General features: G+C 71.7%; 51 protein-coding genes (1 of these 51 only partly in view). 22 read left to right on the top strand and 29 right to left on the bottom strand.

The features are described 5' to 3' along the window. From ACODT0_RS24020 to ACODT0_RS24010, 3 genes are all read left to right on the top strand, one after another. Nucleotides 1-382: the 3' portion of a hypothetical protein gene (locus tag ACODT0_RS24020; protein ID WP_489042472.1), read on the top strand. It extends 479 nt beyond the left edge of the window; 382 of the gene's 861 nt are visible here — the last part of the coding sequence; its start codon lies off the left edge, out of view; the stop codon is at nt 380-382. Between the two features lie 199 nt (nt 383-581). After that, the gene (locus ACODT0_RS24015; protein ID WP_057595065.1) at nt 582-923 is read left to right on the top strand and encodes a hypothetical protein; all 342 of its coding nucleotides are present in this window, start codon (nt 582-584) and stop codon (nt 921-923) included. Nucleotides 924-1,076: 153 nt separating this feature from the next. After that, a complete protein-coding gene (locus tag ACODT0_RS24010; RefSeq protein WP_489042471.1) occupies nt 1,077-2,840 on the top strand; it encodes a dipeptidase in 1,764 nt (587 codons plus the stop codon). Here ACODT0_RS24010 and ACODT0_RS24005 read toward each other — a convergent pair. The 8 genes from ACODT0_RS24005 to ACODT0_RS23970 all read right to left on the bottom strand — a co-directional run bounded on the left by ACODT0_RS24005 (nt 2,794) and on the right by ACODT0_RS23970 (nt 10,224). Then, nucleotides 2,794-3,273 carry a MerR family DNA-binding protein gene (locus ACODT0_RS24005; RefSeq protein ID WP_489042470.1) on the bottom strand — a complete coding sequence of 160 codons (480 nt, stop codon included), beginning with the start codon at nt 3,271-3,273 and terminating at the stop codon, nt 2,794-2,796. The genes ACODT0_RS24010 and ACODT0_RS24005 overlap by 47 nt on opposite strands. Nucleotides 3,274-3,363: 90 nt before the next feature. Continuing rightward, a complete protein-coding gene (locus tag ACODT0_RS24000) occupies nt 3,364-3,678 on the bottom strand; it encodes a chaperone modulator CbpM (protein WP_057595067.1) in 315 nt (104 codons plus the stop codon). A 1-nt stretch (nt 3,679) separates the two neighbouring features. Beyond that, complete coding sequence (locus ACODT0_RS23995; RefSeq protein WP_261206811.1) at nt 3,680-4,642, bottom strand: DnaJ C-terminal domain-containing protein; 963 nt, start codon at nt 4,640-4,642, stop codon at nt 3,680-3,682. Nucleotides 4,643-4,692: 50 nt separating this feature from the next. Further along, on the bottom strand, nt 4,693-5,346 hold the full coding sequence (locus tag ACODT0_RS23990) for a histidine phosphatase family protein (protein WP_489042469.1): 654 nt from the start codon (nt 5,344-5,346) through the stop codon (nt 4,693-4,695). Nucleotides 5,347-5,402: 56 nt separating this feature from the next. Then, nucleotides 5,403-7,790, bottom strand: a complete 2,388-nt coding sequence (locus tag ACODT0_RS23985) for a penicillin acylase family protein (protein ID WP_489042468.1) — start codon at nt 7,788-7,790, stop codon at nt 5,403-5,405. A 110-nt stretch (nt 7,791-7,900) separates the two neighbouring features. Next, complete coding sequence (locus ACODT0_RS23980; RefSeq protein WP_261206818.1) at nt 7,901-8,482, bottom strand: glutathione S-transferase family protein; 582 nt, start codon at nt 8,480-8,482, stop codon at nt 7,901-7,903. Nucleotides 8,483-8,511: 29 nt separating this feature from the next. After that, nucleotides 8,512-9,144 (bottom strand): CDP-alcohol phosphatidyltransferase family protein, encoded by a 633-nt coding sequence (locus tag ACODT0_RS23975; RefSeq protein ID WP_057595072.1) that lies wholly within the window; start codon nt 9,142-9,144, stop codon nt 8,512-8,514. 93 nt (nt 9,145-9,237) lie between these two features. After that, nucleotides 9,238-10,224: a helix-turn-helix transcriptional regulator gene (locus ACODT0_RS23970; RefSeq protein WP_489042467.1), complete on the bottom strand. Its 987-nt coding sequence runs from the start codon at nt 10,222-10,224 to the stop codon at nt 9,238-9,240. Nucleotides 10,225-10,312: 88 nt separating this feature from the next. Between ACODT0_RS23970 and fauA the strand changes: the two genes are divergently transcribed. Next, nucleotides 10,313-12,505, top strand: coding sequence for a TonB-dependent alcaligin siderophore receptor FauA (gene fauA, locus ACODT0_RS23965; protein WP_479670159.1), 2,193 nt, complete (start codon nt 10,313-10,315; stop codon nt 12,503-12,505). A 141-nt stretch (nt 12,506-12,646) separates the two neighbouring features. Here the strand turns inward: fauA and ACODT0_RS23960 are convergent, their stop codons facing one another. The 7 genes from ACODT0_RS23960 to ACODT0_RS23930 form a co-directional block, all read right to left on the bottom strand. Continuing rightward, complete coding sequence (locus tag ACODT0_RS23960; RefSeq protein WP_489042466.1) at nt 12,647-13,381, bottom strand: glutamine amidotransferase; 735 nt, start codon at nt 13,379-13,381, stop codon at nt 12,647-12,649. A gap of 20 nt (nt 13,382-13,401) precedes the next feature. Further along, nucleotides 13,402-14,178: a DeoR/GlpR family DNA-binding transcription regulator gene (locus tag ACODT0_RS23955; protein ID WP_203201563.1), complete on the bottom strand. Its 777-nt coding sequence runs from the start codon at nt 14,176-14,178 to the stop codon at nt 13,402-13,404. Nucleotides 14,179-14,250: 72 nt separating this feature from the next. Beyond that, entirely contained in the window at nt 14,251-16,365 is a 2,115-nt protein-coding gene (locus ACODT0_RS23950) for a phosphocholine-specific phospholipase C (RefSeq protein ID WP_489042465.1), read from the bottom strand. A gap of 11 nt (nt 16,366-16,376) precedes the next feature. Continuing rightward, on the bottom strand, nt 16,377-16,625 hold the full coding sequence (locus ACODT0_RS23945) for a hypothetical protein (RefSeq protein ID WP_479670157.1): 249 nt from the start codon (nt 16,623-16,625) through the stop codon (nt 16,377-16,379). A 12-nt stretch (nt 16,626-16,637) separates the two neighbouring features. Then, nucleotides 16,638-18,704 (bottom strand): hypothetical protein, encoded by a 2,067-nt coding sequence (locus ACODT0_RS23940; protein ID WP_489042464.1) that lies wholly within the window; start codon nt 18,702-18,704, stop codon nt 16,638-16,640. A 258-nt stretch (nt 18,705-18,962) separates the two neighbouring features. Then, the gene (locus tag ACODT0_RS23935) at nt 18,963-19,499 is read right to left on the bottom strand and encodes an SRPBCC family protein (RefSeq protein WP_489042463.1); all 537 of its coding nucleotides are present in this window, start codon (nt 19,497-19,499) and stop codon (nt 18,963-18,965) included. A gap of 35 nt (nt 19,500-19,534) precedes the next feature. After that, complete coding sequence (locus ACODT0_RS23930; protein ID WP_489042462.1) at nt 19,535-19,888, bottom strand: ArsR/SmtB family transcription factor; 354 nt, start codon at nt 19,886-19,888, stop codon at nt 19,535-19,537. A 178-nt stretch (nt 19,889-20,066) separates the two neighbouring features. Between ACODT0_RS23930 and bla the strand changes: the two genes are divergently transcribed. From bla to ACODT0_RS23915, 3 genes are all read left to right on the top strand, one after another. Further along, the gene (gene bla / locus ACODT0_RS23925; RefSeq protein ID WP_489042461.1) at nt 20,067-20,954 is read left to right on the top strand and encodes a class A beta-lactamase; all 888 of its coding nucleotides are present in this window, start codon (nt 20,067-20,069) and stop codon (nt 20,952-20,954) included. Nucleotides 20,955-21,099: 145 nt separating this feature from the next. Next, entirely contained in the window at nt 21,100-22,329 is a 1,230-nt protein-coding gene (locus ACODT0_RS23920) for an MFS transporter (protein WP_261206836.1), read from the top strand. A gap of 41 nt (nt 22,330-22,370) precedes the next feature. Then, complete coding sequence (locus ACODT0_RS23915; protein WP_093344681.1) at nt 22,371-23,672, top strand: UDP-N-acetylglucosamine 1-carboxyvinyltransferase; 1,302 nt, start codon at nt 22,371-22,373, stop codon at nt 23,670-23,672. A 9-nt stretch (nt 23,673-23,681) separates the two neighbouring features. Here ACODT0_RS23915 and trhA read toward each other — a convergent pair whose 3' ends face one another. From trhA to ACODT0_RS23900, 3 genes are all read right to left on the bottom strand, one after another. Further along, on the bottom strand, nt 23,682-24,302 hold the full coding sequence (gene trhA, locus ACODT0_RS23910) for a PAQR family membrane homeostasis protein TrhA (RefSeq protein ID WP_057597838.1): 621 nt from the start codon (nt 24,300-24,302) through the stop codon (nt 23,682-23,684). A 43-nt stretch (nt 24,303-24,345) separates the two neighbouring features. Further along, nucleotides 24,346-25,782: a glycerophosphodiester phosphodiesterase family protein gene (locus ACODT0_RS23905; RefSeq protein WP_489042460.1), complete on the bottom strand. Its 1,437-nt coding sequence runs from the start codon at nt 25,780-25,782 to the stop codon at nt 24,346-24,348. 167 nt (nt 25,783-25,949) lie between these two features. After that, complete coding sequence (locus ACODT0_RS23900; RefSeq protein ID WP_489042459.1) at nt 25,950-26,324, bottom strand: winged helix-turn-helix transcriptional regulator; 375 nt, start codon at nt 26,322-26,324, stop codon at nt 25,950-25,952. 50 nt (nt 26,325-26,374) lie between these two features. On the opposite strand from ACODT0_RS23900, the gene ACODT0_RS23895 reads away from it, so the two are divergent. Further along, complete coding sequence (locus tag ACODT0_RS23895; protein WP_296727272.1) at nt 26,375-27,199, top strand: SDR family oxidoreductase; 825 nt, start codon at nt 26,375-26,377, stop codon at nt 27,197-27,199. 16 nt (nt 27,200-27,215) lie between these two features. Here the strand turns inward: ACODT0_RS23895 and ACODT0_RS23890 are convergent, their stop codons facing one another. Next, nucleotides 27,216-28,130 (bottom strand): LysR family transcriptional regulator, encoded by a 915-nt coding sequence (locus tag ACODT0_RS23890; RefSeq protein ID WP_489042458.1) that lies wholly within the window; start codon nt 28,128-28,130, stop codon nt 27,216-27,218. A gap of 146 nt (nt 28,131-28,276) precedes the next feature. Between ACODT0_RS23890 and ACODT0_RS23885 the strand changes: the two genes are divergently transcribed. From ACODT0_RS23885 to ACODT0_RS23870, 4 genes are read left to right on the top strand one after another with little or no spacing between them, the layout of a single operon-like run. Further along, nucleotides 28,277-28,732: a DoxX family protein gene (locus ACODT0_RS23885; protein ID WP_057597412.1), complete on the top strand. Its 456-nt coding sequence runs from the start codon at nt 28,277-28,279 to the stop codon at nt 28,730-28,732. A 23-nt stretch (nt 28,733-28,755) separates the two neighbouring features. Beyond that, nucleotides 28,756-29,403 (top strand): (2Fe-2S)-binding protein, encoded by a 648-nt coding sequence (locus tag ACODT0_RS23880; protein WP_489042457.1) that lies wholly within the window; start codon nt 28,756-28,758, stop codon nt 29,401-29,403. Next, the gene (locus tag ACODT0_RS23875) at nt 29,396-30,391 is read left to right on the top strand and encodes an FAD binding domain-containing protein (RefSeq protein ID WP_413763124.1); all 996 of its coding nucleotides are present in this window, start codon (nt 29,396-29,398) and stop codon (nt 30,389-30,391) included. The genes ACODT0_RS23880 and ACODT0_RS23875 overlap by 8 nt, the downstream gene beginning before the upstream one ends. A gap of 3 nt (nt 30,392-30,394) precedes the next feature. Next, nucleotides 30,395-32,617 (top strand): xanthine dehydrogenase family protein molybdopterin-binding subunit, encoded by a 2,223-nt coding sequence (locus tag ACODT0_RS23870; protein ID WP_489042456.1) that lies wholly within the window; start codon nt 30,395-30,397, stop codon nt 32,615-32,617. A gap of 227 nt (nt 32,618-32,844) precedes the next feature. Here the strand turns inward: ACODT0_RS23870 and ACODT0_RS23865 are convergent, their stop codons facing one another. Continuing rightward, nucleotides 32,845-34,272: a GTPase/DUF3482 domain-containing protein gene (locus ACODT0_RS23865; RefSeq protein WP_489042455.1), complete on the bottom strand. Its 1,428-nt coding sequence runs from the start codon at nt 34,270-34,272 to the stop codon at nt 32,845-32,847. After that, entirely contained in the window at nt 34,269-35,669 is a 1,401-nt protein-coding gene (locus ACODT0_RS23860) for a DUF2868 domain-containing protein (protein WP_489042454.1), read from the bottom strand. Before ACODT0_RS23860 ends, ACODT0_RS23865 begins: the two co-directional genes overlap by 4 nt. A gap of 467 nt (nt 35,670-36,136) precedes the next feature. On the opposite strand from ACODT0_RS23860, the gene tssE reads away from it, so the two are divergent. Then, nucleotides 36,137-36,697, top strand: coding sequence for a type VI secretion system baseplate subunit TssE (tssE, locus tag ACODT0_RS23855; protein WP_082322005.1), 561 nt, complete (start codon nt 36,137-36,139; stop codon nt 36,695-36,697). 18 nt (nt 36,698-36,715) lie between these two features. Next, nucleotides 36,716-38,605 (top strand): type VI secretion system baseplate subunit TssF, encoded by a 1,890-nt coding sequence (gene tssF / locus ACODT0_RS23850; protein ID WP_489042453.1) that lies wholly within the window; start codon nt 36,716-36,718, stop codon nt 38,603-38,605. An 8-nt stretch (nt 38,606-38,613) separates the two neighbouring features. On the opposite strand, the gene ACODT0_RS23845 is transcribed toward tssF, so the two are convergent. After that, nucleotides 38,614-39,234 (bottom strand): TetR/AcrR family transcriptional regulator, encoded by a 621-nt coding sequence (locus ACODT0_RS23845; protein WP_422096668.1) that lies wholly within the window; start codon nt 39,232-39,234, stop codon nt 38,614-38,616. 80 nt (nt 39,235-39,314) lie between these two features. Between ACODT0_RS23845 and ACODT0_RS23840 the strand changes: the two genes are divergently transcribed. After that, on the top strand, nt 39,315-39,743 hold the full coding sequence (locus tag ACODT0_RS23840) for a VOC family protein (RefSeq protein ID WP_057596699.1): 429 nt from the start codon (nt 39,315-39,317) through the stop codon (nt 39,741-39,743). Nucleotides 39,744-39,885: 142 nt separating this feature from the next. Here ACODT0_RS23840 and ACODT0_RS23835 read toward each other — a convergent pair whose 3' ends face one another. Together ACODT0_RS23835 and ACODT0_RS23830 are read right to left on the bottom strand one after the other, a co-directional pair. Next, nucleotides 39,886-41,745: an ABC transporter ATP-binding protein gene (locus ACODT0_RS23835; RefSeq protein WP_172705665.1), complete on the bottom strand. Its 1,860-nt coding sequence runs from the start codon at nt 41,743-41,745 to the stop codon at nt 39,886-39,888. A gap of 72 nt (nt 41,746-41,817) precedes the next feature. Then, nucleotides 41,818-42,762 carry a LysR family transcriptional regulator gene (locus tag ACODT0_RS23830; protein ID WP_489042452.1) on the bottom strand — a complete coding sequence of 315 codons (945 nt, stop codon included), beginning with the start codon at nt 42,760-42,762 and terminating at the stop codon, nt 41,818-41,820. Between the two features lie 106 nt (nt 42,763-42,868). On the opposite strand from ACODT0_RS23830, the gene ACODT0_RS23825 reads away from it, so the two are divergent. After that, nucleotides 42,869-43,699, top strand: a complete 831-nt coding sequence (locus ACODT0_RS23825) for a DODA-type extradiol aromatic ring-opening family dioxygenase (RefSeq protein WP_057596696.1) — start codon at nt 42,869-42,871, stop codon at nt 43,697-43,699. Here the strand turns inward: ACODT0_RS23825 and ACODT0_RS23820 are convergent. Then, nucleotides 43,690-45,180, bottom strand: coding sequence for a glycosyltransferase family 2 protein (locus tag ACODT0_RS23820; protein WP_489042451.1), 1,491 nt, complete (start codon nt 45,178-45,180; stop codon nt 43,690-43,692). The two genes, ACODT0_RS23825 and ACODT0_RS23820, sit on opposite strands and share 10 nt — an antisense overlap. A 128-nt stretch (nt 45,181-45,308) precedes the next feature. On the opposite strand from ACODT0_RS23820, the gene ACODT0_RS23815 reads away from it, so the two are divergent. Both ACODT0_RS23815 and ACODT0_RS23810 read left to right on the top strand, forming a co-directional pair. After that, a complete protein-coding gene (locus tag ACODT0_RS23815; protein WP_057596694.1) occupies nt 45,309-45,869 on the top strand; it encodes a cytochrome b in 561 nt (186 codons plus the stop codon). After that, a complete protein-coding gene (locus ACODT0_RS23810) occupies nt 45,866-46,756 on the top strand; it encodes an alpha/beta fold hydrolase (protein ID WP_489042450.1) in 891 nt (296 codons plus the stop codon). Before ACODT0_RS23815 ends, ACODT0_RS23810 begins: the two co-directional genes overlap by 4 nt. 6 nt (nt 46,757-46,762) lie before the next feature. Here ACODT0_RS23810 and ACODT0_RS23805 read toward each other — a convergent pair whose 3' ends face one another. Further along, nucleotides 46,763-47,695: an aldo/keto reductase gene (locus ACODT0_RS23805; protein ID WP_489042501.1), complete on the bottom strand. Its 933-nt coding sequence runs from the start codon at nt 47,693-47,695 to the stop codon at nt 46,763-46,765. Nucleotides 47,696-47,963: 268 nt separating this feature from the next. Here ACODT0_RS23805 and ACODT0_RS23800 point away from each other — a divergent pair, with 268 nt between their 5' ends. Then, on the top strand, nt 47,964-49,502 hold the full coding sequence (locus ACODT0_RS23800) for a sialidase family protein (RefSeq protein WP_057596691.1): 1,539 nt from the start codon (nt 47,964-47,966) through the stop codon (nt 49,500-49,502). A gap of 15 nt (nt 49,503-49,517) precedes the next feature. Here the strand turns inward: ACODT0_RS23800 and ACODT0_RS23795 are convergent, their stop codons facing one another. After that, a complete protein-coding gene (locus ACODT0_RS23795; protein WP_479670139.1) occupies nt 49,518-50,885 on the bottom strand; it encodes a M20 metallopeptidase family protein in 1,368 nt (455 codons plus the stop codon). 132 nt (nt 50,886-51,017) lie between these two features. Here ACODT0_RS23795 and ACODT0_RS23790 point away from each other — a divergent pair, with 132 nt between their 5' ends. Further along, complete coding sequence (locus ACODT0_RS23790) at nt 51,018-51,917, top strand: LysR family transcriptional regulator (protein WP_479670138.1); 900 nt, start codon at nt 51,018-51,020, stop codon at nt 51,915-51,917. Between the two features lie 90 nt (nt 51,918-52,007). After that, nucleotides 52,008-52,922 (top strand): LysR substrate-binding domain-containing protein, encoded by a 915-nt coding sequence (locus tag ACODT0_RS23785; protein WP_413764532.1) that lies wholly within the window; start codon nt 52,008-52,010, stop codon nt 52,920-52,922. Between the two features lie 12 nt (nt 52,923-52,934). On the opposite strand, the gene ACODT0_RS23780 is transcribed toward ACODT0_RS23785, so the two are convergent. Both ACODT0_RS23780 and ACODT0_RS23775 read right to left on the bottom strand, forming a co-directional pair. Then, nucleotides 52,935-53,543 carry a 2-hydroxychromene-2-carboxylate isomerase gene (locus ACODT0_RS23780; RefSeq protein WP_489042449.1) on the bottom strand — a complete coding sequence of 203 codons (609 nt, stop codon included), beginning with the start codon at nt 53,541-53,543 and terminating at the stop codon, nt 52,935-52,937. Nucleotides 53,544-53,557: 14 nt separating this feature from the next. Continuing rightward, complete coding sequence (locus tag ACODT0_RS23775) at nt 53,558-54,445, bottom strand: CmcJ/NvfI family oxidoreductase (protein ID WP_256222617.1); 888 nt, start codon at nt 54,443-54,445, stop codon at nt 53,558-53,560. 232 nt (nt 54,446-54,677) lie between these two features. Between ACODT0_RS23775 and imuA the strand changes: the two genes are divergently transcribed. Next, a partial coding sequence (gene imuA / locus ACODT0_RS23770; RefSeq protein ID WP_489042448.1) for a translesion DNA synthesis-associated protein ImuA occupies nt 54,678-55,230 on the top strand: 553 nt, incomplete at its 3' end.

The following is a 55,230-nucleotide window of genomic DNA, read 5'->3' as shown; positions in this document are numbered from 1 at the left end:
GGTGGCCGAGCTGCGCGAGGTCGACTTCTCGAGCGAGCTGCTGATGAGCGCCGTGGTCAAGCAACTGGCGCGCGGCAACGCGGCCCAGTTCACCTCGCTGCCCGAGGCCACGCTCGAGGGCGCCATCGACTCGCTGTGGTCGCGCGGCGTGACCTCGACGCGCCAGCGCAACCTGCTGACCGTCGCGCGCGAGCTCGAGCGGCAGCTCACGCTGGTCTGGCTGTCGGCGCTCGGCGACGAGGAGATCGCCGCGCTGGCCGCCTGGCGCGGCGATGCGCAGGCCGATGGCGAGCGCGAGGCGCTGGTCGGCAGCTACCGCGCCGAGGTCAAGGCCGGCGATACGCGCGCGATCCGCGCGGTGCTGCGCGCCTGGCCGCGCTAGGCGGAAGGTATTCGGCCCGCGGGCGGAAAGCCCGTCGATTCGGCATCGAATGTAGCTATTTGGGCGTCGTCGTAGGAAAGTTCCCTGCCATTGTTTCAATTTCGTGAACACCGTGATTCATTGGAGCAAGGGTTTTCCCTGGTTTGATGAGGCAAACTCCGTCTCACCCAAAAGAAGACCATCCAAAGGAAAGACACTCATGAAGACCTCGAACATCCTCGCTGCCGCCGCTCTGTCGCTGATCGCCGTTGCCGGCGCCCACGCGGAAACCTATGAAGGCGTGCATTCGGTGACCTCCGGCTACAGCCGCGCCGACGTGGCGCCCCAGGCCGCCGCCGCTGCCCGCGAAGGCAACATCTACGCCGACGGCGCGACCGCCAACCTGGCACCCGTCGTGGCCGGCAACACCGACCGCGCCGTGGTCCGTGGCGAAGCCGTGGCAGCCGCCCACGCTCCCGGCCAGAACCTGCGCCGCGAATCGTTCCCGGGCAGCGTGATCCCCGCGCAAGCCCGCACGCTGACGCGTCAAGCCGGCCTGTGATGCCGGGCGGCGCAAGCCGCTTCCTGCTGAAGAGAATTGGTTAGAAAAACCGGGCCACGCGACGAGCGTGGCCCGGTTTTTCTTTGGCGGCGCGGTTCGTGCCGCAGGCTGGGCTATCGTCGGCGGATGTATCCGCCACGAGGGAGCTCATTCATGCCATCGCGACTTTCGCGTCTTCCGCGCCTTTCGCTGCCCGCCCTGTCCATCGGCTGCGCCGTGCTCGCCCTCGGCGGCCCGGCCCTCGCCGACACGCTCAAGAAGCCCGCCCTCGATCAGCTCGCCGCGCGCTGGCAGGCCGGCCAGACCGCGAAGGACTTCAATGCCTTCCTGGCCCAGGCCGTCGCCGCGAACCCGGCCCACAAGGAACTGGCCACCGCTGTGTCCGCGTATGGCCGGCGCCAGCCGCTCGCGGGCGATGCGCTGGTCGACATCGCGCGCCTGCTCGGCCTGTACAACCGGCTGCGGAACCAGCAGGCGGCGATCGCGACCATCGGCGCCATGGTCGCGATCCCGACCGTGCGCAACGTGCAGGTGCCGCCGCACGAGAGCCCCGCGATCCTCGACTTCGGCCGGCTGGTCGAGAAGATGGCGAAGGACTTCGGCCTGGCCTGGCGCAACGTCGACAACCGCATCTTCGAGGTCAGCCTCCAGGGCCGCGGCAGCGAGGAGTTCGGCATCCTCACGCATGCCGACGTGGTGCCCGCGGTACTGTCCGAATGGGTGCTCGACGACGGCACGAAGCTCGATCCCTTCACCATGACCCGCGTGGGCGACTTCCTCTACGGCCGCGGCACCATCGACGACAAGGGCTCGATCGCCGCCGTGCTCTACGCGATGAAGGCGGTCAAGGACAGCGGCCTGCCGATCGAGCGCGGCATCCGCCTGATGATCGAGACCACCGAGGAGACCGGCGGCGACGCGATGCTCTACTACCGCAACAAGACTGCGCTGCCGGCCTACAACATCGTGCTCGACAGCAAGTACCCGGCCGTGGTGGCCGAGAAGGGCTCGGGCGCGCTCAAGGTGTTCTTCCCCGCGCAGCCCGCCGACCCCGCGGCCACCGCCATCGTCGCGATGGCCGGCGCCGCCTCGGCCAACGCGATCGCGCAGACCGCCACCGCCACGCTCAAGGGCGGCGACCTCGGCGCCGCGGCCGCGACCCTCGAGGCCGCGAAGGCCGGCTTCCTGCGCAAGTACGAGGCCCAGGGCGGCAAGTTCGCCATCGACATCGCGCGCGGCGCCGACAGCATCGAACTCAAGGTGACCGGCGTCTCGGCCCACGGCTCGCGGCCCGAGGAGGGCGTGAACCCGGTGCCGCGCCTCGCGCTGTTCCTCAAGGAATCGGGCCTGGCGCTCGCGCCCAACGGCTTTCGCCAGGCGGTCGACTACCTCGATGCGCTCTACGGCACCGGCTACCTCGGCGAGAAGCTGGGCCTGGGTTATGCCGACGACTTCATGGGCCCGCTGACCTTCTCGCCGAACCTCGTGCGCGCGGGGGCCGACGGCCGCGTCGAGGTCACGGTCAACGTGCGCATGCCGCGCGGCCGCACGCCCGACGAACTCAAGGCCCAGGTGGCCGCGAAGGTGCAGGCCTGGGCCGATGCGGCCAAGGTCAAGCCCGAGATCCAGTACGACCAGGGCAACTGGATGGCGCGCGACCCCAAGGGCGCGTGGCTCTCGACGCTGCTGAACATCTATGGCGACACCACCGGGCTGGAGGCCAAGCCCGTGCCCACGGCCGGCAGCACCACCGCCAAGCTGATGCCCAACGCGATCAACTTCGGCCCCGCGATGCCCGGCAAGAAGTACACCGCGCACAACGCCAAGGAATACAAGGAAGTGCCCGACCTCGACGCGGACATGCAGATGTTCACGGAGATGCTGGTGCGGATCGGGAACCTGCCGCAGATGCAGTAGCGGCAAAGCCCCGGAGCTCGACCAGCTCGTCGAGGATCGGGCATGCCGGCCGGTGGTCGCCCCGGCACAGGTCCGCGAGCCGTTCGAGCACGCGCTTCGTCGCCTGCAGTTCCTCGATGCGCGAATCGAGCGCCTCGGCGCGGCACAGCGCGAGGCGCTTGACCTCGGCGCTCGTGCGTTCCTCGTCGCGCCACAGCGCCACCAGCCGCTCGATCTCGTCCATGGCGAAGCCCAGCGCCAGCGCACGGCGCGCGAAGCGCAGCACGGCGACGTGGGCGTGCGTGTAGCGGGACTCGGCCGCCCCGATCAGGCCGCGCGCCTCGCACTGGCGCAGCAGCCGTTGCGAAACGCCGGCGCGCGCGAGCGCGGCCTCGAGGTCGAACCGCGGCGCGGTGTCGGCGTGGACGGGCGATGAAAGGATGCGAGGGATCATGCGGCCTCCTGTGGAAGAGGCCCGAAGTCTTCGGTCTCGCACGGTGTCAAGGTCAAGCCGCGGCGCGGCTTTTCCTTGCGGCGCGTGGGCCTATCGCAGGCCGTGCGCCTGCAGCACCGTCTTGAGCCTGCGCACTTCGTGCTGCAGATCGAGGATCAGCGCTGCGGCATCGAGGCCGACGCCGAAGTCGCGCTCGAGCCGCCGTGCCTCCAGCGCATGCTGCAGGTCGGCGCTCGAGAAGCGCCAGCGCTCGGGCTGCGCCTCCTCGGTCTCGATGCGCACGATGCCGACCTCGACCAGTTGCACGACCCAGGCGGTGTCGGCGCCGCAGGCATGCGCGAGTTCGCTCGCGGCCAGCGGATGCAGTTGGCCGACGGCGGTGGTGGTGATGGAAACGGTCGCCATCTCAGACTCCCAGGTGCTGGCGTGGGTTGAAGGAGGCCGAGGCCTGCGCGAGCGCCTCGTAGGCGTTGCGCGCGGCCTCGCTGTCGGCGGGCGGCAGCGCGATGTCGAGCAGCAGGTAGAGGTCACCGGGCGTCTTGCCCGCGAGGCCGCGGCCCTTGAGGCGCAGCTTGAGGCCGCTCTTGGCCTGCTTCGGCACCGTGACCTCGACCGCGCCGCCGCCGGGCAGCGGCACCTCGACCTGCGCGCCGAGCGCCGCCTCGGTGGGCGTGACCGGCAGGGTCATGTAGAGGTCGCGCGCCTCGACGCGGTAGAGCTTGTGCGGCGCGATGCGCACCTCGAGGTAGAGATCGCCGGCCGGCTCGCCGCCATGGCCCGGCAGGCCCTGGCCCGCGAGGCGGATGAACTGGCCCGGATGCACGCCGGGCGGGATCTTCACGCTCAGGGTGCGCGTTTCCCAGCGCGGCTGGCCCTGCGCGTCGAGCACCTGCGAGCGCAGGCTGATCTCGCGCTCGGCGCCGCCGATGGCGTCTTCCAGCGCGATCTCGATCGCGGCATGGTGGTCCTCGCCGCGCGCGCGGAAGTTCTGCCGCGCGGCGCCGCGGCGCTCGGCCTCGCCGAACATCGAGGAGAAGAACTCGCTGAAGTCGGCATGGTCGGCCGGGCCCTGGCGCGGTCCGCGGTGGAACTCGAAGCCGGTGTCCCAGCCCGGCGGCGGCTGGAAGTCGCCGTCGGGGCGGCCACCGCGCGCCACGCGGTCGGCCAGGGCGTCGTAGGCGGCGCGCTTCTCCTTGTCGCCGAGCACGTCCTTGGCTTCGTTGATGTCGCGCATGCGCTGCTCGGCGTCGGGCTCCTTGCTGACGTCGGGGTGGTACTTGCGCGCGAGCTTGCGGTAGGCCTTGCGCACCTCGTCGTCCGACGCGGTGCGCTCGATGCCCAGGGCGCTGTAGTAGTCCTTGAATTCCATGGTCTTGGTGTGGGGTGTGGGGACGGCTCGCGCGCGGCGCTCGGAGAACCCTAGGCCAGCGCGGCGTCGCCGTCGGCATGCCGCGAGAGCGGCGTCACGGCCCATGTGGGGCCGCTGCGGTCGAAACGCAATGGCTGCGCGTTGCCCAAGAGCCCCAGGTCGACCGGCACGCCCAGCAGCGCGGCCAGCGCATAGAGCGTGCCGCCGTGCGCCACCACCAGCACCGGCGCGGGCTGGGCCAGGGCCTCGGCCAGCGCGGCGCGCTTGCGCGCGACGAACTGGGTCAGGGTCTCGCCGCCCTCGGGCTCGCAGGCCCAGTCGATGTTGGCCGAGGAGGTGCCGATCAGCGCGCCGAAGTTGCGCTCGCGCAGCACGGCCTGCGCGGTGGGCACCAGCTTGAGCGCGCTGCCCACCGCATGGGCGGTGTCGAAGGCGCGCCGCGCATCGGAGCAGACGATGGTGCGGATCGGCTCGCCCGCCAGCAGTTCGGCCGCGCGCGCGGCCTGCTGCAGGCCGAGTTCGCTCAGCGGCTCGTCGGTGGCCTGGAAGATGCGCTGCGCGTTGCGGCCGGTCTGGCCGTGGCGCAGGAAGTAGAAGTGGTCGCAGGCCGGCGCCAGCGGCTGCGCGGCGGCGAGGGCGATCAGCTGGTCGAGGCCCGAGGGCCGGTGGCCGGAGGCGGAAGGAGCGGCAGTGGTTTGGGACATGGCGTCGATTCTGCGCAATCCATGTGTCGCAGCGGCGGGCTCGGGTTTGCTCGATCTCAGTAGGCGAACTGCAGCGGCCGTCCCTCGCGCTGCGCCTCGATGTCGGCGCGGTGGAAGGGCAGCGCGTGCCACTGTTTGGCCGCGAACAGCGGCAACTGGTCGTAGGCGCGCGGCGAGGCCAGGTCGCTGCTCTGGCCGTAGGTCAGCAGGCCCTGCGCCACCGGCCCGCGCTCGTCGAAGCCCACCACCTGGATGTAGCTGCTGCCGTAGTTGACCTGGTAGCCCTTCGGGTCGATCAGCGACTGGCCCTGCGATTCGAGCTTGTTGAGCACGCCCTCGAACTCGTCGCCGCCATGCAGCGCGATGCGCTGGCCGCGCACCTCGCGCGACTGCGGCACGCCCAGCGGCACGTCGGCCGCGAAGCCCGCGGTGCGCAGGATGCCGACCGCGTCGCCCAGGGCCTTGAAGACCGCGGCACGGGTGGCGGGCGCGGCCATGTCGAGGCCGGCCGGCGTGGTCACGGGCTGCGCCGGGTCGAAGGGCAGGCGCCAGACCTTCGGGATGTCCTTGGCCTTGCGCCAGAACTCGCGGAACAGCGCCGCGCCCTTTGCATCGGCGTTGCTGGTGCGGTCCCAGGCCGCGAGCACGCGGCAGCCCAGCGCCTGGTCGACGTCGAGCGCGCCGCCGGCGGCCGCGCAGGCGGCCTGCAGGTCGTCCATCACCAGCAGGCCCGCGAGGTTGCGGTCGCGGAAGATCACGCTGCGCAGCTCGGCCGCGCCCATGCGGTTGCCGGGCAGGCCGTCGGCGCCCGCGAGCCGGCCCTCGATCTCGAGGATGCCGCTGCGCGTGCGCAGCCGCTGCGGCACGCCCACCGGCCCGACCAGCGGCGACACGCCCGCCATCGGCGCGATGCGCGGGTTGCTGAGCCAGTAGCTGTCGTTGCTGTTCTGCACCCAGTCGGGCGTGACCACGACCGGCATGCGCACGGGCGCGATGATGCCGGGCGACGCGACGGTGGCATCGCGCTGCCAGGCGCAGGCGGCGCGCGAGCCGTCGAGCACCGCGAGGCCGGCCGCGTTGAGCAGCGCCGCGGCGCCCGGCGAGGGCGCGCAGGCGCGCAGTTGCTCGGCCGAGACGTCGGGCACCACCGAGAGGTCGGCGTACATCGCGTTGCCGTCGCGGTCGGCCGCGATGGTGTTGATCCACGGCATGCCCTGGTTGCCCATCGCGGCGCGCAGCTCGGCCACGTTGCGCGCCTGCGCCATGCCCATCCAGGACTCGGCCGAGCGCACGTTGAGCGTGTTGGCGTCGCGGATCGCATAGGCGCGCTGCGCGGTCCAGCCCAGGCCGGCCTTGGGCAGCGCGACCAGCGGGCCCCATTCGCTCTCGTAGAAGGTGTGCTGCAGCGCCGGCGCGCCATCGCTCGCCGGCAGGGTCACGGTGCGCGCCGTCATGCGGCGGCGCTGGCCGTCGACGATGTAGACGGTCGGGTCGGCCGGATCGAGCTGCAGCTCGTAGAGCGTGAAGCGCTTGCCGGTCGACACGGTGTGGGTCCAGGCCACGTCCTTGTTGAAGCCGATCGCCACCACCGGGCTCAGGCCGCCGGTGGCGCCCATCACGTCGACGCGGCCGGGGATCGTCAGGTGCAGTTGCCAGAAGCGGTTGGTGCCGGTCCACGGGAAGTGCGGGTTGCCCAGCAGCAGGCCGCGGCCGTCGGGCGTGGCGTTGCGCCCGAAGGCCCAGCCGTTGGAGCCGAGCTCGCCGCCCTCGGGGTTGGCGTTGAAGCTGTGGCGGCCGATCTCGGCCACGGCCTGGTCGAGCGGCACCGGCGCCGCGCCGGTGCGCGCGCCCGGCGCGGGCGGCTTCGCCTCGAGCACCGCGCCCGCGAGCGCGCCCAGGCCGCCCTGGATCATCGACTGCTCGGTGGCGCGCGCCAGGTCGGCCGCGGTCATCGGCCGCACCCAGGGCTTGCCGCGGCAGGCCGCGGGCAGTCCGTTGGGGCCGGCGTCCTGCAGGTAGCGGTTGTAGCCGGCCACGTAGCCGCGCATCATGGTCTGCACCTCGGCGCCGGTGGTGGCGCCGGCGCGCGCGAGCGCGGCGTCGTCCATGTGGTAGCGCACGAAAAGGTCGATCTGCGCGTTGGGCATCAGGCCCAGGCCGAAGGCGCCGCGCTCCTGCGCGCCGAAGAAGCGCGAACGCTCGCCGCGCATCGTCACCAGGTGCTCGGCGGTCTGGCAGACGTTGTCCTGCGCATGCGCGTAGGCGGCGCCGAAGGCCAGGCCTTCGTAGTCGGGCGCGGTGACGTGGGCGATGCCGTAGGTGGTGCGCTCGATCGTGACCGCGCGCCCCGAGGGCGGCGGAGCGCTGGCGCAGCCCGCGAGCAGCAGCGCGGCGGCGAGCAGGGAAAGGGGAAGGGTGGCTGCCTGTCTCTTGGTGTTGTGCATGGTGGTGCGGCGCGAAGCCTTCGTTGGAAAACAGCGGGGGACCGAGCGTAGGCCCGCCTCTGCCGCGCCACCTGTCGCCGGCGCGGCAGCCGGCGCCGGAACGTTTCGCTTCAGCCGAAGCGCATGGCCTTCGGGCGTGCCTGCAGCCGCTCGACGTAGGCGTCGATCCGGGGCCGGTTCGAGCGGCCGCCGAAGGCGCGCAGGTAGATGAACATCGAGCCGATCATCACGTCGGCCGCGGTGAACTGCGCGCCGAACAGGTAGGGGCCGTCGCCGAGTTCGCGCTCGACCGCGTCCTTGGCCTCCTCGAAGTCGGTCCAGCCGCGCGCGCTGTTGTTGCTGCGCAGCCTGAGCAGGCTGTCGCCCATCGCGGGCTCGAGCTGCGCGGTCGAATAGACCATCAGCGACAGGAAGCGGCCGCGCTCGGGCGTGCCCACGGGCGGTGCCAGCTTCTTCGCGGGGTACTTCTCGGCGATGTAGAGGCAGATGGCCGCGTTCTCGAACAGCCGCGTGGGGCCGTCGACCAGCGCCGGCAGCTTGCCGGCCGGGTTGATCCGGCGGAACTCGGGCGTCTTGTGCGCCTTCTCGCGGATCAGCGTGGGCACGATCTCGTAGTCCACACCGGCCTCGTCGAGCATCCACTTGGCGACCTGCGCGCGGCTGTGCGGGTCGAAATACAGCTTCATCGTCATGAGGGTGTCTTCCTTGGGTTGGTCCGGGCTCAGAACTTCGGGATGCGCAGCGTCTTGCTGATCATCAGCGTGCCCGAGAGCGCGAACAGCAGCGCCATCGGATGCAGCTGCCACGGGCCCACGCTCCAGGCGCCGCCCCACAGCGCGTCGCCGATGCGGCCCTGCGAGGCGGCCCACGCGAGCACGCCGACCAGCACCACGCTGGTCGGGATCGGCGTGCCCTCGAAGTACTTGACCTTGTCGCCGCCGGCCGAGAGCGATTCGGCCGTGACGTTGAAGCGCGCGAGCCGGCTCACGCCGCAGCAGACGAAATAGACCAGCGCCACGCAGTCCCAGCCGCCGTCGAGCCCGGCCGCGAAGCCCAGCGCGGCCGGCGCCACGCCGAAGGAGATCACGTCGGCCAGCGAGTCGAGCTCGCGTCCGAGCGCCGAATGAGTCTGGCGCCAGCGCGCGATGCGGCCGTCGAACACGTCGAACACGAAGGCCGCGGGCGCGAGCGCGGCGGCCCAGTAGAAGTGGGTGAGCGACTGGCTCGCCATGTAGGCCATCGCGAGGAACACGCCGCCCACGCCGCAGGCCGCGTTGCCGAGCGTGAAGACGTCGGCGAGGTGGAAGCCGCGGATCATCGAGAAGTGCTTGCGCACGGGGACGGGGCGGTTCATGGGACCTTCTGGAACTGCGGAAATGCGCCGAACCTTAACCGAAGCGCCGGGGCCCCGATGTAGTCGCGCTCCGACGCCGGGGCGCGGACGGCGTCAGTGGCGTTCGCGCCCGCTCGGCGCCACGCCGAAGCGTTTTCGGAAGGCGGTCGCGAAGTTGGTCGCGTGGCGGTAGCCGACGAGCCGCGCCGCCTCCTGCACGCTCAGGCCCTGCGCCAGTCGCTCGCGCGCGAGCACCATGCGGCGCTCGTGCAGCCACTCGAAGACCGAGCATTGGTAGGTGGCACGGAACTTGGTGCGCAGCGTGCTCTGGCTCATGCAGGCGAGGCGGGCCAGCGCCTCGAGCGTGTGGTGTTCCTCGGGCGCGTCGTGCAGGCGTTCGCGCACGCGCTCGAGCAACTGGCGGTCGCGCGCCGAGGGCTGCGGTGGGGTTGCAGGCGCCGCATCGGCCAGTGCGTGCGCGAGCAGTTGCAGGCCCACGCCCTGGCACAGCAGCGCCTGCAGCGGGCCCTGCCACCGGCCGCCGAGCACCTGCTCGATGGCCTGCACGAGGTGCGGCGGCACCGCCCAGTGGCGCGGGTGCCCGGCCGGCGAGCGCAGCGCGGCGGCGATCAGTTCGTCGAGTTGCGCGTCGCCCGTGCCGAGCGGTGCGGCCGACACGTTGATGCTGCGCAGCCGCTGGCGGGCCGGGTGAATGCCGGTCATCGACAGCCCGTCGCCATAGGCGGCGCTGAGGCCGCCGTGCGTGCGCATCGGCACGCTGTCGCCGCGGCCGAGCGCGGCCCGTGCCTGGCCCTGCAGCACCACGATGGCCGAGAACCGCGGGCTCGCCTGCGAGGTGGCCTCGTAGTGGTGGTGCACCACGATGTCGGAGGCGGCCAGCGTCAGGCCCGCGCCCAGCGCATGCGTCTCGACGCGGCCCTCGGCAATGCACAGCGCCTCGGGGTCGCGCGGCGCGCCCGAGAGATAGGGCAGGCGATAGCGGAAGCCCGCGTCGCGGCCGAGCCGGTCGAACTCGGCGGCGCTGAACGCGCGCGTCGACGCGGCGGGGGCGGAGAAAGCCGTGCTTTCGGCGTACTGCATAGCTTTGCCGCGCTCCGGCATAGGTCGGTCCATCGCCAGATGGTAACAATTCTTATTTGTCGTTAAACCCTTTGTCCTCACTGCCGCCATGCCGACTGCCTTCCGTTCCCCCGCGCCATTCCGGCGCCATTCCCTGAGCCTGCTGTTCGGCGCGGCGCTGCCTTCGATGTCCGCGCTGGCGCAGGCACCCGATGCCGGATCGAGCGCCGCGCTGCCCGCGATCGAGGTCACCGGCACGGCGGTCACGCCCACCACCGAGGGCACGAATTCGTACACCACGAAGGCCGCGCGCACCGCGACCGGCCTGCAGCTCTCGCCGCGCGAGACGCCGCAATCGGTCAGCGTGGTCACGCGCCAGATCGTCGAGGACCAGGGCCTGCAGACCACGGGCGACATGCTGAACAGCGCCACCGGCATCTCGATCACGCGCAGCGACGCCAACCGGCTCTCGGTGTCGGCGCGCGGCTTCGCGATCGACACCTACCAGTTCGACGGCCTCGTGAGCCCGGTGCTGTCGCCCTGGTCCTTCGGCGAGAGCAACCTCGACACCGCGATCTACGACCGGCTCGAGGTGGTGCGCGGCGCCACCGGCCTGATGACCGGCGCGGGCAATCCGTCGGCCGCCATCAACTTCGTGCGCAAGCGGCCGCTGCGCGAGTTCGCGGCCTCGGCCGGCGTGTCGGTGGGCAGCTGGAATTTCCGGCGCGCCGAGGCCGACATCTCGGTCCCGCTCACGCAGGACGGGCGCATCCGCTCGCGCCTGGTGGCGGCCCATTCGGACGGCGACAGCTACACCACTTTCCTCGGCAACCGCTCGAACACCTTCTACGGCGTGCTCAGTGCCGACCTGACGCCCGCCACCGAGCTCACGCTGGGGCTGAGCAGGCAGGACACCGTGACGCGCGGCTTCGGCGCCGGCTTCCCGCTGTTCTACACCGATGGCCGGCGCACCGACTTCGACCGCTCCGTGGCCAGCAACACGACATGGACCCGGGCCGAGACCGACACCACCACCGCCTTCCTCGACCTCACGCACCGCTTCGCCAACCGCTGGACCGCGCGCCTTGCCTACAGCCATGCCAGCACCGACATGATGATGAAGCACCTCTACCGCGGCGGCGCGGTCAACGCCTTCACCGGCGCGATGAGCGTGGCGCCGTCGTATATCTACTACGACGGCGAACTGAAGCGCCGCGCGGCCCATGCCACGCTCGGCGGCCCGTTCCGGCTGCTGGGCCGCGACCATGAGTTCTCGCTCGGCTGGATGCGCTTCGACGACCGGCTCGACCTGCCGCAGTACCGCGCGCTGAACCAGCCGCCGATCGGCAGCTTCTTCGACTGGCGCGTCGACCGCATCGCCGAGCCGTTGTGGTCGAGCGTGCCTTCGCAGGCCGACACCATGCGCGCGCGCCAGGACGGCGCCTATGCCGTGGGGCGCTTCTCGCTGGCCGACCCGCTGCACCTGATCGTGGGTGCGCGCGTGAGCAACTGGAAGACCGACCAGAACTACTTCGGCGCCATCCGCAAGTACGAGCACCGCGACCGCATCACGCCCTACGCGGGCCTGCTCTACGACATCGACGACACCTACACGGCCTACGCCAGCTACACCAGCATCTTCAAGCCGCAGAACAACCGCGACGCGGCCGGCGAGATCCTCGACCCGGTGACCGGCAAGAGCTTCGAGCTAGGCCTCAAGGCTTCCTACGCCGAGGGCCGCCTCAACGGCGCCTTCGCCCTGTTCCAGACGCGCCAGGACAACCTGGCCGAGGCCATCGCCGGCCAGACCGCGGGCGGCGTGCCCAACACCCAGGCCTACCGCGCGGTGGCCGGCGCGAAGGTGGAGGGCGTGGACCTCGAGCTCAGCGGCGAGATCGCGCGCGGCTGGAACCTCTCCGCGGGCTACACCCACTTCCGCGCCCGGGCCGCGAACGGCACGCCGATCAACACCGGGCATCCGCGCAGCCAGCTCAAGATCTTCAGCAGCTACCGGCTGCCGGGCGACTGGAGCGCGCTGACCGTGGGCGCGGGCGTGAACTGGCAGGGCCGCGCCTACGAGACCGTCATGGCGCCGCCGGCCAACCGCTCCACCGTGGTCGCGCAGTCGGGCTATGCGCTGGTGAGCCTGATGGCGCGCTACGAGATCCGCAAGAACGTCTCGGCGACCCTCAACATCAACAACCTGACCGACCGCAAGTACTACTCGCAGGTGGCGTTCTTCAACCAGGGCTGGTACGGGTCGCCGCGCAGCGCGACGCTGTCGCTGCGCGTGCAGTACTGAAATACGAACAGCCGGACGCAGAGGACGCGAAGGTTACGCAAAGAGCGCGAAAGAGAAATTCAAAATTTTTCTTGCCTTCCTTTCGCGTCCTTCGCGCAACCTTCGCGTCCTCTGCGTCCGGAAGTCCGCTTCCGTCTTGTCCTATCTCTGCCGCGCCTCGGCAATGCGCGCGAAGCGGCCGAGCAGTTGCGCGGAATCGCCGGTGGCCTGCACGCGCTCGCGCAGCGCCTCGGGGTCGAGCCCGGCCGTCTTCAACGGGCCGGCCAGGCGATCGATGTAGTCGCGCATCGCGTGGGCATCGAACTCGGGATGGAACTGCACGCCCCAGGCACTGTCGCCGACGCGGAAGGCATGCACCGGTTCGTGCGCACTGCCGGCCAGCCGCACCGCGCCCTCGGGCAGGCGCAGCGCGCTCTGCCAGTGCACCGCGTGGGCCGCGAAGCGCGCCGGCAGGCCGCCCAGCAGCGGGTCGGTGGCGGCGGCCTCCTCGAGCACGACGTTGACCGTGCCGATCTCCGGGCCGCGCGGACGGTCGCCGGCCTCGCCGCCGAGCGCATGCGCGAGCAGCTGGTGGCCATAGCAGATGCCGAGCACCGGCGTGCCCTGCGCCACGGCGCGCGCGAGCCAGCCGGCGGTGCGTTCGCTCCAGTCCTCGCGGTGCGACACCATCGCATGCGAGCCGGTCAGCACCGCGCCCGCGATGGCGGCGGGATCGGGCAGCGTGTCGCCGCGGCGCGGATCGATCACGGCGATGGGCAGCGTGTCGCTGGCCAGGCCGTCGGCGATCCAGTGCTCGAAGTCGCCGTGCGTCTCGCGCAGGGCGTCGAAGGTGTCGCCGAGCTTGACGATGACCAGGGGACGGGAGTGGATTTCCATCCCGCGATGATGCCAAAGCCTCAGGCCAGCACCACGCGCTCGCAGGCCCGGCGCAGGGCCGGCAGCGCCGGCATGTCGCGCGAGGCGGCATCGGTGACGACCACGTCGATGTCGGCGCTGCGCGCATAGGTGACGCGGCTGGCCTGGCCGATCTTGGCGTGGTCGGCCAGGATCACGAGCTGCTGCGCCTGCTCGGCCATGGCGCGCGCGATCGCGGCCTCGTGGTGCTCGAAGCTCATCGCGCCGTGCTTCGGATGCATCGCCACCGGCGACAGCAGCGCCACGTCGGCGCGGTAGCGGCGGATCTCCTCGACCGTGCCGGCGCCGCAGGTGGCCTGGGTCTTGACGTCGATCTCGCCGCCGAGCAGCACGGTGCGCCCGCCGGTGTCGCGGCCCTCGGCCGCGCCCGCGAGCTTGAGCGCGATGCTCAGCGAGTTGGTGATGACCGTCATGCCGCTGAGCGTGGCCAGTGCCTCGGCCAGCAGCGCGGTGGTGCTGCCGGTGTCGAGGAACACGGTCTGGCCCGGTTCGAGCAGCGCGATCGCGGCCCTGGCGATGGCGCGTTTCTCGCGCTGCCGCGCCACCAGCCGCACCGCCAGCGGCGGCTCGGGCTCCGCGCCCGTGGCCACGGCGCCGCCATGCACCCGCCGCAGCTCGCCCAGGCCCTCGAGCTCGAGCAGGTCGCGGCGCACGGTTTCGCGCGAGACCGCGAGGTCCTGCATGATCCGCTCGACGCTCAGGCGCGAGAAGGTGGCCAGCAGGCTGCGGATGCGCAGGAATCGTTCTTCTTGGAGCATGGGGATGCCGAAGGGGAGGAAGGAATGGCGCCGGCGGCGGACCGGCGCCATTGTGGGGGAGGCGCGTGACGCTCAGGCCGCCTGGCCCATCGCCGGATCGCTGATGCCGTGGCTGCCGTTCTCCACGCGGCCCGCGAAGCGGCGCAGGTAGCTGGTGCCGTCGTCCACGTTGGCCGTCACGCTGAAGTCGTACCAGTGCTTCGCCGGTGCCAGGTCCCACTTCTGCACCACCACCTGGCCCGGCGCGAGCGCGAAGGACCACGGGCCGTCGGTGCGGTAGGCATTCGGCGCCACCGCGACGGTGCAGCTGATGTTGCCGAGGTTGTGCATTTCCAGGTGCACGTCGCCGTTGGCGGCGTCGTAGCAGACGCGCACCTCGGGCAGTGCCGTGCCGCCCGCGAGCGCGGCCGGCAGCTTGCCGCCGAAGCGCCGGAAGTAGCCGTTGGGGCCGAACACCGAGAGGTCGTAGCGCCCGCCGGCCGCCACCGCCCAGGCGTCGTTGAGCAGCTTGCCGGGCTCCACCGTGTAGCGGCGCGGCACCTTGTCGAGCGCGAGATGGTCGTAGACATGGAACACCGCGCCCGCGCCGCCGGTGTTGCCGAACACCAGCCAGAACTTCTGCTGCGCCACGTCGGGCCGGCCGCTGGTGTGCAGCTCGTAGGGCAGGGCGCGCGAGTAGCGCACGCCGGTGGCCTGCTGGGGCAGGGTGCCGGTGCCGGGCGCGGGCGCGACCGGCGTGGGCAGCAGCAGCTGCTTCGCAATGGCATCGTCGGCCGCCTTGCCGTCGATGTGCGGCAGCGCGGGCAACGCGGCATTGGGCGTGGCGAAGTCGAAGCAGGTGCTGAGATCGCCCGCGACCGCGCGCCGCCAGGGGCTGATGTTGGGCTCCATCACGCCGAAGCGCGTCTCGAGGAAGCGCACCACCGAGGTGTGGTCGGCCACCTGCGAGTTGACCCAGCCGCCGCGGCTCCAGGGCGACACCACGTACATCGGCACGCGCCAGCCCATGCCGAAGGGCGAGCCGCGGTAGGGCGCCTTGAGGTCGTTGCGCTCGCCCAGCGTCGACACCGTGCTCATGCCGGCCTCGCTGCCGTCGGTATCGAGCGAGGGAATCGCGGGCGGCGGCATGTGGTCGAAGTAGCCGTCGTTCTCGTCGAACATGATGAACAGCACGGTCTGGCTCCAGACCGCGGGATCGGCCGTGAGGGCGTTCAGCACGCGCTCGGTGTATTCGGCGCCCCACAGCGGCGACGAGGGGCCGGGATGCTCCGAGTACTTGGCCGGTGCCACGATCCAGCTCACCTGCGGCAGCCGGCCGGCCTTCACGTCCTCGGCCAGGTCGTCGAGGGAGCGCGTGGACAGGCCGCGTGCCTTGAGCGAGCGCTGCGCCTCGGTCGGCTCGGCCGCGTAGTAGGCCTTGCGGAAGCTGGTGAAGCCCTCGAGCGGGTTGTCGGTGTAGTTGTCGGCCATGTCCTGGTAGATCTGCCAGCTCACGCCGGCCTGTTCCAGGCGCTCGGGGTAGGTGGTCCAGTCGTAGCCGGGCGCGTTCGCGAGGTCGTCGTTCGAGTTGTCGATCGCGGGACCGCCGCCCTGGCCCAGCGGGTCGTTGGTGCCGCTCCAGAGGAACAGACGGTTCGAGTTGGTGCCGGTGAGCTCGCTGCAGTGGTAGGCGTCGCACAAGGTGAAGGCATCGGCCAGCGCGAACTGGTAGGCGATGTCGCTCTGCGTGTAGTAGCCGAGCGCGCGCGCCGTCTTGGCCGCCACCCACTGGTTCATGCGTCCGCCGTTCCAGGCCTGCTGGCCGTCGGACCAGTTGTGGGCCATGCCGGTGGTGCGCTGCGCGCTGGTGGCGGTGGTGTCGTAGCGGAAGGGCACGCAGGTGCCGCTGCCCGAGGTCGGCGGCTGCTGCCACACGGGCTTGCCGTTGGACAGCGGCACCGGGAAGCGGTCGCCGAAGCCGCGCACGCCGCGCAGGGTGCCGAAGTAGTGGTCGAAGGAGCGGTTCTCCTGCATGAAGATCACGACGTGCTTGACGTCGCTGATGGTGCCGGTCTCCTGCGTGGCGGGAATCGCCAGCGCGCGGCGGATGCCGGGCGGCAGCAGGCCGAGCGCGGCGGCCGCGCCCGCGGTGGTGGCGGCGCCGCGCAGGAAGCCGCGGCGGGAAGGGGATGCTTGCGTGTCGCTCATGGTGTTCGGGCTCAGGGCGCGCAGCGCACCGACTCGGGACGGCGCGGCGGCAGTTGGGAATCGGGCGTGCCGCCCGGCGGGGTCAGCGCCTCGGCCGGCGGGCCGGCGGTGGCCGGGTCGTTGGGCACGAGGCCGGTGGCCGGGGGCAGGGCGATGGCGCCGCCACCCCCTCCGCTACCGCCGCCGCATGCCGTGAGCACGGTGGCGGCGAGCAGCAGCGCCAGGGCGCAGGCCGTGCGTTGCATTGCTGTGTTGCGCATGCGTGTCTCTCCTCAGGGCACCAGCGTGGTCAGCGAACCGCGCGAGCGCGCGATCGACTCGATCTCGGCCGCGCTCAGCACGCGGTTCCAGGTCGCAAACTCGGCGAAGTCGAAGCGCCCGGCAACCGTGGCGCTGCCGGCGCCGTTGCGGAAGTTCGGGCCGTAGCCGCCATCGCCGTCCTCGTTGAGCGAGAAGCCCTTGTTGAGGCCGTTGAGCGCGGCCGTGAAGGCGCTGGTCAGCGTCACGGAAATGCTCTGCAGGCCCAGCGCAGGATCGAATACGTAGTAGGTCGCCTTCAGCGCCGGCACGTCCACCGTCATCACGACATAAGCCCAGGTGTTGGCGCTGAAGCCCAGGTCCTTGTCGCCGACGCGGTCGCCGCCGCGGCCGATGTTGAAGCGCAGGGCGCTGCCGTACTGGCCGATCGCGATGCCCGGGTTGGCGCCGCTGGCCCAGTTCTTGTTCGAGATCACCGGCATGCCCGAGCGGGTCGCGTCGGAGCGGAACCAGAAGCCGAAGCTGAAGGGCGCGGTGGTGCTGGTCACGCTGGCCGTGGGGACCGAATAGCCGCCGTCGCAGGCCGCGCAGACCGTGGCACCGGTGTAGTCGGTCGACAGCAGCGCGCGCGTGCCGCTGCCCAGCGGCCCGTCGCCGGCCGCCGCGTAGACCGCGGTGGCGCCCTTGACCCAGGGCGCGAAGACCTGGCCACCGGCGATGCGGTCGCCGAGCGCGCCGTTCAGCGGGAACAGGTGCGTGAGGCCGTTGGCCACGCTGGGCAGCAGCACGATCGGCTTCACGTAGTCGAGCGAGGCGCGCAGCGAGACCGGCGTCTTGTCGGCCACCACGGTGTAGTCGTAGGCGTAGGTGCCGCTGGCGTCGAAGGGCATGGTGGTGTCCTCGAAGCCGACGGCCGTGCCGGGCAGCGTGGCCACGGCCGCGCCGTCGCGCAGCACCGTGATCGAGGCCACCGGGGCCGGCAGCGTCCAGCTCAGGCGGATGCCGTTGCGCTTGTCGTTGGCCACCGCGGCGAGCCGGCGCACGCCGGGCGCGCCCAGCAGCGGCGCGCCGTCGATCGCGTACTTGTCGGCCGCGGGCAGGGCCGACAGGTGGGTCAGCAGGGTGGGCGCGATGTCGGCCGTGGAGGCATAGCCGTACCAGTCCGCGATGCTCGCGGGCAGCCCGGCGGGCGCTGCCGCGTCGAGGTTGGCGCGGCGGTCGAGCACCAGCGCGGTCGCGAGGTTCGACGGCACCGGGATGCCGTCGGCCACGCCGGTGGCGCCCAGGCCGTGGGTGGTGGCGACGACCACCAGCCAGTCCTCCTGCGGCTGGGCCGCGCGGCGCCGCGCCAGCGCGGCGCGCAGCGTGGCGATCTGCTTGTCGACCTGCGCGAGCGCATTCTGGTAGTCGGTGCCGTAGCCCGCCACGTCGGCGACCTGCGCCGGGCCCTGGTAGTCGGCCACCACGAGGTCGTAGCCGCCGCTCTCGAGCGCGCCCGCGGCCTCGGTCGAGACGCAGTCGTCGCTGCCGTCGCAGTCCTTCGCGAGCTCGAGGTAGCCCGCGGCCTTGTCGGCGCGCAGCAGTTGCGGCAGGCCGCTCCAGCTCGCGACCACCGCGCTGCGGGTGTCGGCGCGATGTTGCTTGAGCAGTTTGAAGACGGTGTCGGCGCCGAAGGCCTGGCCTTCGTAGTTGGAGCGGATCTCGTGCCGGTCGGCCCAGCCGCCGGTCAGCAGCGTGGCCCACGACGGTCCGTCGGTGGCCTGCTGCTGCGTGCGCCGGCCGAGCACGCCGCCGGTGTAGGAAGGCAGCAAGGTGCCCAGGCCTTGCAGCGCGGGCATGCGCGCGTCGCCGAGCGCCTGCTGCAGGGCCGCGTATTGCACGCCGTCGACGCCGATGACCAGCGCCTTGGGGCGGGGTGCCGGCGCGGGGGAGGGCGCCGGAGCGGGCGCCGGCGCGGGCGCGGGCGGCGCAACGGGAAGGAAGGGGGTCGAGCCATCGCCACCGCCGCCGCAGGCGGCCAGCAGAAGCACGGGGGTCAGGCACAGGGCGGCGCGCGCGAGGCGGCCTCTCGGCGTTGTCATCGGGGAACTCCGGCAGGTCAAGAACGCCGGGGCGGGCACTCGACCCGCCCCGGCACGAAGGCATTCCTGGTCGTGCGTGGCTTGCCGGCGATCGATGCATTCATGTGCACTTGGGCAGATGAATGTGATTTACAACAAATTCCACAAATACAACCAATGCCTCGAATGCTGCGCGAGCTGCATGACAGCGCCGCGACAGCGCCGGCCGAAAAAGAAAAGGGGCCCGAAGGCCCCCTGTGGTGGTCGAGCGTGTGCGCCTCAGCGGATCTGCGCCTCGTAGTGCTGCTCGATCGCTGTCAGCGCGGTCCAGAAGCCCGCGGGCGCGCGGCCTTCGAGCAGCGCCTCGAGCACCTCGAGGTGCGCATGCCAGCCGCTGGCCACGCTGACGGTCTCCTTGCGATCGGGCAGGCGCCGATGCGTGAGCACGAGCCGGGTCGAATCGCCCCGCGGCGCGAGTTCGAAAGTGACCTCGGAGGCGTCGTCCGCTTCGCTGCCCCAGCTGATGACCAGCAGCCTCGGCGCCTCGATGCGCAGCAGCCGGGACTTCTGCTGGTGCGGCGCGCGGTAGGCCGCGTAGCGCTCGGGCGCGGCCTCGCCCGAGAGGGTGGTGTGCTCGAAGCGCAGCTCGAACACCGCGCCGGGCTGCGCCGCCATGGTGCCGCCCGCGAGCCAGCGCGCGCGCTTCCCGGGATCGGTCAGGTAGGACCAGACGCGCTCGACGGGCGCGGCCAGCAGGCGCTCGATGCGCAGGGTGCCGGGCTCGACGAGCCGGCCGAATCGTTCGGTGGTGGTCATGGGTGCTGCTCCTTGTGTCGGATGAGAAAAAGAAATCAGCCGGCGGCGTCGTCGCGCAGCGCCTGCTCGAGCGCGTCGAGGCGCCCGCCCCAGAAGCCCTCGTAGTAGCGCAGCCAGGCGTCGGCCGTGGCCAGCGCCGTGGGCTCGAGCCGGCACACGTGGGCGCGGCCCTGCACCGTGCGCGACACCAGCCCCGCGCGCTCCAGCGTCTTCACGTGCTTGGAGGCGCCGGCGAAGCTCATGCGGAACGGCGCGCCGAGTTCGCCCACGCTGCAGTCGCCCTGGGCCAGCAACTGCAGCATGGTGCGCCGCGTGCTGTCGGCCAGCGCGTGGAAGATGGCGTCGAGGCGCTGGTCCTGGCGCTCGGCAGGAAGTTCAAGTTCAACCATGAGGTTGAATATAGATCGGTTCCGGATTTCGTTCAACCCTTCGGTTGAATTTCCATGCCGGCCGTGCCGTTACACCCGATACAGCCGGGACGCCCGCCGCCCCGCTCGCGCTGGCGGCGCGGGGTGCCCGTTCCTACGATGCGGTCTCGTCCAACCACTCTCTCGCAATCCCACACCCATGAACACACCGATCCGACGCCGTACGCTCCTCGCCGCCGCCAGCGCGGTTCCGCTCGCGAGCGCCTGCGCCGCCTGGTCCGCCGCCGGCCCGGACGCCGAGGCCCGGCTCGCGGCGCTCGAGCGCGACTGCGGCGGCCGCCTGGGCGTGCATGCGCTAGACACCGGCAGCGGCGCGCGCATCGCGCACCGCGGCAACGAGCTGTTTCCGATGTGCAGCACCTTCAAGCTGATGCTCGCGGCCGCGATCCTGCAGCGCGGCACCGCGCAGGAACCGGCGCTGCTCGAGCGCCGCCTGAGCTACACCCGCGCCCACCTGTTGCCGAACTCGCCGATCACCGAGAAGCACCTGGCCGACGGCATGACCGTGGCCGAGCTGTGCGCCGCCACGCTGCAGTACAGCGACAACGCCGCGGCCAACCTGCTGCTGCACCAGCTCGGCGGGCCGGCCGGCGTCACGGCCTATGCGCGCTCCATCGGCGACACGGTGTTCCGCCTCGACCGCTGGGAGACCGAGCTCAACAGCGCCATCCCCGGCGATCCGCGCGACACCACCAGCCCGGCCGCGATGGCCGCCAGCGTGCAGCGGCTGGTGCTCGGCGACGCGCTGGCCGCGCCGCAGCGCGCGCGGCTCGAGGCCTGGCTGCGCGGCAACACCACCAGCAAGGAGCGCTTCCTGGCCGGCGTGCCGGCCGGCTGGGCCGTGGGCGACAAGACCGGCGCGGGCGACTACGGCACCAACAACGACGTCGGCGTGCTGTGGCCGGCTTCGGGCGCGCCGCTGGTGCTCGCGGTGTACCTGACCTTCCCGGGCGACAAGGGCGCGAAGACGCGCAACGACGTGGTGGCCTCGGCGGTGCGCATCGTGGCGAACGCGATGCGGGGCTGAGCGTTCCCGCTGCCCCGGGCCGCAATGCCGTACCCGCCCCATCGGGCACTGCGCGGCGCGCCTGCGCCCGCGCGCCATCGGCGGGACAATGCCGGCGCCTTGCGCGCCCCGCGCGGCCAGGGCATCCAGCCAGAGCCCCCGCCGCATGTCGTCCCCGCCCGCCGTCTCCACCTCCTCGTCCTCCTCCCAGGCCCCGTTCTCGCTGTGGCGCATCGCGGTGCCGGCCTTCGGCCCCTCGCTGCTGTTCGGCATCGGGGAGGGCGCGATCCTGCCGATCGTGCCGCTCACGGCGCGCGAGCTCGGCGCCTCGGTGCCGATGGCGGCGCTGGTGATGGCGCTGATCGGCATCGGCTCGCTGCTCAACAACATCCCGGCCTCGATGATCACCATGCGCTGGGGCGAGCGCTGGGCCATCGTCGCGGCCGGCGCCTGGAGCGCGCTCGGCATGGCGCTGTGCGTGTGGACCTCGCACCTGGGCCTGTTTGCGCTCGGCTGCTTCATGGTCGGCATGTCGCAGGCGGTCTACAACCTCGCGCGCCAGAGCTACATGAGCGAGGCGGTGCCGGTCGAGTACCGCGCGCGGGCGCTGTCCACGCTGGGCGGCGTGATGCGCATCGGCATGTTCATCGGCCCCTTCCTGGCGGCCGGCGCGGTGCATTTCTTCGGCCTGATGGCGGCCTACGTGCTCGGCATCGTGGCGGTGGCCGGCGCGGCCATCCTGGGCGCGCGCATCCCGGACCTCGAACTGCCGCCCGTGCCGCCGGGCCAGGCCGCGCCCGCGAAGCCCACCATCGTCTCGACCCTGCGCGATCACCGCCGCGTGTTCCTCACGCTGGGCATCGCCGTGACCCTGGTCAGCGCGGTGCGCGCCTCGCGCCAGGCCGTGATCCCGCTGTGGGCCGACCACCTCGCGCTCGCGCCTTCGGTGGCCTCGCTGATCTACGGCATGGCCGGCGGCATCGACATGCTGGTGTTCTACCCGGCCGGCAAGGTGATGGACCAGAAGGGCCGGCGCTGGGTCGCGGTGCCCTCGATGCTGATCATGGGGCTCGCGATGCTGCTGATGCCGCTGACCACGGGCGCCGCCACGCTGCTGGTCGCGGCGCTGGCGATCGGCTTCGGCAACGGCATCGGCTCGGGAATGATCATGACCCTGGGCGCCGACCATTCGCCGCGCCATGGCCGCGCGCACTTCCTCGGCGTGTGGCGGCTGATGTCCGACATCGGCGCCTCCTGCGGGCCGGCGCTGCTGTCCTTCCTCGCGGGCAGCCTCTCGCTGGCCGCGGGCATCGCGGTCACGGGCGGGCTCGCCTTCGCCGCGGCCGGCGTGCTGGCCCACTGGATTCCGCGCCGCACGCCGGGCCACGAGGCCTAGCGCCGCCTATCATTCACCCCATACAGGGGTCCCACACACACATGTCCAATCTCATCGTCCACGGCGGCACGCCGCTGCGCGGCCGCATCACGCCGTCGGCCAACAAGAACGCGGTGCTGCCGATCCTCTGCGCCACGTTGCTCACGCGCGAGCCGCTGCGCCTGCATGGCGTGCCCGACATCACCGACGTGCGCAAGATCCTCGACATCTTCCGCACGCTGGGCAGCGAGGTGCAGCTCGACCACGCCACCGGCACGCTCGCGCTGCACCACCGCGACACCGTGTTCGACGCCGCCGCCCACCGGCTGCCCGAGGAGATGCGCTCCTCGATCATGCTGGTGCCGCCGCTGCTGGCGCGCTTCGGCGTGGCGCGGCTCGAGGACAACGTCAAGGGCTGCACGCTGGGCGTGCGCGAGATCGATCCGCACGTCGAGGTGTTCCGCAGCTTCGGCGGCCAGGTCGAGCGCGCCGAGGGCTCGCTGCTGGTGCGCACCGACGGGCGCCTGGTGCCCACCGACCACTGGCTCGACTACGCCTCGGTCACCACCACCGAGAACTTCGTGCTGTGCGCGGTCGGCGCCGAGGGCACCTCGACCCTGACCAACGCGGCCTCCGAGCCGCATGTGCAGGAGTTCTGCCGCTTCATGGCCATGATCGGCGCGCGCATCGACGGCATCGGCACCTCGCGCCTCACGGTGCATGGCGGCCATGCGCTGGGCGGCGGCGAGTTCCGCTTCGACGAGGACTTCCACGAGATCACCACCTTCCTCGCGCTCGGCGCCATCACCGGCGGCGACGTGGTGGTGCGCAACAGCGCGCCGGCCAACTTCCCGCTGATCGACCGCACCTTCGCCAAGTTCGGCGTGCAGATCGTGCACGAGGACGGCTGGTCGCGCGCCGTGCGCTCGGGGCCGCTCAAGGTGCAGACGCCGTTCACCGCCAACGTGCTGACCAAGGTCGAGGCCGCGCCCTGGCCGTACTTTCCGGTCGACCTGCTGCCGATCTTCATCGCGCTGGGCGTGCGCGCGCAGGGCAACGCGATGTTCTGGAACAAGGTCTACGACGGCGCGCTCGGCTGGACCGGCGAGCTCTCGAAATTCGGCGCCCACGTGTTCTCGTCCGACCCGCACCGGCTCATCACCTTCGGCGGCGCCCCGCTGGTGCCCGCGGTGGTCGAGAGCCCCTACATCATCCGCGTGGCGATCGCGCTCTTCATGGTGGCCTCGAGCATCGAGGGCCGCTCCGAGATCCGCAACGCCACGCCGATCCGCCGCGCGCATCCGCGCTTCGTCGAGAACCTGCGCAGCCTGGGCGTGCAGGTGGAGTGGACCAGCGAGGAGTAGGCGGCCGGGTTACAGCACGAACCAGCCCACCGCCACGTAGTGGCTGACCGTGCCCGCGAGCACGAACAGGTGCCACACCGCATGCGCATGCCGGAAGCCGCGGCGGTTGCGGTAGAAGACCGTGCCCGCGGTATAGAGCACGGCGCCGATCAGCAGCCATGCGAGGCCGCCGCCCTCGAGCTGCATCGCCAGCGGCACGGCCGCGGCGATCGCGAGCCAGCCCATGCCGATGTACAGCGGCAGCGAGGGCTTCACGGGCGCGCCGCGCGCGGCCATCAGCTCGCGCCGGATGCCGACCGCGGCCGCGCCCCACATCGCCAGCAGCGGCAGCCAGGCCCAGGCGCCTTCGAGCATCACCAGCGCGAACGGGGTGTAGGTGCCGGCGATCAGCAGGTAGATCGCGCAGTGGTCGGCGCACTCCCACAGGCGCTTGAGCCGGCCGCGGGTGCTGTGGAACAGGGTGGAGGCCGCGTAGAGCGCGACCGCCGAAAGGGAGAACACGAGCGAGCCGGCGATCTTCGCCGGGTCGCCCGTGGGCAGGGTCTTGGCCAGCAGCAGCACGGCCGCCGGCAGGGCGAGCAGCAGGCCGAGCAGGTGGCTGTACCCGTTGAGTCGTTCGCCCGGGTACATGGTGTGCCGCCTGCCTGCTTCGGTCGGTCTGCCGCGTGCCGGCTCAGCGGCCGGTTTCCTTCAGGTAGTCCTTGCGCGCGGCGAAGGCTGTGTTCGCGAAGTCCGAGAACACGCCGTCGATGCCGGCGCGGAAGTACGCGAGGTACTCGGCCTTGGGGTCGCCCTTGTAGACGGCGGCCAGGTAGCGCGACTCGTTGCGGAAGGTGTAGCTGTGCACGAACAGGCCGGCCTTGTGAGCGTCGGCGATCAGGCTGGTGGGCTTGATCGTGTTGGCTTCGACCATGCCCTTGTTGGGCGTCTTGAACGGAACGATCGTGTGCGCCATCACTTGCGGCTTCCATGGGCCGATGCCGTCGGCATAGGTCTTGACCTCGGCCAGGCCGGCCGGCGTGAGCATCGCGCCGAACCAGCGCGGGTCGCCCGCGAGCGTCCAGCTGTAGGGGCGGCCATCGACGAAGGTGTAGTCGTCGGTGGTGACGTAGATCATCTCGCCGGTCTTGAAGTCGATGTCGTTGCCGTCGACCAGTTGCACCGCGCGCGCCTTCAGGCCGGCCGAGCGCAGGTATTTCAGGCTCACCGGGTCGAAGCTCTGCACGAAGATCGGTGCGTCCTTGCGGTTCAGGTCGTTGGCGTTCATCGCCTTGAGCAGCGCGTCTTCCAGCGGGTGGCTGCCGGCCGGGCCGCAGCCGTTGGCGATCGCCTGGGCGTTGTTCCAGATCGGGTTCTTGGTTTCCGGATACACGGTGATCGTGCGGCCGGTGGCCTTGGCCTTGGCGCGCATGATGTCGATCACTTCCTGGAAGCTCAGGATCGGCAGCTTGCCGTTCAGCTCGGTCGGGCGCTCGTCCTTCGCGTCGAAGGTGGTGCCGTGGATCCACTGCTTGAGCTCGGCCATCGTGAAGTCGGTGATGGACCAGTCGTTGGTGTGGTCCTCGCCGTCGACGACCAGCGACTTGAGCACCGACTTCGGATCCTTGGGATCGGTCAGGTCGCTCAGGTACTTCGCCGGGCCGTTGGCGGGAATCGCCGGGTAGGTCACGTCGACGCGCACGCCGGGCACGGTGCGCTTGCGCGCGGCCACGGTGGCGTTGGTCTTGGCGACGTCGGCGATGTCGGTGTTGTCGCTGAGCCAGGGGTTGTGGCGCGCGACCAGCACGCAGTCCTTGGTCAGATGCAGGTCGGTCTCGAGCGAATCGGCGCCGGCATCGGCGGCCGCTTCGTAAGCCTTCTGGGTTTCCTCCGGGAACAGGCCGGGCAGGCCGCGGTGGCCGATCACCAGCGGCACCGAGCCGTCGAGCGTGCCCAGCGGCGTGGGCGCCGGGGCGGGCGCGGGTGCCGGCGCGGGGGCGGGCGGGAACACCGGGACGATGGCACCGCCACCACCACCGCCGCAGGCGGCGATGACGAGGCTGCCGCCGAGCGCGACGAAGGCGGCACGCAGGGGACGGGGTGCGGGTGCAGGAACGGCTGTTTTCTTCATGTTGGAGTTTCGCGTTGCGTTGCGTTGAGGGGTGCCGAAGGCCGGCGGATGCTAGGTTTGGCGGATGACGGTACGGTGACCGTGGGCGCGCAAGCAACACGGGCGTCCATGCGCCCGAAGCGCGGTGACATCGAGCGTCACCGCGGCGTCATCGAAGACTTTGTGTCCTAGTCGAAGCGCGGTCGCGCCTCGGACCACTGGAGCAGTCCGTCGAGCACCGGGCACAGCGACTGGCCCCAGTCGCTCAGGCGGTACTCGACCTTCGGCGGGACCTGCGAATGCACGGTGCGCAGCACCAGGCCATCGGCCTCGAGCTGGCGCAGCTGCTGCGTCAGCATCTTCTGCGACACGGCCGGTATCGCCTGCTCGAGCTCGGAGAAGCGCAGCACCTTGCCGCCGAACAGCTGGAACAGGATCACCAGCTTCCAGCGGCCCTCGATCCAGCCCAGCGCGCGCTCGACCTGCGCGGCCGCGCTGGCCGGCGTGTAGGCGACGGGGTTACCTGCGAGTACGGGCCTTACTTCTTCGTGCGTTCTTGTCATGGCCCGAGGGTATCCCTAGCCTCGATGCATCGCCAACAAGGACCTTTCCCATGACCGACATGCATCAGCCTTCCTCCCTGCCTTTCTCGTTCGACCCCGCGGAGTTCGCGGGCCGCCGCGTGCTCGTCACGGGCGGCACCAAGGGCATGGGCCAGGCCATCGTGCGCCGCCTCGCCGCGAGCGGAGCGCGCGTGGCCGCCACCGCGCGCAGCGCCCCCGATGCGGCCGACGGCGACGGCGCCGAGCTCTTCGTCGCGGCCGACATCGCCACGCCCGCGGGCGTGGCGCGGGTCGCCGAGCGCACGCTCGCGGCCTTCGGCGGGCTCGACATCCTCGTCAACAACGTCGGCGGCTCGGGCGCCTCGCCCGGCGGCGCGCTCGCGCTCGACGATGCGCAATGGCAGGCGGCGCTCGATACCAACCTGCTCGCGGCCGTGCGGCTGGACCGCGCCTTCCTGCCTTCGATGCTCGCGCAGGGCGAGGGCACCATCGTCCATATCTCCTCGATCCAGCGCCGGCTGCCGCTGTACGAATCCACGCTCGCCTATGCCGCGGCCAAGGCGGCGCTCACCACCTACAGCAAGGGCCTGTCGAAGGAGTTCGGCCCGCGCGGCGTGCGCGTGAACACGGTGGCGCCGGGCTACATCGAGACCGGTGCCGCGCGCGCCTTCGTCGAGCGGCTCGCGGCGGGCGCGGGCAGCGACTATGCGAGCGCGCGCCAGGGCGTGATGGATGCGCTCGGCGGCATCCCGATCGGCCGGCCCGGCCTGCCCGAGGAGGTGGCCGAGCTCGTGGCCTTCCTGGTGTCGCGGCGCGCGGCCTCGATCCACGGCAGCGAGTACGTGATCGACGGCGGCACGGTGCCGGTCGTGTAGGCGCACGAGGGCGCCGCTACCTGAGCGCGCCGAAGCGCTCGGCATAGAGCGCCGTCACCCAGTCCACGAACACCCGCACGCGCGGCGACAGCAGCCGGTGCTGGGGGTAGAGCACCGAATAGACCATCGGCGGGCAGGGCGTATCGGCGAGGATCTCGACCAGCGTGCCGGCGCGCAGCTGGCGCTCGATGTGATAGCGCGGCACCTGGATGATCCCGCAGCCCTGCTCGGCGCAGGTCTTGTAGCTGTCGGCGTTGTTCACGCTGATCCAGTCGGGCAGCACGACCTGCTCGACGCGCCCGTTCACCTCGAACAGGTAGGGGAAGTGGTCGGGCCGCGAGGACGAGAAGAAGTTCACCGCCAGGTGCCGCTGGCTCAGCAGGTCGGCCGGTGTCAGCGGCGTGCCGCGTTCGGCCAGGTAGGCCGGGCTCGCGCAGGTCACTTGCGGCAGCAGCGCGAGCCGGCGCGTGACCAGCGAGGAGTCCTTGGGCTCGCCCGCGCGCACCACGCAATCCACGCCCTCGCGCACCAGCTCCACGAGCCGGTCGCCGCTGCCCACGGCGAGCACGATGTTCGGATAGCGCGCATGGAAGTCGCCGATGCGCGGCAGCACGATGTCGTTGGCGGCCGCGCCATGGATGTCGATGCGCAGCCGCCCGCGCGGATTGACCGCGAGCTGCGCGAGCGAGGACTCGGCGTCCTCGAGTTCGAGCAGCAGGTGGCGGCAGCGCTCGTAGTAGGCCTGGCCGTCGACCGTGGTGCGCACCTGGCGCGTGGTGCGCTCGAGCAGGCGCACCTGCAGCCGGGCCTCGAGCTCCTTGATCGCATGGGTGGCGGTGGCGCGCGGCAGTTCGAGCGCGGCCGCGGCCTGCGTGAAGCTGCCGAGTTCCACGATGCGGGTGAACAGGCGCATGGCATCGAAGCGGTCCATGGGATGAGCTCGGCAGATTGTTGGCTTGTGTTGAATTGTATTGACGAAATTCGCATATTTATTCGCCAATGCAGAACAGAGAGACTGCCAGCGCGCCGGCCATCCCGCCGCGCCTCGTCACCTTTTCCTTCCGAGGAGCGACCCCCATGCAGTTGATCTTTCCGCGCCTGCGCGGCACCTATGACCGCTTCGAGCCGCTGAGCTACGCGCTGCTGCGCCTGGCTTTCGGCCTGATGCTCGTGACCCACGGCCTGCCCAAGCTGCTGGGCCGCAGCCACGGCAGCATGGCCGACCCGATGAAGGGCTCGGTCAACCTGATCGCCAACGTGCTGCACCTGCCGGGCGCCGAGCTGCTCGGCTGGTTCGTCGCCCTCCTCGAGGGCGTGGGCGGGCTGATGCTGGCGGCCGGCCTGTTCACGCGCGTGGTCGCCGCGATGGTCGCGGTGCAGATGCTGGTCATCTGCTACGTGATGGGCCCGACCTTCCCGTGGATCGACCGCGGCTTCGAATACCCGCTGATGCTGTTCTTCATCGCGCTGTGCCTGCTGGCGCGCGGCGGCGGCCGGCTGTCGCTCGATGCGCGCATCGGGCGCGAGGTCTGAGCAGAAGAAGAAAGGACGCCACGATGAACCCCACCCCATCCCCCGGCACCGGCGCGCCCGCGCTGAGCCGGCGCACCTTCATGATGAGCACCGCGGCCGGCGCCGCCGGTGCCGCGGGCACCGGCCTGGCGAGCGCGCAGGAGGCCACGGCCACGCCCGCGCCGCCGCGCATCGACACCCGCGTCGTCATCAACGGCCAGCCGCATGCGCTGCAGCTCGAGCCGCGCGCCTCGCTGCTCGACGTGCTGCGCGAGCAGCTCGGCCTCACCGGCGCCAAGAAGGGCTGCGACCACGGCCAGTGCGGTGCCTGCACCGTGCACCTCGACGGCCGGCGCGTCGCCTCCTGCCTCACGCTGGGCGTGAAGGCCGACGGCTGCGCCGTCACCACCATCGAGGGCATCGCCGCGCCCGACGGCACGCTGCATCCGATGCAGCAGGCCTTCGTCGACCACGACGCGCTGCAGTGCGGCTACTGCACGCCGGGCCAGGTGATGGCCGCCATCGCCTGCGTGCGCGAGGGCCACGCCACCAGCGAGGCGCAGATCCGCGAGTACATGAGCGGCAACCTCTGTCGCTGCGGTGCCTACGCCGGCATCCTCGAGGCGATCCGCGATGCCGCCCCGCGCATGCGCGCCGAGACCGAAGCCATGGAGGGCCGCCGCCATGCATGACTTCGCCTATCACCGGCCGCGCAGCAGCGCCGAGGCCGTGCAGCTGCTGGCGCGCAGCCAGCCCGGCGCGCGCTACTTCGCGGGCGGCACCACTTTGTTCGACCTGATGAAGCTCGGCGTGGAAGCGCCGGCCACGGTCGTCGACATCGGCCGCATCGAGGGCCTGCGCGAGATCGACGCCAGCGACCGGGCCGAACTGCGCATCGGCGCGCTCGCCGCGATGAGCGACGTGGCCGAGCATCCCGTGGTGCAGCGCGAGTTCACCGCGCTGTCGGAATCGCTGTGGAAGGCGGCTTCGCAGCAGCTGCGCAACATGGCGAGCGTGGGCGGCAACCTGCTGCAGCGCACGCGCTGCGCCTATTTCCGCGGCGGCCCCGAGTTCGCCTGCAACAAGCGTGTGCCCGGCAGCGGCTGCGCGGCGCTGGCCGGCGTGAACCGCGGCCATGCGGTGCTCGGCGGCAGCGAGGCCTGCGTGGCGGTCTACCCGGGCGACTGGGCGGTGGCGCTCGCGGCCTTCGATGCGCAGGTCGACACGCTGAGCCCGCGCGGCGAACGCACGGTGGCCGTGCGCGAACTGCACCGCGCGCCCGGCGCCACGCCGCACCTCGAGACCGTGCTCGCGGCCGACGAGCTGATCGTGCGTATCCGCGTGCCGCGCACGCCGGCGGGGCGGGCCTCCACGTACCACAAGATCCGCGACCGCGAGTCCTATGCCTTCGCGCTGGCCTCGGCCGCCGTGGGCCTGCACCTGCGCGCCAACCGCGTGGTCGATGCGCGCATCGCGCTCGGCGGCGTGGCCACGCACCCGTGGCGCGCGCTCGAGGCCGAGCGCAGCCTGGTCGGGCGGCCCTTCACGCAGGCCGCGGCGCGGCGCGCGGCCGAGATCGCGTTCGCGCAGGCGAAGCCGCTCGAACACAACGGCTTCAAGGTGGCGCTCGGCATCGAGACGGTGACCGACGCGCTGATGCTGGCCCGGGACAGGAGCTGAACCATGGCAACCACGATCCAGAACCCCCAACGCGGCGCGCGGCCCGGTGCCGAGCGCGTCGATGCGCACGACAAGGTGCGCGGCGCCACCCGCTATGCGGCCGACGATGCGCGCGCCGGCCTGCTGCATGCCGCGCTCGTGCCGTCGCGCATCGCGCGCGGCAGCGTGGCGCGCATCGACACCGGCGTCGCCGAGCGCGTGCGCGGCGTGCGCAAGGTCTACACGCACCAGAACATCGGCGCCTTCGAATCGGGCGGCTTCCTGATGGGCGGCGGCTTCGGCTTCCAGAGCTTCTATCCGCTGCGCTCGGCGCAGATCGCCTACCGCGGCCAGACCGTCGCGATGGTGGTCGCCGACACGCTCGAAGCCGCGCGCGAGGCAGCGGCCCTGGTGGAAGTGCGCTACGAGGCCCAGCCCTTCGTCGCGGGCATCGACGCGCCCGACGCGCAGCCGCAGGCCCAGTCCGCGCTGCTGCCGCAGCCGATGTTCGCCGACCGCCGCGTGGGCGATGCCGAGGCCGCGCTGGCCGCGGCGGCCTTCACGGTGGAGGCGCGCTACGAGCTGCCGATCCAGCACCAGAACCCGATGGAGATCATCGCGACCGTGGCCGAATGGAACGAGGGCGTGCTGACCGTGCGCGAGCCGACGCAGAACGCCGAGGGCGTGCGCCACGGCCTCGCGAAGCAGCTCGGCATCGAGCCGGCGCGCGTGCGCGTGCTCTCGCCCACGCTGGGCGGCGGCTTCGGCCAGAAGAACTCGCTGCAGTCGCACACCGCGGCGGTGGCGATCGCCGCGCGCGAGCTCGGCCGGCCGGTCAAGCTGGTGCTGACGCGCGCGCAGCTGTTCCACAACGCCAGCTTCCGGCCCGCGAGCCGGCACCACGTGCGCCTGGGCGCGGACCGCGAGGGCCGGCTGGTCGCGGCGGTGCACGACATCGACCAGCAGACCTCGCGCCACGACCTCTTTCCCTCGAGTGGCAGCGAGATCACCTCGCGGCTGTACGGCGTGAAGCACTTCCTCGGCCGCGACCGGCTGGTGCGCACCGACGTGCAGACGCCGGGCTACATGCGCGCGCCCTTCGAGCATCCGGCCGCCTTCGCGTTCGAGAGCGCGGTCGACGAGATGGCCTGCCTGCTGGGCCGCGACCCGGTGGCCTTCCGGCTCGCCAACGACACCGCGGTCGATCCGCTGAGCGGCAAGCCCTTCTCCTCGCGCCACCTGGCCGAATGCCTGGTGCAGGGCAGCGAGGCCTTCGGCTGGGCGCGGCGCGACATGGCGCCGGGCTCGATGCGCGCCGCCGACGGCAGTCGCATCGGCTGGGGCGTGGCCGTGGGCGCCTACAAGGCTGCGATGGCGCCGGCCTTCGCCACCGTGAGCCTGGCCGGCGACGGCCGGGTGCGCGTGGCGGTGGGCGGACACGAGATGGGGCAGGGCATGCGCACCGCGATCGCGCTCACCGTGTCGCGCGTGCTCGGCGCGCCGGTGGCCGCGGTGGAGATCGTGCTCGGCGACACCGGCGCCGCGCCGCAGCACCTGACGGCCGGCTCCTGGGGCACCGCGACCGCGCTGCCGCCGGTGCAGGAGGCGGCGCAGCGGTTGATGGAGGACCTGCGCGCACACGCGCCCGGCGCGGGCGCGAACGCCACCGCGCTCGAGTTGCTGCGCGCCTCGGGCCGCGCGCAGGCCGAGGCCGAGAGCCGGCGTCGCGCGCCCGGCCAGCCCGAGCAGGTCTATGGCCGGCTCACGGGCGGGCTGCCGGCCGCGGCCGGGCCGGTCTATCCCGATTACGTGGGCTTCAGCTTCATCGCGCATTTCGTCGAGGTGCGCATCGAGCCGACCACGCGCCGCATCCGCGTGCCGCGCGTGGTGAGCGTGGCCGACTGCGGCGCGGTCGCGAGTCCGCGCACCGCGCGCAGCCAGGTCGAGGGCGGCGTGGTCTGGGGCATCGGCGCCGCGCTGCGCGAGGCCAGCGAGGTCGATCCGCGCCATGGCGGCTTCCTCAACGCCGACCTGGCCGAGTACGTGTTGCCGGTGGCGGCCGACATCGGCCGCATCGAGGTCGGCTTCGTCGGCAAGCCCGACACGCGCTTCAACGCGCTCGGCGTGAAGGGGCTCGGCGAGGTCGCGATGGTGGGCGTGGCGCCCGCGATCGCGAACGCGGTGTTCCATGCCACGGGCAAGCGGTTGCGGCGGCTGCCGCTGCTGCTGGAGGATCTGCTGGACTGAATGCGGGAACCGGACGCGGAGGACGCGAAGGTTTCGCGAAGGGCGCAAAAGGAAGACAGAAAAGTTGGGTTGCCGTAGCGCATGGCCCGCGGCCCTCATGAGGAAGCGCGATCTTCGCGGACGCGCAACCCACCTTCAAAGGCTGTTCTTTCGCGTCCTTCGCGAAACCTTCGCGTCCTCTGCGTACGGCTGTCCGATCCCGATCCCGATCGAATCGCGACGACGTCTCAAACGTCGAAGCCGCCCTGCAGCAGCCCCGCGAGCGTCGCCACCAGCGCCTCGCGTTGCGGCGCGGGACGCCACAGCGCGCGCACCGACTGCAAGGCACCGGCCGCGCCCTGGCCGCTCTCCCATTCGGGATGGCTGCGCGCCGGCTGCGCGGCACGCAGCGCGGCGGCGATGGCCTCGCCGGCCGCGTCGGCGCCGCCGTCCACCGCCTCGATGCGCTGCGTGGCCGCATGGCCGCGGCGCTCGAGCGCGCGTGCGAGCTGCAGCTGCCAGGCCGCGAGCGTGAACAGCACGCCGTCTTCCACGGTGAGCTCGTGCACGTCGCGCAGCTTGTTCGCGAGCTTGCGGCCCAGCGGGCCCCAGCCCTGCGACACCGCGCTGCCGATCGCGCTGCCCAGCGCCACGCCGGCGCCCAACGAGAGGCCGGCCACCGCGAGATCGGCCACCGCGCCGACCGCGGCGCCGATGGCCGCGCCCTTGCCCAGACGCAGGCCCGCGTCCTTCATCGCCTCGGGATTGAAGAAGTCGAGCGCCCAGCGGCCCTCGATCATCGGCAGCGGCGCCTCGGCCGCGTCGCCCTGGCGGAAGCCGTAGAGCGCGAGCAGGTCGTCGGCGCAGCGCTGCGCCTTGTCGAACACGGTCCTGCGCAGCGCGGCGACCAGCGCGTCGCGGCGCGCGGGATCGGCGAACTCGGCGGCCGGCACGCTGCGCCGCAGCGCGGTGGCGTCGACCAGCAACTCGGCCACGCGCGCGGCGGCCGCGCGGCGCCGCGCCGCGGCCTCGGCCTCGAGCGCGTCGGCCACGCCGCGCAGCAGTTCGCGCCGGTCGCGCAGCAGCGTCGCGAGGTCGCCATAGAGATCGCGCTCGGCGCCCACGAAGGGCGCCGCCGCGTCGAAGCGCACCTGCACGTGCAGGCCGTAGGCCGAGAGCAGTTCCTTCCAGGCGGCCTCGCGGCTGGCCGCGTCGCGCACGAAGTTGAGCACCGGCAGCACCGGCCGCGCGCAGGCGTTGAGCAGCTCGATCTCGTCGCGGAACTTGGGCAGCACCGGTTCGCGCACGTCGATCACGAGGAAGGCGGCGTCGATGTCGAGCATGGCGCGCAGCACCTTGGCCTCCTGCTCGAAGGCGCCGTGTGCCTCGGGGCCCTGCAGGAAGCGGCGGATGCGCTCGGGCGGCGTGGCCTGACCCGCGGGATCGATGTGCGCGAGATGCTCGCGCAAGGCCACCGCGTCCTCGAGGCCCGGCGTGTCGTAGAAGCGCACGGCGGGGCGGCCGTCGATCTCGAGGTCGACCGACTCGACATGGCGCGTGGTGCCGGGGCGGTCGGACACCGCGCCGAAATCGATGCGCCGCGTGAGCGTGCGCAGCAGCGAGGTCTTGCCGGCATTGGTGTGGCCGACGACGGCGATGCGGATCGGGTCGCTCATGATGCGACGCTGTCGATGGCGCCCAGCAGCTCGGCGAGCGAGGTGCCCGCAGCCACGCGGTCGAGGCCGGCGTCGCGCAGCCAGGCGAGCCAGCGCGCGATCGCCGGGCCTTCGTTGCCGTCCTCGGCGATCAGCCACAGGCGGCATTCGCCGCTGTGCGCGAGCAGGTCGCGCACGAAGCGCTCGGTGCCGCGATCGGGGCTGGCGGCCGCGCGGCAGGCCAGCACCACGCTGCGCGGCCGCGCGAGCGCGAGCCGGTCGAGCAGCGCGCGACGCTCGGGGGCGCTGCCGTCGATGCGCTCGAGCCGCAGGTCCGCGGGCAGGCCTTCGGGCGGCCAGGCGATGTCAGGCGGCAGCTCGAAGCCGACCAGCACGCGCAGGTCGCGCAGGTCCGAGGGCGCGAGGCCCACGGGCGCCTCGCGCGCGCGGCGGCCCGGATCGGCATCGACGATGGCGCTGGGCGCGAGTGCCGCGAAGCGGGCCGCGAGCTGGCGGTAGTAGGGCGCGTCGAGCGCGGGCCGCAGCGCCTGGCGGCGCAGGCGCCACACGGCGGCGCTCCAGCCCAGCAGCACGAGGCGCGGCAGCAGGCCGTAGGTCAGGATGCAGCCCGTGAGCCACAGCGCCCAGGTGCGCTGGCCCGAGGCCGGCGGCGTGGCGGCCAGCACGGTGGCGGCGTCGGGCACCGGGAAGCCCAGGCGCGACGGCGCCCAGCCCAGCGCGTCGACCGCGCGCACGAAGAAGGCCGGATCGAGGATCGTGGTCTCCCAGCTCAGCGTGTAGCTGCGGAAGGCCAGCGCGAACAGCATCGCTGCCAGCACCACCGCGAAGGACAGCGACCAGATGCCGTGGCTCACGATGCCGAAGGCCCAGGGCAGCAGCTTCGCGCGACCCAGCAGGCCGGTGGTGGCGCGCACCAGCAGCGGCGCCTGGCCATGCCGGCCGCCGGCCACGCGCGCGGTCAGCGAGAGCCAGATCCAGCCCAGCGACGCCGCGCTGAAGGAGGCCAGCGGCAGCCACAGCCCGAGCAGCCACAGCAGCAGCGTCAGCAGGTGCACCCCGAGCAGGCTCACGAGCGCGACGATCACGTTGATGTGGCGTTCGCTGCCGCCCACCACGTTGCCAGCGAGCGCGAGGCCGGCGACGACGATGAGGGCCACGAGCCCGAGCAGCACCCAGGGCGACCACTGGCGCGCGCGCCGCAGTTCGGCCTGCAGGCCCAGTCGTTCGCCGAGCAGGCGTGCACGTTCGGCGATGCGTGCCGGCGTGTGCGGCGCCTGCGCGGCGATGCGCATGGCCTGCGCGTCGTCGAGCGGGCCGTTCTGCTCGGCCCATCGGATCGCCTCGGTGATCACCGCATCGGAAAAGTCTGGGGTCTCGCGCAGTGCGGTGGTGGTCAACAGCGTCCCTTCGCGAACGGAGGCGGGGCCGGCTCGGTGCCGGCGAATGCGCCCTCGGCCGAGGGCGGCTCAGCGCGCGGATTATGCCCGGCGTCCCAAAGCGAAACGGGGCCGCGTGGCGGCCCCGTTCTTTCTGGCGTGTGGATGGTTCGAGGGGGACTGACGTCTTTCAGCGCAGGCCGAAGAACGAAAGCACGGCCACGATGACGACGACCAGACCGACGATGTAGATGATGGAATTCACCGCGAGCACTCCACGTTGTTGACGATGGGGTCAGCATCGCGGCGCAAGGGGTGCGGGAGGTGTCGGCGAGGGGCGGCGGGTTCTGTAGGACTTGCGGGGCCGGTCATGACATATCTCCCGCTTCGCGGGCCTGTCTGGCCCCGCGCGCGGCGGCGTGACCATTGTTTGCACTGCCGCATCGCGGGCGCCGCCACACTCGGCGGCCTTGGCGGAGGTAGCGACCATGTCCGACGATTCCATCGATCCCGTGCATCCCGGCGCGCGCGTGGCGCGAGCGGCTTTCGCGCCCGCGCGGCGCCCGCATGCGTGGCTGCTGCCCACGCTGTTCGACCGCCTGCGCGACGAGGCGCCGAGCCAGCGGCGCGACGCCATGTCCGACGTCGCGGCGAGCCCCGCGCGCCTGCGCGAGATCGTGCGGCGCGACCTCTCCATCCTGCTCGACACCACCAGCGCCGAGGACCGCATCGACCGCGCGCGCCATGCGCTGGCCGCGGCTTCCACGCTGAACTTCGGCCTGCCGGCGTTCGCGGGCGGCCCCGCGTCGCAGCGGCGCTGGAGCGAACTCGAGCGCATGCTGCGGCGCGCGATCCGCGACTACGAGCCGCGCCTGATCGCCCAGTCGCTGCGCATCGTGCCGCTGGCCGGCGCGGGCCTCGCGGGCAACGAACTGCGCTTCGAGATCCATGCGCTGATCGACCTGCGGCCCTGTCCGCTCGAGTTCATGGTGCACAGCACGCTGGACCTCGAGTCGCGCCGCGTGAGCGTGGCGCCCTCCGCGCGCTGAGACACCTGGAGCACCCCCATGGACCCCCGAATGCTCGAGGCCTACAACCAGGAACTGGGCTACATGCGCGAGGCCGCGGCCGAGTTCGCCGCCGCCCATCCGAAGATCGCGCACCGGCTCGGCATGCAGGGCATCGAGGTGGCCGATCCCTACGTCGAGCGGCTGATCGAGGCCTTCAGCTTCCTGTCGGCGCGCATGCGGATCAAGCTCGATGCCGAGTTCCCGCGCTTCACGCAGCGGCTGCTCGAAGTGATGCATCCCCACTACCTGAGCCCCACGCCCTCGATGGCGGTGGCGCAGCTGCACCCGAGCGCGAACGAGGGCGACCTGCGGCGCGGCTTCGTGGTGCCGCGCGGCACGGCCTTCCATGCGAAGGTGGCGCCGGGCGAGCAGACACCCTGCGAGTTCCGCTCGAGCCAGGCCGTGACGCTGTGGCCGATCGAGATCGCGCAGGCCAGCCTCGCGGGCGCGCCGCCCGACCTGCCGGCGCTCGAGCGCCATCTGCCGCCGCAGGTGCAGGTCGGCGGCGCGCTGCGGCTGCGCCTGCGCACGATCGGGCCGCTCGGTTTCTCCGCGCTGGCCGGGCTCGACCGGCTGCCGGTCTGCCTCGTCGGCGATGCGCGCCTGGCTTCGCACCTGTTCGAGCTGCTGCACACCGCGGCCGTCGCCACCGTCACGGGCACGCCCGGACGGCTCGGCGAGCGTCCGCACGTGGTCGTGCACGAGGCGCTGGTGCACGAGGGCCTCGAGCCCGGCGAGGGACTGCTGCCGCCGGCATGGAACAGCCTCCATGGCCACAACCTGCTGCACGAATACTTCGCCTGCCCCGAGCGCTTTCTCTTCTTCACGCTGACGCAACTCGCGCCGGGCCTGTCGCGCATCGAGGGGCGCGAGGCCGAGATCGTGGTGCTGCTCGCGCGATCGCCCGCGAGCCCCGGGCTGGCGCCAAGCCTGGTCGACGCGGCGCAGTTCGCCCTGTTCGCCACGCCGGTGGTCAACCTGTTCCAGCGCCGCACCGACCGCATCGAACTCGATGCCGCGCGCACCGAGTTCCACCTCGTGCCAGACCGCTCGCGCCCGCTGGACTTCGAGGTCTACGCGGTCGAGCAGCTGAGCGGCCAGCAGCCAGGGACCACGGCCCCGACGCAGTTCCGGCCGCTCTACCAGACGCTCAACGAGGACCAGGGCAACCACGGGCGCTACTTCTCTTTGCGGCGCGAGCCGCGGCTGGTGTCGGACACCGCGCGCCGCCACGGCACGCGCACGCCGTACATCGGCAGCGAGGCGTTCGTGTCGCTGGTCGACCAGCACGAGGCGCCGTACCCCGAAGGCCTGCGCAGCCTGTGGGCGCAGGCCTGGCTCACCAACCGCGACCTGCCGTGCCTGGTGCCGCGCAACGGCCGCAGCGACCTCGCGGCGGCAGAGTCGATGCCGGTGTCGGCGGTGGGGCTGGTGCGCCCGCCGAGCATGCCGCGGCCGCCGTTCGCGCAGCGCGAGATCGCCTGGCGGCTGATCCGGCAACTGGGCTTCAACCACCTGCCGCTGGCCGGCCTGCCGCGGCTCGAGGGCGCGCAGGCACTGCGCGACATGCTGCGGTTGTTCGTCGCGGGCGACGACGAGGCGATGCGGCTGCAGGTCGACGCCCTCGTGGGCTCGCGCATCGCGCCGGTCACGCGCCGGTTGCCGGGCCATGGGCCGCTGGTCTACGGCCGCGGCGTGGCCTGCACGCTGAGCGTGGACGAACAGGGCTTCTCGGGCGCCAGCCCCTACCTGTTCGGGCTCGTGCTCGAGCGCTATCTCGCGCGCCACGTGAGCATCAACGTCTTCACGCAGACCACGCTCGAATCGCTGCAGCGCGGCACGGTCGCGCGCTGGCCGGTGCGCATGGGCGGGCGCGGGATCGTCTAGCGCTCGCTCTAGTTCTTGCGCCTGGGCGCGGTTTTGGCGGGCGCCTCCGCGCCGAGCGCCTGCCGCAGCAGCCAGCGCATCGCGTCGCGCACCTCGGTGGCATCGGCGCCCGCGTCGATCTCGAGCGCGGCGCGGTCGAAGGCGGCCGACAGCAGTTGCGAGAGCGCATCGAGCGAGACCTCGCCGCGGCCCATGCCGGCCTCGGCCAGCCCCTGGCGCAGCGAATGGGCGGCGTTCGCGTCGTCCATCGCCATGATCTCCGCCATGCCGAGCACGGCCGGTCCGTCGATCAGCAGCAGCCGGGTGCGGCCCGGCACCGTCATCGCGCGCAGGTAGGCGTCGCTGCCGGCCAGCAGCGCCTCGCGCGGCGCCAGCGCCTCGGGCGTGGCGGCCGCGATCTCGGCGGCCACCGCGCGCGACTCCTGCTCGAGCACATGGCGGAACAGGTCGCGCTTGTCGGCGTAGTGGTGGTAGAGCGCGCCGCGCGTGATGCCGGCCGCGGCCACGATGTCGGGCGTGGAGGTCTGGCCATAGCCCTGGTCGACGAAGAGGGCACGCGCCGCCTCGGTCAGCGCCTGCCGCGTGGTCTCGGTGCGCTCCTTGTTGGTCCGGATGATCTTGGAGGTCATTTACATGCAGACTGTATGTATGTATATTCAATCAAACATACAGACTGTATGTCAGTTTCAGCCATCTCAAGGAGCCCCTCATGAAAGTCACGAGCTACTACCCGGTCATCATGACCAATGACGTCGCCGGCACGGCGGACTTCTACCAGCGCCACTTCGGCTTCGCGCCGCTGTTCACGAGCGACTGGTACGTGCACCTGCAACTGGAGGGGGAGCCCTCGGTCAACCTCGCGGTGCTCGACGGCCGGCACGAGACCATTCCCGCCGCGGGCCGCGGCAAGGTGGCGGGCGGGCTGCTGTTGAACTTCGAGGTGGACGATCCCGACGCGGTGCACGACCGCCTGGCCGCGGCCGGCCTGCCGGTGCTGCTGCCGCTGCGCGACGAGGCCTTCGGCCAGCGCCACTTCATCACCAGCGACCCGAACGGGGTGCTGATCGACATCATCAAGCCGATCCCGCCGAGCGGGGAGTTCGTGGCGCAGTACGAGGCGGGGGCGTTGCCTGTCTGAATGCGGGAGCGGACAGCCGAACGCAGAGGTCGCGAAGGTCACGCAGAAGTCGCAGAAGAGAAGACCAAAAATTGGAATTCCTTCTGCGACTTCTGCGTAGTTCTTGTCTTCCTTCTGCGTTCGGCTGCCCGATCCCGCCTTTTCAGGCCAGTGCCGCCTCTTCCTCGTCGAGCGCGTCGCCCAGGAAGCCGCCGCTCTGGTGCGCCCACAGCCGCGCATAGAGCCCGCCCTTGGCCATCAGCGTGCGGTGGTCGCCTTCCTCCACCACGCGGCCCTCGTCGAGCACGATCAGCCGGTCCATCGCCGCGATGGTGGACAGCCGGTGCGCGATCGCGATCACGGTCTTGCCTTCCATCAGCGTGTAGAGGCTCTGCTGGATCGCGGCCTCGACCTCGGAGTCGAGCGCGCTGGTGGCCTCGTCGAGCAGCAGGATCGGCGCGTCCTTGAGCATCACGCGCGCGATCGCGATGCGCTGGCGCTGGCCGCCCGAGAGCTTCACGCCGCGCTCGCCCACATGGGCCTCGTAGCCGCGGCGCCCGCTGGCGTCGCCCAGCGTGCCGATGAAGTCATGCGCCTCGGCGCGGCGCGCGGCGGCCTCGATCTGGGCCGGCGTCGCGTCGGGGCGACCGTAGGCGATGTTGTCGGCCACCGAGCGGTGCATCAGCGAGGTGTCCTGCGTCACCATGCCGATGTGGCTGCGCAGCGAATCCTGCGTGGCCAGCGCGATGTCCTGGCCGTCGATCAGGATGCGGCCGCTCTCCAGGTCGTGGAAGCGCAGCAGCAGGTTCACCAGCGTCGACTTGCCGGCGCCCGAGCGGCCCACCAGGCCGATCTTCTCGCCGGGCGCCACGGTCAGCGTGAGGTCCTCGATCACGCGCCGGCCGCCGGCCGCGCCGTAGCGGAAGCTCGCATGCTCGAAGCGCACCTCGCCGCGCGGCACCTCGAGCGGCTTCGCGCCCGGCGCATCGAGCACGGCGCGCGGGCGCGACAGCGTCTTCATGCCGTCCTGCACCGTGCCGATGTTCTCGAACAGGCTGGTCATCTCCCACATGATCCAGTGCGACATGCCCTGCAGCCGCAGCGCCATGGCGGTGGCCGCGGCCACCGCGCCCACGCCGACCGCGCCGGTGGACCACAGCCACAGCGCCGTGCCCGCCATGCCGGCGGTCAGGCCCATGCTCAGCGTGTGGTTGACGATCTCGAAGGCGCTCACCAGCCGCATCTGGCCGTAGCCCGTGTGCATGAACTCGCGCATCGCGTCGCGCGCGAAGCCGGCCTCGCGCTGCGTGTGCGAGAACAGCTTCACCGTCGCGATGTTGGTGTAGGCATCGGTCACGCGGCCGGTCATCAGCGCGCGCGCATCGGCCTGCGCCTTGCCGACCGCGCCCAGGCGCGGCACGAAGTAGATCAGCGCGCCGATGTAGAAGGCCAGCCAGATCAGGAACGGCCAGATCAGCTGCGTGTCGAGCACGCCCACCAGCACGATCATGGTCGCGACGTACACGCCCATCGCCACCAGCACATCGGCCAGCACGAACACGGTCTCGCGCACCGCGAGCGCGGTCTGCATCACCTTGGCCGTGATGCGGCCCGCGAACTCGTCCTGGTAGAAGGCCATGCTCTGGCCCAGCATCAGGCGGTGGAAGTTCCAGCGCAGCCGCATCGGCAGGTTGATCGCGAGCGTCTGGTGCTTGACGATGGTCTGCAGCGCGACCACCGCGATGCTGGCGACCAGCAGCCCGGCCATCCAGGCGAGCGTGGTGCCGCGGTCTTCCCACAGGCGCGAGGGCGCCTGGCCGCCGAGCCAGTCGACCACGCGTCCGAGCAGCGCGAACAGCAGCGCCTCGAAGGTCGACATCACGGCGGTGAGCACCGCCATCGCGAGGATCTTGCCGCGCACGCCCTGCGTGCAGGCCCAGAGGAAGGCGAAGAAGCCTTGCGGCGGAAGCGGAGGTTCGGCGGCGGGGTAGGGGTGTAGAAGTTTTTCGAAGAAACGGAACAAGGACTGACTCTCCCGAAGAGCCGAAGACTGTAGCCGTGAGCGCATGACCTTGCCCTGAAAAGGTGCGTTTCTTCAGCTTCTGCGTGGTTTGCGCGACGAAGTGGCGGGAACGGGCGCGGTCTTTGGTTCGAGCGCCGCGAGCCGCTCGCCGAGGAAGTCGATGAAAGTACGCAGCTTGGGCGCCATGTACTGGCGGCTGGTGTAGACCGCGAACAGCGTCACCGGGTGCGGTTCGTGGTCGGGCAACAGGCGCACCAGCCGGCCCTGCGCGAGGTCGTCCTCGAGCAGCCAGCCCGGCATGAACGCCACCCCCATGCCCGCGCGCACCGCATGCAGCGTGAGCGTGGTGTCGTCCGAGCGCATGACCGGTGTGAGCCGCAGCGGGAACATGCGCCCGCCCGGCCCCTGCAGTGCGAGATGGTCGAGCGCCACGTAGCTCGGCACGATCGCGCCGAGCCGCGCCACCTCGGCCGGCACCGCGGGGCTGCCGCCCATGCGCGCGAGGTACTCGGGCGTGCCCGCGAGGAAGAAGGGCACGCGGCACAGCGGCCGCGCGATCAGCGCGGGCGAGGGCTCCTGCGTGGCGCGCAGCGCGAGGTCGTAGCCGTCGGCCGCGAGGTCGACCTTGCGGTTCTCGAGGTGGATGTCGAGCAGCACCTCGGGATAGCGCGCGCGGTAGTCGGCCAGCACCTGCGCGAAGCGCGCGGTGGCGCACCACACGGGCGCGCTGAGCTTGAGCTGGCCGCGCGGCGCCTCGCGGGTCTGGCCGATCGCGGCCTCGGCGGCATCGAGCAGGTCGAGCGCGCGCCGGCTCTGCTCGTACCAGGCGGTACCGGCCTCGGTCAGGCTCAGGTGGCGGCTCGAACGGTGCAGCAGGCGCGCGCCCAGCGACTTCTCGAGCTGCGCCACGTGCTTGCTGGCCATCGGCGCCGACAGCCCGAGCCGCTCGGCGGCGGCCACGAAGCTGCCCGATTCGACGACCTCGCGGAACACGCGCAGGCTGGTCATGCGGTCCATCGATGATTTCCTCTGGAGAAACGATTCGATGAATCGTAGCCTGTCGATTTCCTCGCAGGAAATATCTACAGTCGCTGCAACGCCTTCAATTCAAGGAAGCAACGACATGACCCACGACAACCCGAATCGCCTGCCCACCTACTTCATCTCGCACGGCGGCGGCCCCTGGCCCTGGATGAAGCGCGAGATGGGCGCCACCTACGACCGGCTCGCCGCCGCGCTGGCCGACATGCCGCGCCAGCTCGGCCGCACGCCCAAGGCCATCCTCATGGTCTCGGCCCACTGGGAGGCGCCGGTGTTCACGGTGCAGGGCAATCCGCGTCCGCCGATGATCTACGACTACGGCGGCTTCCCGGCCCACACCTACGAAGTGCACTACGACGCGCCCGGTTCGCCCGCGCTCGCGCAGCGCGTGCAGTCGCTGATCGCCGCGGCCGGGCTGCCGGCCGCCGTCGATCCCGAGCGCGGCTACGACCACGGCATGTTCTCGCCGATGGCCGCGATCTATCCGCAGGCCGAGGTGCCGGTGGTGCAGCTCTCGCTGCGCCGCGGCCTCGACCCGGCCGAGCACATCGCGCTGGGCCGCGCGCTCGCGCCGCTGCGCGACGAGGACGTGCTGATCGTCGGCAGCGGCCTGAGCTATCACAACCTGCGCAACTTCGGGCCGCAGGCGCATGGCGTGTCGAAGGCCTTCGGCGACTGGCTCGACGCCACCTCGGTCGAGGCCGCGCCGGCGGAACGCGTGCAGCGCCTGCGGGACTGGGCCGCCGCCCCCTCGGCGCGCATGGCGCATCCGCGCGAGGAGCACCTGATTCCGCTGATGGTGGCGGTGGGGGCGGCCGAGCAGGAGGCGGGCGAGCGCGTGTACCACGAGGAGGCCTTCATGGGCGGCCTCGTGGTGTCGAGCTATCGCTTCGGCGGCGCGGGTTACTTCTGATCGACCCGGCGCTCGGCGCCGTCTGAATCGACCAGCCCGACGCGCTGCTGCCGGCCCCAGGTGCCGCGCCCGGTCAGGAAGGTCCACCAGCCCCAGGCCGCGCCCGTGTGGCGCAGCAGCTGGAAGGTGAAGGGCTCGATCAGCGCGGCCGCGAAGGCCTGCAGCATGCCGGCCTCGCCGCCGTGGCCGACCCAGCGCCGGTACAGGTGCACCGACCACAGGTGGAAGACGAGGTCGAGCACGATCTTGGCGGCGATCACGCCGGCCGCGGGCAGCAGCACGCCGAAGTCGCCGCGCACCAGGTACATCACGAGCAGGCCGAAGGCCGCGAGGCCGTACAGCGGCTGCAGGGTGTCGATGGCCTTGACCGGCAGCATCGCGGTGCCGAGCCAGCCGTAGCGGCGGTCGCCCACCATCGCGCGGTACCAGTACTGGGTCTGCAGGAAGCCGCCGAACCAGCGCCGGCGCTGGCGCAGGAAGGCGCCCACGCTGCTGGGCGCGTCGGTGCGCGCCTGCGCGTCGCCGAGCACGCGCACGCGCCAGTCGAGGCCGTGCGCCTGGGCATGGCGGTGCAGCCGGTGGATGAGCTCGTAGTCCTCGACCAGGCAGTCGGTGTCGAAGCCGCCCACGGCGCGCACCGCGTCGCGCCGGAAGCCCGCGAAGGCGCCCGAGATCAGCAGCAGGCCGTCGACCCGCATCCAGGCATAGCGCGAGAGGAAGTTGCGGATGTACTCGTAGGTCTGGAACCACTGCAGCAGCCGACCGCCCAGCGTGCGGCTGCACACCGGCGTGATGACGCCGGTGGCCGCCACCAGCGCGGGCTCGTCCGAGAAGGCGCGGCGCACCGCGGCGATGGCGCGCGCGTCGAGCAGGGTGTCGCCGTCGACGGTGAGCACGGTCTCGGTGTCTATGCACAGCACCGCGACGTTCAGCGCCACTGCCTTGCCGCCGTGCGGCAGCCGCAGCCAGTGCAGGTTGGGATGCAGGGTGCTGGCGGCGCTGAGCTGCCCCGGCTCGGGCGCCTCGAGCCCGTAGCGCGTGGTCAGCAGCTCGGCCGTGCCGTCGGTCGACCCGTCGTCGGCGATCACGATGCGGTCGGGCGCATCGGTCTGGCCCAGCAGCGCGGCCAGCGTCACGGGCAGCACCGCGGCCTCGTCGTGCGCGGCGACGATCACGCCCAGCGTGGCGCGGTGCGGGGCCACGGCGGGATGCGGCAGCGGCGCCGAGGCCAGCGCGATGCCGCGCGGGCGCAGGATCGCGAGCGTCTGCCAGCCCACGAACAGCAGCAGCACGGTGTCGTAGAGCACGTAGGCCACGCCCACCGACCAGGCCTGCACGTTGCCCAGGCGGAAGGCCATGGCGAACAGCAGGCCCCACAGCAGCAGCACGCCGCCATGGATGAGCCAGCTTCGCAGCGGCGTGGCGGGGGGCGAGAGTCGCGGCGATGCGGCGACGAAGGCGGAGCGGAGCAGGTCGTTCAAGACAGGGGCGCCAGGGCGATGGGAAGGTGTACGCACGGAACGGGCCGGCGGTTTCGAATGTCCGAGGCCGAAGACCGGACAATCGCGCGCCTGACAGGCTGAGTCGGACTCCCGCCGAAAATTCCCGCATGCCCCCTCACCATCGCTACACACGCACCGCCATCGCGCTGCACTGGATCATCGCACTGCTGATGATCGTCAACATCGCGCTGATCCTCTCGGTCGACCGCTTTCCCGACGACTGGGTGCGCCCGGCCATCGACACCCACAAGTCGATCGGCATCACCGTGCTGGGGCTGGTGATCCTGCGCATCCTGTGGCGCGCCACCCATCGGCCTCCGGCCATGCCCGGCAGCTACGGCCGGCTCGAACGCATCGGCGCGCATGCGGCCCATGGCGCGCTGTACCTCGTGATGATCGCGCTGCCGCTGTCGGGCTGGATGCACGACTCGGCCTGGAAGGACGCGGCCACGCACCCGATGCAGCTGTTCGGCCTGTTCGAATGGCCGCGCATCGGCTGGATCATGGACATCGAGGCCGCCGCCAAGGAGAACCTCCACACCGTGCTGGGCGGCGTGCACACCTGGGCCGGCTATGTGCTCTATGTGCTGTTCGCGCTGCACCTGGTCGGTGCGCTCAAGCACCAGTTCCTCGATGGCGAGGCCGAACTGCAGAGGATGCTGCCGTGAGCGCGGGCCCGTCCGGACTCTCGGCCGCGACCGAGGAAGAAGCCCGCGCCGTCATCGCGCGCGTCGATGCGCTGTCGACCCACCACGACATCGAGCAGGCCGGCGTGCGCATCCGCTGGCGCCGCTTCGGTCCCGCCGACGGCGGCGCCCATCCGCCGCTGGTGCTGCTGCATGGCGGCCATGGCAGCTGGATGCACTGGCTGCGCAATGCCGAGGCCCTGTCGGCCGAGCGCGCGCTGTGGCTGCCCGACATGCCGGGCTTCAACGATTCGGGCACGCCGCCCCCGCCGGCGCCCGACGAGCATCCGCTCGCGCCCTCGCTCGCGGCACTGGCCGGCTCGCTCGATGCATTGATCGGCGCCGGCACGCCGATCGACCTCGGCGGCTTCTCCTTCGGCGGCGTCGTGGCCTCGCAGTTCGCGCTGCACCGGCGCGCGGTGCGCCGCATGCTGCTGGTGGGCAGCGGCGGCCACGGCACGATGCGGCGCATGGCGGTGGAGATGATCAACTGGCGCCTCGCGCAGGACCGCGAGGCGGAGCGCGCCGCGCTGCTGCACAACCTCGGCGCGCTGATGCTGCACGACATGTCGCGTGCCGATCCGCTGGCCTTCGAGATCCACGACATCGCGTGCCACGGCACGCGCTTTCGCAGCAAGGAGGTGTCGCGCCGCGGCGGCCTGCAGGCGGCGCTGGCCGAGATTCCCGGGCCCAAGCTCTTTCTCTGGGGCGAGTTCGACGTGACCGCCGATTCGCGCGCGCTGGTGGCGCGGCTTGTGGCCGAGGGACCGCAGCGCGAAGGCGCCGTGGTCGACGGCGCGGGGCATTGGGTGCAGTACGAGCGTGCCGAGGAGTTCAACCGGCACGTGGCCGACTTCCTCGACTGCTGAGCGGCGTCAGCCCAGCACCTCGGCCGCGTGCCGTTTCCAGAAGGCCGCGTCGGGCACCGGCCCCGCGCCGGCCGCCGCGTTCTCGACCATGTGCGCCGCGCGGCTGGTGCCGGGGATGGTGCAGGTCACGGCCGGATGGCTCAGCACGAACTTCAGCAGCACCTGGGCCCAGCTCGCGCAGCCGATCTCCGCGGCCCAGCCCGGCAGCGCGCGCTCGCGCAGCCGGCGCAGCAGGCCGCCGCCACCGAAGGGCATGTTGACGATTACCGCCACGCCGCGCTCGGCCGCCAGCGGCAGCAGCCGTTCGCCGGCGGCGCGCGCGTCGAGCGAATAGTTGATCTGCAGGAAGTCGAGCGGCTGCGCGCGCAGCACCGCCTCGACCTCGTCGTAGGCCGAGGCCGTGTAGTGCGTGATGCCCAGGTAGCGCACGCGGCCCTGCGCCTTCCATTCGCGCAAGGTCGCGAGCTGGGTGCGCCAGTCGACCAGGTTGTGGATCTGCATCAGGTCCATGCGCTCGGTGCGCAACCGCGCAAAGGACTGCGCCATCTGCGCGATGCCGGCCTCGCGGCCCGAGGTCCAGACCTTGGTCGCGAGGAAGGGGCGCCGAGCGCCGCGTGCCGCCGCCGTGGCGGCCAGCAGCTCGCCGGTGCTCTCCTCGGAGCGGCCGTACATCGGCGAGCTGTCGATCACCGTGCCGCCCGCGGCGAACAGCGCCTCGAGCACGCCCGTGAGGCGCTGGTATTCCTCGCTGCCGGGACGCTGGTCGAAACCGATCCAGGTGCCGCAGCCGATCACGGGCAGCGCTTCCTGGGTGGAGGGGATGGGGCGGGTGTTCATGGTCGGCGCAGGCGTGGACCCGGCCGGCCGCTGCGCGAACGCGCTCAGCGCGGCGCTCGCGGGCAGGGCCGCGGCGAGCCGCAGGAACTGCGCGCGATGCATCGGCGCCGCGAGCGCGGGCCGCGAGGAGGACGTCGGGCCGGAGGGCTTCATGGGGGAGGGTGGCATCGACGATAGCACCGGCCTCGCCCTCGCGCAGCGGGCCTCCGATTGGCGCCGATGCAACACCTTCGTCCGGTGGATTGCCCGCGGATGTTCCCGAATGTATCGTCCGCGTCCGCAGGTGGAGGGCCTGCCGTCCGGCCGTCGATCGATCGAGCGATCCGCCGGAGCCATCCCGCAAAACCATTCCAACAAGAGAGCCACGACCGTGACCCCGTTTCCCCGACCCATCGTCCGCCTGCTGCGCGGATTCGTGCTGCTGCTGGCCGCGGCCCTGCTGGCCGCCTGCGTCGCGCCGCCGATCGCCCCCGAGCAGACCCTGACGGGCCATGAAGGCGCCGTGGTGATGAAGCTGATCACCAACAGCCCCGGCGAGAACGACCCGGCCGAAACGCTGTGGACCCTGCACCTGCAGCGCGTGCTCGAGCCCGGCGAGAAGCAGACCGGCCAGGACATGGTGGTGCTGCGGCGCACGCGCCATTCCACCTACACCACGGCCGTGTTCAGCGGCATGGTCGCGCCGGGCCGCTACATCATCAAGCACGCGGCGGGCGGCTCGGGCAACATGAACTACACCTTCCCCATCGATGCGAAGTTCGGCAGCTTCGACGTGGTACGCGACGAGGTCACGCTGCTCGGCACCCTGCTGATCCAGCCGCGCGGGGGCACGCGCTTCGTCGTCGCCTACGTGCGGCCGGAGGAGGAGCTGCAGAAGACCTTCGAGACCCTCTATCCCGCGCTCGCGGCGCAGACGCGCGATCGCCCGCAGCACGGCTTCATCTTCTCGCCCGACCTGCATCGCCGCGCCGCGCTGGCGCCGCAGCTCAAGCGGCTCGCGTCCGCCTGGCACGGTCTGGCGCAGACCGCCGACGGCGAGTTCATGGCCGGCGCCAAGCTCGGCAAGGTGCTGTGGCGCAAGAGCGGCGAGAGCCGCTGGCGCGAGATCGATGCGAAGACCTGGCGCGAGGTGCTGTCGGTGCGGCCGTACCGCGGGGGCCTGCTGGTGGCCGGCGAGGAGGGCCTGCTGCGCCTGTCGAGCGACGAGGGCGACACCTGGAAGGATCTGCTGCCGCCCGACGACGGCCTGATCCAGATGGCGCAGCCGATGCGCGACGGCAGCCTGGTGGTGATCTCGCGCAGCGACAGCCAATGGAAGGTCTACGCGTCCGCCGACCCGGGCGCCGGGTGGCGCAAGCTCGGCGAGTTCTCCGACACGCGCTCGATCAACGTGCCGTGGATGCGCAGCATGGCCTTCGGCACGCCCGAGCGGGCCGGCGTGATGATGCCGAACGGCGACCTTCACGTCACCGACGGCCGCACGCTGACGCGTTCGAGCAATGGCCAGTCCACCCTCGACGTGAACGCGCTGCCCGACGGCACGCTGGTGTCGCAGACGGCGATCTTCACCAAGTCCACCATGCTGTCGCCGGACTGGGGTCAGACCTGGACCGACCTCAACACCAGCCGCTTCGTCGTGACCATCGCCTTCAAGGATCGCCAGACCGCTTATGCGGTGGCGCCGATCGCGCCCGGATTCATGCCCGGGCCGATGGGCCTGATGACCACGCGCGACGGCGGCAAGAGCTGGACGCACACCGGCAGCTCACCGAGCGTCACCGGGCCGCAGGCCGTGCGCCAGATGATGGTGGACCGCTCCGACGGCTCCCTGATCGCCTTCCTGCCCGACAACCTGATCCTGCGCTCCGCGGACGAGGGCAAGAGCTGGAAGATCGTCAAGGACAACTGAAGCGTCGCGCGGTCTTCACTGCGCTTGCGAGACCTTGACCCCCGCGGCCCCACCGGCCGGCCGGTTCATGTACGCCAGCGTGCTGCCCACCAGCGCGCGCACGCCCACGCGCAGCGCCGACTCGTCGATCACGAACTCGGACGAATGGTTGGGCGCGCCGTTGCGGTCGGCGAAGGGCGAGGCATTGAGGTGCCAGAACACGATCGGGATGTTCTTGCCGAAGGAACCGAAGTCCTCCGAGCCCATGCTCGGCTGCGACTCGCGCGCCTTGCCGGGGCCGGCCGCGGTCTCGAGCGCCTGCGTCACGGCCTGCGTGGCGGCCGGATCGCTGACCAGCACCTCGTAGCCGGTGTCGATGGTGACCTCGGCCGCGAGGCCGTGGCTCTCGGCGATCTTCTGCGCCTTGAGCCGGATGGCGTCGTGCGCGGTCTTCTGGTTCTTCTGCGACAGCGAGCGCACCGTGCCGGCGATCTCGGCCGTGTCGGGCAGGATGTTGACGCGGTTGCCGCTCTGCAGCAGGCCCACGGTCACCACGGTCGGGCCGTCGAGCGGATCGATCTGGTGGCTCACGATGTTCTGCAGCGCCAGCGCGATCTCGGCCGCGGCCAGCGTGGGGTCCTTCGCGGTCCAGGGCGAGGAGCCGTGGCCGCCCTTGCCCTTGAGCGCGATCTTGAACACGTCGCCGCTGGCCATCAGGCTGCCGCGCCGGTAGCTGATGGTGCCCGAGGGCGCGCGCGCACTGATGTGCTGGCCCATCACCACGTCGACCTTCGGGTTGTCGAGCACGCCGGCCTTGACCATCGCGGGCGCGCCGCTGGCCACCGGCCCCGGGCCCTGTTCCTCGGCGGGCTGGAACAGGAACACCACCGTGCCCGGCAGTTCGTCGCGCACCTTCGACAGCGCCTGCGCCGCGCCCAGCAGCATGGCCACGTGCGTGTCGTGACCGCAGGCGTGCGAGACCGGCACGTCGCTGTTGAGCCAGGGCGCCTTCACGGTCGAGCGGAACGGCAGCTCGTTGCGCTCGGCCACCGGCAGCGCGTCCATGTCGGCGCGCAGCGCCACCACCGGGCCCGGCTTGCCGCCGCGCAGCACCGCCTTGATGCCGGTCTTGGCGACGCCTGTCTGGACCTCGATGCCGGGCATCTTCGCGAGCGCCGCCGCGATGTAGGCGGCCGTCTGCACCTCCTGGTACGACAGCTCCGGATGCTGGTGCACATGGCGGCGCCATTCGATCACCTGCGCCTCGGAGGCATCGGCGAGCGCCAGCGCGCGTGCCGTCAGCGCATGGCCGGCATCGGGCCCCGGGGCGGTCTGGGCCGAGGCCGCGACGTGGAAGAGGCTGCCGGAGAGCATCAGCAGGGCGAAGCGGGAGCGGAGTTTCATGGGTGGCTGCAGAAGGAAGGGTGAAGGAATGTGTCGAGGCGGGTCGACCATAGCGAAAGCCGGCGCATCGGAAAAGACTCGAAAAACTCCAGGGCGATCAAAATCCCTGATCACCCCATTCCTCGTCCTCCCATGAACCTGCGCCATCTGAAGATCTTCGAAGCGATCGCCGAGGCCGGCAGCATCCGCGCCGCGGCGCGCGTGGCCGGCCTCACGCAGCCCGCCATGACCTACGCGATGCGCGAGCTCGAGCAGAGCGTGGGCGCGCAACTGCTGGTGCGCAGCGCCCAGGGCGTGTCGCTCACCGTGATCGGCGAGGCCCTGCTCCAGCGCGCGCGGTTGCTGGCCAACGAGGTGCGCCGCGCCGAGGACGAGATCGCCCAGCTGCGCGACGGTGCTGGCGGCCTGCTGCGCGTCGCCTTCAGCTCGTTCGCGGTCGAGCGGCTGCTGCCCGACGCGCTGCAGGACTTCCGCCGCAAGTGGCCGGGCGTCGCGCTCGAGTTGCAGGAGCTCAGCGGCGCCGACGTGAAGGGCCTCTGGAGCCGAGGCGACTTCGACTTCGCGATCCTCGGCGAACTCGAGCCCGATGCCGGCGACGGCGTGCATCGCGAGACGCTGCTCGAGTTCCCGCTCGCGGTGGTGGCCGGCGCGAAGCATCCGCTGGCGCGCGTGCGCTCGATGGCGAAGCTGCACGAGGCCATGTGGGTGGTGCCCTGGTACGGCGTCGAGCTGCTGCGCCGCCACTTCGCCGCGGCCGGCCTGCCGCCGCCGCGCGACATCGTGATCTGCCATTCGTGGCAGCTCGGCATCACGCTGGTGAAGAAGTCCGGCGCGCTGACCCTGGCCGCGGCCTCGCTGTTCAGGCATGCGGCGGCGGCGCGCGGGCTGGTCGCGCTGCAGGTCGCGGACAGGCTGCCCCAGGTGCGGGTGTCGCTGCTGATGCGCGACCCCGCGGCGCTCACGCCGGCGGCGCGGGCGTTCTCGCAGTCGTTGAAGGTGGTGGCGGACGGGGTGGCGGCGGGGGGACGGTAGCCAGCCGGCTCATTTGGCGCGAAGACACGCGGCGGTGCCTGTGCTCCAATCCCATTCCACCCTCGCCATCCCGCCGCATCCGCCATGGGCTTGCCGCTCCCGCTCGTCCGCCTGTCCTCGCTCGACCTCGTGCGCGGCTTCGTCGCGGTGGGGCGGCGCATGAGCATCTCGCTGGCGGCGCAGGACCTGTGCGTGACGCAGTCGGCGGTCAGCAAGCAGGTGCATGCGCTCGAGGCGCAGCTGGGCGTGAAGCTGCTGGTGCGCGGCCATCGCTCGATCTCGTTCACGCCCGAGGGCGAGCGGCTGTTCCGCAGCGCCGATGCGGTGGTGCAGCAGCTGCAGGAGGTGATGGGCGAGATCGGCCGCACCGGCGCGCAGCGGCCGGTGACGCTGAGCGCGAGCATCGGCGTCACGGGGCTGTGGCTGCTGCCGCGGCTCAGCCGGGTGCAGGACATCCATCCGGGCGTGGACGTGCGCGTCTCGGCCAACAACCGCGTGGCCGACCTGCGCAACGAGGGCATCGACCTCGCGATCCGCTACACCACGCCCGCGCTGGCGCCGGCGGGCGCGGTGCGGCTGTTCGGCGAAACGGTGGCGCCGGTGGCGCATCCCTCGCTGGCGCTGCCGCCGCTGACCTCGGCCGAGGCGATCGCGGCGCTGAACCTGCTCGAGTTCGACGATGCGCAGCGGCCCTGGCTGCAGTGGCGCGACTGGCTGGCCGCGGCCGGCTGGGCCGACGCGAAGCCGCGCGGCATGCTGCGCTTCAACCAGTACGACCAGCTGATCCAGGCCGCGATGGCGGGGCAGGGCGTGGCGCTCGGGCGGCTCGAGCTGATCCAGCCGCTGCTCGACGACCGGCGGCTGGTGCGCGTGGAGGCCGCGTCGCCGGCCCAGCCCTCGGGCCATGCCTACTGGCTGATCCAGGCCGAGCCGCGGCCGCGCGAGGAGGTGCGGCACGTGGCCGAGTGGCTGGTGGCGGAAGCCAAGGGCGCCGCGCCGCGCTGAGACCGTTGGGGTTCAGGCGCCGGCCTGCGCGCGGGCGAATGCCAGCGCATCGTCGAGCCGGTCGTTGCCCCAGAACATTTCCTCGCCGACGAAGAAGGTGGGCGCGCCGAAGATGCCTTTCTCCATCGCGGTCTCGGTCTGGCGGCGCAGGCGCAGCTTGTTGGCGTCCGACAGCGCCTCGTCGATCACGCGGTGCGCCGGCAGGCCCATGTCGGCGAGCAGCGCGGCCATGGTCTCGGGCGCGTCGATGTCGCGGTCCTCGGCGAAGTTCAGCTGCATCGTGCGGCGGCAGAACTCGCCGATCCACGGCTGGCCGGCGCCGGCCAGCGCGATGCGCAGCGGCAGCACGGCGGCCCGCGGGAAGTTGCTAGGCCGCCGCCAGGGCAGGCCGTACTTGCGGCACTGGCGCACCATGTCCTTCCAGACGTAGTCGCCCTTTTCCTTTTGCAGCACGAAGGGCGAGGTCTCCCAGCCCAGCGCGCGGAACACCGGCCCGAGCAGGAAGGGCTGCCAGCGCAGCGCGACGCCGTGCGCGGCGGCGGCCTGCTCGATGCGCATCGCGCTGAGGTAGCTGTAGTTGCTGCCGAAGTCGAACCAGAAATCGAGCGTGAGTGCGTTCATGGCCATGGCCTCCCTCACTCGAACACCACCAGGCAGCGCGCCTCGATGCTTTCGCGCAGCGGGGCGTCGGCCGGCGCCAGCGGATGGTCGAAGGCCGCGTGCGGCGTGAAGCGCGCGACGCCGCCGAGCTGCGCGTCGTACTGTTTGAACACCAGCGCCTCGTGCCGGTCCATGCGCGAGAAGTACGACCAGCGGTGGGTGGGGGCATGGGTGGCGAGGTAGATCTCGCCGGTGCGCTTCGGATAGCGCACCTCGGCGTTCACCAGGTCGCGCGCCATCACCGTGCGCGCATCGCAGACGGCCAGCGGGGTGTCGAGCACCGGCCCGGCGATCGAGCGCCAGATGTTGACGATGCAGTAGCGCCGCACGGCGGCGGCCTCGGCCGCGCTCGCGAGCACCAGCGCGAGCCGGCGCCGGCCCGATTCCTCGGTGTAGTCGTTGTGGATGCGGCCGTTGGCGGCGGCCTTGCCGTCGGTCTTGCCGCGGCCGAAGTTCAGCGCGGCGCGCTCGGGCTCGCGCTGTCGCACCAGGTGATCGAACACGTGGGCGCGCGCGCCGCCGGTGACCGCGAGCGCGAGCGCGGCCAGCTCGGGGTAGTAGACGGCCTGGACCTCGGCGTCGTCGAGGAAGTCGGCGACCGCGGTCGGCGCCTCGCGCAGCTCGAAGCCCTCGCGCTCGATGTGGGTCGCCCGGCCGCGGGCATCGGCGATCGGCATGGCGATCCGCTCGTACTCGCCGCTCTCCCAAGGCAGGCCGGGCGGCGGCGTGAAGGCGTAGCTGTAGGGCCGCAGCGCGGTCGGCCGCAGGTAGTTGAGGCCGGCCTCGATGTCGCCGCTGGCGGGCAGCGGCGCGGCGGCGATGGCCGAGCCGGCGGGTGGGGAATGGGAAAGGGTGGCGTGCATTCCTGGGGCTCCTGGAACATGGCCCGCTGGCGACCGCTGCAGCCCATCCGCCGCGGCCACGAGGACCATTCTTCGTGAAGTCATTGGAGCGGCTTCGGCGCGGGGCTTCAAACGAGATCTTGGCGCCATCGCATGAGCCATCGGAATGGGAGAAGGGGCCCCGCAAAGAAATTTGCCGACCCGATTGCGAACCCCTGAAATACTGGATAAAAATACAGTTAACAGTTTCATCATGGGCCTTCCTTCCCTCGCCTCCCTCTCTCCCGCCGCCGGCCGCGGCGTCTGGCATGCCGACGAGCTCGGCAGCGCCGACGCGCAGGTCATCGGCACCGGCCATGCCGCGCTCGACGCGCAGCTGCCGGGCGGCGGCTGGCCGGTCGGTGCCATGAGCGAGCTGCTGCAGGCCGCGCCCGAGGACCATGTCTGGCGGCTGCTGCTGCCCGCGCTGGTGCAGTCGGTGGCGGCGCGCGGCGGCCCCGTGGTGCTGATCGGTCCGCCGCGCGAACCCTTCGGCGCCTCGCTCGCGGCCCATGGCCTGCGGCCCGAGGCGCTGATGTGGGTGCGCAGCGAGGCCGCGGCCGCGCGGCTGTGGGCCTGCGAGCAGGCGCTGCGCTGCGCCGAGGTGGGCGCGGTGCTGGCCTGGCTGCCGCAGGCGCGCGTGGGCGAGCTGCGGCGGCTGCAGCTCGCGGCCGCGCAGCACGAGGCGCTGCTGTTCGTCTGCCGGCCCGAGGCGGTGGCGCAGTCGGCCTCGCCCGCGCGGCTGCGGCTGCGCATCGCGCGCTGCG

This window comes from Variovorax sp. FG153, from assembly GCF_057809595.1.
This window is presented reverse-complemented; position numbering and strand designations above follow the sequence as displayed.

What these genes read in the sequence shown, in the direction of transcription:
- ACODT0_RS23985 (WP_489042468.1), bottom strand. Translation starts at nt 7,790, where the DNA reads ATGCACAACACCAAGAGACAGGCAGCCACCCTTCCCCTTTCCCTGCTC.
- fauA (WP_479670159.1), top strand. Translation starts at nt 10,313, where the DNA reads ATGCCGACTGCCTTCCGTTCCCCCGCGCCATTCCGGCGCCATTCCCTG.
- ACODT0_RS23825 (WP_057596696.1), top strand. Translation starts at nt 42,869, where the DNA reads ATGACCCACGACAACCCGAATCGCCTGCCCACCTACTTCATCTCGCAC.
- ACODT0_RS23940 (WP_489042464.1), bottom strand. Translation starts at nt 18,704, where the DNA reads ATGACAACGCCGAGAGGCCGCCTCGCGCGCGCCGCCCTGTGCCTGACC.
- ACODT0_RS23945 (WP_479670157.1), bottom strand. Translation starts at nt 16,625, where the DNA reads ATGCGCAACACAGCAATGCAACGCACGGCCTGCGCCCTGGCGCTGCTG.
- ACODT0_RS23775 (WP_256222617.1), bottom strand. Translation starts at nt 54,445, where the DNA reads ATGCACGCCACCCTTTCCCATTCCCCACCCGCCGGCTCGGCCATCGCC.
- ACODT0_RS23875 (WP_413763124.1), top strand. Translation starts at nt 29,396, where the DNA reads ATGCATGACTTCGCCTATCACCGGCCGCGCAGCAGCGCCGAGGCCGTG.
- ACODT0_RS24000 (WP_057595067.1), bottom strand. Translation starts at nt 3,678, where the DNA reads ATGGCGACCGTTTCCATCACCACCACCGCCGTCGGCCAACTGCATCCG.
- ACODT0_RS23955 (WP_203201563.1), bottom strand. Translation starts at nt 14,178, where the DNA reads ATGCTCCAAGAAGAACGATTCCTGCGCATCCGCAGCCTGCTGGCCACC.
- ACODT0_RS23845 (WP_422096668.1), bottom strand. Translation starts at nt 39,234, where the DNA reads ATGACCTCCAAGATCATCCGGACCAACAAGGAGCGCACCGAGACCACG.
- ACODT0_RS23995 (WP_261206811.1), bottom strand. Translation starts at nt 4,642, where the DNA reads ATGGAATTCAAGGACTACTACAGCGCCCTGGGCATCGAGCGCACCGCG.
- ACODT0_RS23915 (WP_093344681.1), top strand. Translation starts at nt 22,371, where the DNA reads ATGTCCAATCTCATCGTCCACGGCGGCACGCCGCTGCGCGGCCGCATC.
- ACODT0_RS23990 (WP_489042469.1), bottom strand. Translation starts at nt 5,346, where the DNA reads ATGTCCCAAACCACTGCCGCTCCTTCCGCCTCCGGCCACCGGCCCTCG.
- ACODT0_RS23865 (WP_489042455.1), bottom strand. Translation starts at nt 34,272, where the DNA reads ATGAGCGACCCGATCCGCATCGCCGTCGTCGGCCACACCAATGCCGGC.
- ACODT0_RS23920 (WP_261206836.1), top strand. Translation starts at nt 21,100, where the DNA reads ATGTCGTCCCCGCCCGCCGTCTCCACCTCCTCGTCCTCCTCCCAGGCC.
- ACODT0_RS23930 (WP_489042462.1), bottom strand. Translation starts at nt 19,888, where the DNA reads ATGGTTGAACTTGAACTTCCTGCCGAGCGCCAGGACCAGCGCCTCGAC.
- ACODT0_RS23780 (WP_489042449.1), bottom strand. Translation starts at nt 53,543, where the DNA reads ATGAACGCACTCACGCTCGATTTCTGGTTCGACTTCGGCAGCAACTAC.
- ACODT0_RS23975 (WP_057595072.1), bottom strand. Translation starts at nt 9,144, where the DNA reads ATGAACCGCCCCGTCCCCGTGCGCAAGCACTTCTCGATGATCCGCGGC.
- ACODT0_RS23950 (WP_489042465.1), bottom strand. Translation starts at nt 16,365, where the DNA reads ATGAGCGACACGCAAGCATCCCCTTCCCGCCGCGGCTTCCTGCGCGGC.
- ACODT0_RS24010 (WP_489042471.1), top strand. Translation starts at nt 1,077, where the DNA reads ATGCCATCGCGACTTTCGCGTCTTCCGCGCCTTTCGCTGCCCGCCCTG.
- ACODT0_RS23905 (WP_489042460.1), bottom strand. Translation starts at nt 25,782, where the DNA reads ATGAAGAAAACAGCCGTTCCTGCACCCGCACCCCGTCCCCTGCGTGCC.
- ACODT0_RS23885 (WP_057597412.1), top strand. Translation starts at nt 28,277, where the DNA reads ATGCAGTTGATCTTTCCGCGCCTGCGCGGCACCTATGACCGCTTCGAG.
- ACODT0_RS23795 (WP_479670139.1), bottom strand. Translation starts at nt 50,885, where the DNA reads ATGAAACTCCGCTCCCGCTTCGCCCTGCTGATGCTCTCCGGCAGCCTC.
- ACODT0_RS23935 (WP_489042463.1), bottom strand. Translation starts at nt 19,499, where the DNA reads ATGACCACCACCGAACGATTCGGCCGGCTCGTCGAGCCCGGCACCCTG.
- ACODT0_RS23840 (WP_057596699.1), top strand. Translation starts at nt 39,315, where the DNA reads ATGAAAGTCACGAGCTACTACCCGGTCATCATGACCAATGACGTCGCC.
- ACODT0_RS23895 (WP_296727272.1), top strand. Translation starts at nt 26,375, where the DNA reads ATGACCGACATGCATCAGCCTTCCTCCCTGCCTTTCTCGTTCGACCCC.
- ACODT0_RS24015 (WP_057595065.1), top strand. Translation starts at nt 582, where the DNA reads ATGAAGACCTCGAACATCCTCGCTGCCGCCGCTCTGTCGCTGATCGCC.
- ACODT0_RS24005 (WP_489042470.1), bottom strand. Translation starts at nt 3,273, where the DNA reads ATGATCCCTCGCATCCTTTCATCGCCCGTCCACGCCGACACCGCGCCG.
- ACODT0_RS23890 (WP_489042458.1), bottom strand. Translation starts at nt 28,130, where the DNA reads ATGGACCGCTTCGATGCCATGCGCCTGTTCACCCGCATCGTGGAACTC.
- ACODT0_RS23900 (WP_489042459.1), bottom strand. Translation starts at nt 26,324, where the DNA reads ATGACAAGAACGCACGAAGAAGTAAGGCCCGTACTCGCAGGTAACCCC.
- tssE (WP_082322005.1), top strand. Translation starts at nt 36,137, where the DNA reads ATGTCCGACGATTCCATCGATCCCGTGCATCCCGGCGCGCGCGTGGCG.
- ACODT0_RS23980 (WP_261206818.1), bottom strand. Translation starts at nt 8,482, where the DNA reads ATGACGATGAAGCTGTATTTCGACCCGCACAGCCGCGCGCAGGTCGCC.
- ACODT0_RS23805 (WP_489042501.1), bottom strand. Translation starts at nt 47,695, where the DNA reads ATGCATCGCGCGCAGTTCCTGCGGCTCGCCGCGGCCCTGCCCGCGAGC.
- trhA (WP_057597838.1), bottom strand. Translation starts at nt 24,302, where the DNA reads ATGTACCCGGGCGAACGACTCAACGGGTACAGCCACCTGCTCGGCCTG.
- ACODT0_RS23870 (WP_489042456.1), top strand. Translation starts at nt 30,395, where the DNA reads ATGGCAACCACGATCCAGAACCCCCAACGCGGCGCGCGGCCCGGTGCC.
- ACODT0_RS23790 (WP_479670138.1), top strand. Translation starts at nt 51,018, where the DNA reads ATGAACCTGCGCCATCTGAAGATCTTCGAAGCGATCGCCGAGGCCGGC.
- ACODT0_RS23970 (WP_489042467.1), bottom strand. Translation starts at nt 10,224, where the DNA reads ATGCAGTACGCCGAAAGCACGGCTTTCTCCGCCCCCGCCGCGTCGACG.
- tssF (WP_489042453.1), top strand. Translation starts at nt 36,716, where the DNA reads ATGGACCCCCGAATGCTCGAGGCCTACAACCAGGAACTGGGCTACATG.
- bla (WP_489042461.1), top strand. Translation starts at nt 20,067, where the DNA reads ATGAACACACCGATCCGACGCCGTACGCTCCTCGCCGCCGCCAGCGCG.
- ACODT0_RS23815 (WP_057596694.1), top strand. Translation starts at nt 45,309, where the DNA reads ATGCCCCCTCACCATCGCTACACACGCACCGCCATCGCGCTGCACTGG.
- ACODT0_RS23960 (WP_489042466.1), bottom strand. Translation starts at nt 13,381, where the DNA reads ATGGAAATCCACTCCCGTCCCCTGGTCATCGTCAAGCTCGGCGACACC.
- ACODT0_RS23880 (WP_489042457.1), top strand. Translation starts at nt 28,756, where the DNA reads ATGAACCCCACCCCATCCCCCGGCACCGGCGCGCCCGCGCTGAGCCGG.
- ACODT0_RS23830 (WP_489042452.1), bottom strand. Translation starts at nt 42,762, where the DNA reads ATGGACCGCATGACCAGCCTGCGCGTGTTCCGCGAGGTCGTCGAATCG.